Annotated in this window: 54 protein-coding genes and 4 tRNA genes; 37 read left to right on the top strand and 21 right to left on the bottom strand. The window is 68.4% G+C overall.

Features of this window, described 5'->3' with window-relative positions; genetic code table 11:
• Nucleotides 1-14 precede the first annotated feature (14 nt).
• From Q8Q88_RS14145 to Q8Q88_RS14085, 13 genes are all read left to right on the top strand, one after another.
• On the top strand, nt 15-1,235 hold the full coding sequence (locus Q8Q88_RS14145; protein WP_305675825.1) for an LL-diaminopimelate aminotransferase: 1,221 nt from the start codon (nt 15-17) through the stop codon (nt 1,233-1,235).
• Complete coding sequence (locus Q8Q88_RS14140; RefSeq protein WP_305675824.1) at nt 1,232-2,521, top strand: homoserine dehydrogenase; 1,290 nt, start codon at nt 1,232-1,234, stop codon at nt 2,519-2,521. Before Q8Q88_RS14145 ends, Q8Q88_RS14140 begins: the two co-directional genes overlap by 4 nt.
• Before the next feature lie 49 nt (nt 2,522-2,570).
• On the top strand, nt 2,571-3,524 hold the full coding sequence (glpX, locus tag Q8Q88_RS14135) for a class II fructose-bisphosphatase (protein WP_305675823.1): 954 nt from the start codon (nt 2,571-2,573) through the stop codon (nt 3,522-3,524).
• Nucleotides 3,525-3,586: 62 nt separating this feature from the next.
• Nucleotides 3,587-5,389, top strand: a complete 1,803-nt coding sequence (recJ, locus tag Q8Q88_RS14130) for a single-stranded-DNA-specific exonuclease RecJ (protein WP_305675822.1) — start codon at nt 3,587-3,589, stop codon at nt 5,387-5,389.
• A 56-nt stretch (nt 5,390-5,445) separates the two neighbouring features.
• Nucleotides 5,446-5,520 (top strand) — tRNA-Glu (locus tag Q8Q88_RS14125).
• Between the two features lie 153 nt (nt 5,521-5,673).
• Nucleotides 5,674-6,318, top strand: a complete 645-nt coding sequence (locus tag Q8Q88_RS14120; protein ID WP_305675821.1) for a cold-shock protein — start codon at nt 5,674-5,676, stop codon at nt 6,316-6,318.
• 21 nt (nt 6,319-6,339) lie between these two features.
• Nucleotides 6,340-6,882, top strand: a complete 543-nt coding sequence (locus Q8Q88_RS14115; protein ID WP_305675820.1) for a DUF192 domain-containing protein — start codon at nt 6,340-6,342, stop codon at nt 6,880-6,882.
• Entirely contained in the window at nt 6,875-7,297 is a 423-nt protein-coding gene (locus Q8Q88_RS14110) for a PaaI family thioesterase (RefSeq protein WP_305675819.1), read from the top strand. Before Q8Q88_RS14115 ends, Q8Q88_RS14110 begins: the two co-directional genes overlap by 8 nt.
• Nucleotides 7,298-7,369: 72 nt before the next feature.
• Nucleotides 7,370-7,446, top strand: a tRNA-Pro gene (locus tag Q8Q88_RS14105).
• A 31-nt stretch (nt 7,447-7,477) separates the two neighbouring features.
• Entirely contained in the window at nt 7,478-7,783 is a 306-nt protein-coding gene (locus Q8Q88_RS14100; RefSeq protein ID WP_305675818.1) for an ETC complex I subunit, read from the top strand.
• A 4-nt stretch (nt 7,784-7,787) separates the two neighbouring features.
• Nucleotides 7,788-7,864 (top strand) — tRNA-Arg (locus Q8Q88_RS14095).
• 78 nt (nt 7,865-7,942) lie between these two features.
• A complete protein-coding gene (locus Q8Q88_RS14090; protein WP_305675817.1) occupies nt 7,943-8,086 on the top strand; it encodes a hypothetical protein in 144 nt (47 codons plus the stop codon).
• A 21-nt stretch (nt 8,087-8,107) separates the two neighbouring features.
• Entirely contained in the window at nt 8,108-8,617 is a 510-nt protein-coding gene (locus tag Q8Q88_RS14085) for a hypothetical protein (RefSeq protein WP_305675816.1), read from the top strand.
• Nucleotides 8,618-8,769: 152 nt separating this feature from the next.
• On the opposite strand, the gene Q8Q88_RS14080 is transcribed toward Q8Q88_RS14085, so the two are convergent.
• Nucleotides 8,770-9,762, bottom strand: a complete 993-nt coding sequence (locus Q8Q88_RS14080; RefSeq protein ID WP_305675815.1) for an SDR family oxidoreductase — start codon at nt 9,760-9,762, stop codon at nt 8,770-8,772.
• 121 nt (nt 9,763-9,883) lie between these two features.
• Between Q8Q88_RS14080 and Q8Q88_RS14075 the strand changes: the two genes are divergently transcribed.
• Nucleotides 9,884-11,194, top strand: coding sequence for a M20/M25/M40 family metallo-hydrolase (locus Q8Q88_RS14075; protein WP_305675814.1), 1,311 nt, complete (start codon nt 9,884-9,886; stop codon nt 11,192-11,194).
• Here the strand turns inward: Q8Q88_RS14075 and metC are convergent.
• Nucleotides 11,191-12,351 (bottom strand): cystathionine beta-lyase, encoded by a 1,161-nt coding sequence (gene metC, locus Q8Q88_RS14070; protein WP_305675813.1) that lies wholly within the window; start codon nt 12,349-12,351, stop codon nt 11,191-11,193. The two genes, Q8Q88_RS14075 and metC, sit on opposite strands and share 4 nt — an antisense overlap.
• Before the next feature lie 85 nt (nt 12,352-12,436).
• On the opposite strand from metC, the gene Q8Q88_RS14065 reads away from it, so the two are divergent.
• Nucleotides 12,437-13,534: an amino acid ABC transporter substrate-binding protein gene (locus tag Q8Q88_RS14065; RefSeq protein ID WP_305675812.1), complete on the top strand. Its 1,098-nt coding sequence runs from the start codon at nt 12,437-12,439 to the stop codon at nt 13,532-13,534.
• Nucleotides 13,535-13,544: 10 nt separating this feature from the next.
• On the opposite strand, the gene sseA is transcribed toward Q8Q88_RS14065, so the two are convergent.
• Genes sseA through Q8Q88_RS14050 form a run of 3 tightly spaced genes read right to left on the bottom strand, consistent with a single transcriptional unit; the run spans nt 13,545 to nt 16,683 of the window.
• A complete protein-coding gene (sseA, locus tag Q8Q88_RS14060; protein ID WP_371129861.1) occupies nt 13,545-14,384 on the bottom strand; it encodes a 3-mercaptopyruvate sulfurtransferase in 840 nt (279 codons plus the stop codon).
• Nucleotides 14,384-15,382, bottom strand: coding sequence for a cysteine synthase A (locus tag Q8Q88_RS14055; protein ID WP_305675810.1), 999 nt, complete (start codon nt 15,380-15,382; stop codon nt 14,384-14,386). Before Q8Q88_RS14055 ends, sseA begins: the two co-directional genes overlap by 1 nt.
• 44 nt (nt 15,383-15,426) lie before the next feature.
• Nucleotides 15,427-16,683 carry a cyclopropane-fatty-acyl-phospholipid synthase family protein gene (locus Q8Q88_RS14050; RefSeq protein ID WP_305675809.1) on the bottom strand — a complete coding sequence of 419 codons (1,257 nt, stop codon included), beginning with the start codon at nt 16,681-16,683 and terminating at the stop codon, nt 15,427-15,429.
• Nucleotides 16,684-16,867: 184 nt separating this feature from the next.
• On the opposite strand from Q8Q88_RS14050, the gene kdsA reads away from it, so the two are divergent.
• The 5 genes from kdsA (at nt 16,868) to Q8Q88_RS14025 (ending at nt 22,395) form a co-directional block, all read left to right on the top strand.
• Nucleotides 16,868-17,728, top strand: coding sequence for a 3-deoxy-8-phosphooctulonate synthase (gene kdsA / locus Q8Q88_RS14045; RefSeq protein WP_305675808.1), 861 nt, complete (start codon nt 16,868-16,870; stop codon nt 17,726-17,728).
• Between the two features lie 5 nt (nt 17,729-17,733).
• A complete protein-coding gene (gene rfaE2, locus Q8Q88_RS14040) occupies nt 17,734-19,188 on the top strand; it encodes a D-glycero-beta-D-manno-heptose 1-phosphate adenylyltransferase (RefSeq protein ID WP_305675807.1) in 1,455 nt (484 codons plus the stop codon).
• Complete coding sequence (rfaD, locus tag Q8Q88_RS14035; protein ID WP_305675806.1) at nt 19,185-20,183, top strand: ADP-glyceromanno-heptose 6-epimerase; 999 nt, start codon at nt 19,185-19,187, stop codon at nt 20,181-20,183. Before rfaE2 ends, rfaD begins: the two co-directional genes overlap by 4 nt.
• A 21-nt stretch (nt 20,184-20,204) precedes the next feature.
• Nucleotides 20,205-21,335 carry a DUF3089 domain-containing protein gene (locus Q8Q88_RS14030; RefSeq protein ID WP_305675805.1) on the top strand — a complete coding sequence of 377 codons (1,131 nt, stop codon included), beginning with the start codon at nt 20,205-20,207 and terminating at the stop codon, nt 21,333-21,335.
• A gap of 64 nt (nt 21,336-21,399) precedes the next feature.
• On the top strand, nt 21,400-22,395 hold the full coding sequence (locus tag Q8Q88_RS14025) for an NADP-dependent oxidoreductase (protein ID WP_305675804.1): 996 nt from the start codon (nt 21,400-21,402) through the stop codon (nt 22,393-22,395).
• On the opposite strand, the gene recG is transcribed toward Q8Q88_RS14025, so the two are convergent.
• Nucleotides 22,392-24,467, bottom strand: a complete 2,076-nt coding sequence (gene recG / locus Q8Q88_RS14020; RefSeq protein ID WP_305675837.1) for an ATP-dependent DNA helicase RecG — start codon at nt 24,465-24,467, stop codon at nt 22,392-22,394. The two genes, Q8Q88_RS14025 and recG, sit on opposite strands and share 4 nt — an antisense overlap.
• A 183-nt stretch (nt 24,468-24,650) precedes the next feature.
• Between recG and Q8Q88_RS14015 the strand changes: the two genes are divergently transcribed.
• Genes Q8Q88_RS14015 through mfd form a run of 3 tightly spaced genes read left to right on the top strand, consistent with a single transcriptional unit; the run spans nt 24,651 to nt 28,952 of the window.
• Complete coding sequence (locus Q8Q88_RS14015) at nt 24,651-25,130, top strand: hypothetical protein (protein ID WP_305675803.1); 480 nt, start codon at nt 24,651-24,653, stop codon at nt 25,128-25,130.
• A 50-nt stretch (nt 25,131-25,180) separates the two neighbouring features.
• A complete protein-coding gene (locus tag Q8Q88_RS14010) occupies nt 25,181-25,471 on the top strand; it encodes a succinate dehydrogenase assembly factor 2 (RefSeq protein WP_305675802.1) in 291 nt (96 codons plus the stop codon).
• Nucleotides 25,461-28,952, top strand: a complete 3,492-nt coding sequence (gene mfd, locus Q8Q88_RS14005; RefSeq protein ID WP_305675801.1) for a transcription-repair coupling factor — start codon at nt 25,461-25,463, stop codon at nt 28,950-28,952. The genes Q8Q88_RS14010 and mfd overlap by 11 nt, the downstream gene beginning before the upstream one ends.
• Before the next feature lie 6 nt (nt 28,953-28,958).
• Here the strand turns inward: mfd and Q8Q88_RS14000 are convergent, their stop codons facing one another.
• Nucleotides 28,959-29,468 (bottom strand): CcdC protein domain-containing protein, encoded by a 510-nt coding sequence (locus Q8Q88_RS14000; RefSeq protein WP_305675800.1) that lies wholly within the window; start codon nt 29,466-29,468, stop codon nt 28,959-28,961.
• Complete coding sequence (locus Q8Q88_RS13995) at nt 29,468-30,796, bottom strand: diguanylate cyclase domain-containing protein (protein ID WP_305675799.1); 1,329 nt, start codon at nt 30,794-30,796, stop codon at nt 29,468-29,470. Before Q8Q88_RS13995 ends, Q8Q88_RS14000 begins: the two co-directional genes overlap by 1 nt.
• Before the next feature lie 132 nt (nt 30,797-30,928).
• On the opposite strand from Q8Q88_RS13995, the gene Q8Q88_RS13990 reads away from it, so the two are divergent.
• Nucleotides 30,929-31,705, top strand: coding sequence for an SDR family NAD(P)-dependent oxidoreductase (locus Q8Q88_RS13990; RefSeq protein WP_305675798.1), 777 nt, complete (start codon nt 30,929-30,931; stop codon nt 31,703-31,705).
• Nucleotides 31,706-31,762: 57 nt separating this feature from the next.
• Nucleotides 31,763-32,896, top strand: coding sequence for a CaiB/BaiF CoA-transferase family protein (locus Q8Q88_RS13985; protein ID WP_305675797.1), 1,134 nt, complete (start codon nt 31,763-31,765; stop codon nt 32,894-32,896).
• A gap of 3 nt (nt 32,897-32,899) precedes the next feature.
• Here the strand turns inward: Q8Q88_RS13985 and Q8Q88_RS13980 are convergent, their stop codons facing one another.
• A complete protein-coding gene (locus Q8Q88_RS13980) occupies nt 32,900-33,973 on the bottom strand; it encodes a substrate-binding domain-containing protein (RefSeq protein WP_305675796.1) in 1,074 nt (357 codons plus the stop codon).
• 312 nt (nt 33,974-34,285) lie between these two features.
• Here Q8Q88_RS13980 and Q8Q88_RS13975 point away from each other — a divergent pair, with 312 nt between their 5' ends.
• Entirely contained in the window at nt 34,286-35,212 is a 927-nt protein-coding gene (locus tag Q8Q88_RS13975) for a YihY/virulence factor BrkB family protein (protein WP_305675836.1), read from the top strand.
• On the opposite strand, the gene Q8Q88_RS13970 is transcribed toward Q8Q88_RS13975, so the two are convergent.
• Nucleotides 35,209-35,454, bottom strand: coding sequence for a sulfurtransferase TusA family protein (locus tag Q8Q88_RS13970; protein WP_305675835.1), 246 nt, complete (start codon nt 35,452-35,454; stop codon nt 35,209-35,211). The genes Q8Q88_RS13975 and Q8Q88_RS13970 overlap by 4 nt on opposite strands.
• A gap of 85 nt (nt 35,455-35,539) precedes the next feature.
• On the opposite strand from Q8Q88_RS13970, the gene Q8Q88_RS13965 reads away from it, so the two are divergent.
• The gene (locus Q8Q88_RS13965) at nt 35,540-36,973 is read left to right on the top strand and encodes an MFS transporter (protein WP_305675795.1); all 1,434 of its coding nucleotides are present in this window, start codon (nt 35,540-35,542) and stop codon (nt 36,971-36,973) included.
• Here the strand turns inward: Q8Q88_RS13965 and Q8Q88_RS13960 are convergent.
• Nucleotides 36,970-38,403: a CoA transferase gene (locus Q8Q88_RS13960; RefSeq protein ID WP_305675794.1), complete on the bottom strand. Its 1,434-nt coding sequence runs from the start codon at nt 38,401-38,403 to the stop codon at nt 36,970-36,972. The two genes, Q8Q88_RS13965 and Q8Q88_RS13960, sit on opposite strands and share 4 nt — an antisense overlap.
• A gap of 62 nt (nt 38,404-38,465) precedes the next feature.
• On the opposite strand from Q8Q88_RS13960, the gene Q8Q88_RS13955 reads away from it, so the two are divergent.
• The 3 genes from Q8Q88_RS13955 (at nt 38,466) to Q8Q88_RS13945 (ending at nt 42,627) form a co-directional block, all read left to right on the top strand.
• Nucleotides 38,466-39,344, top strand: a complete 879-nt coding sequence (locus Q8Q88_RS13955; protein ID WP_305675793.1) for an SDR family NAD(P)-dependent oxidoreductase — start codon at nt 38,466-38,468, stop codon at nt 39,342-39,344.
• A 101-nt stretch (nt 39,345-39,445) separates the two neighbouring features.
• Nucleotides 39,446-41,956, top strand: a complete 2,511-nt coding sequence (locus Q8Q88_RS13950; protein WP_305675792.1) for an ATP-binding protein — start codon at nt 39,446-39,448, stop codon at nt 41,954-41,956.
• A gap of 59 nt (nt 41,957-42,015) precedes the next feature.
• Nucleotides 42,016-42,627, top strand: coding sequence for a pyridoxamine 5'-phosphate oxidase family protein (locus tag Q8Q88_RS13945; RefSeq protein ID WP_305675791.1), 612 nt, complete (start codon nt 42,016-42,018; stop codon nt 42,625-42,627).
• Nucleotides 42,628-42,630: 3 nt separating this feature from the next.
• On the opposite strand, the gene Q8Q88_RS13940 is transcribed toward Q8Q88_RS13945, so the two are convergent.
• From Q8Q88_RS13940 to Q8Q88_RS13925, 4 genes are read right to left on the bottom strand one after another with little or no spacing between them, the layout of a single operon-like run.
• Nucleotides 42,631-43,368, bottom strand: coding sequence for a pseudouridine synthase (locus tag Q8Q88_RS13940; RefSeq protein ID WP_305675790.1), 738 nt, complete (start codon nt 43,366-43,368; stop codon nt 42,631-42,633).
• Nucleotides 43,365-44,267, bottom strand: coding sequence for a class I SAM-dependent methyltransferase (locus Q8Q88_RS13935; protein WP_305675789.1), 903 nt, complete (start codon nt 44,265-44,267; stop codon nt 43,365-43,367). Before Q8Q88_RS13935 ends, Q8Q88_RS13940 begins: the two co-directional genes overlap by 4 nt.
• Before the next feature lie 31 nt (nt 44,268-44,298).
• The gene (locus tag Q8Q88_RS13930) at nt 44,299-44,781 is read right to left on the bottom strand and encodes a DUF6644 family protein (protein ID WP_305675788.1); all 483 of its coding nucleotides are present in this window, start codon (nt 44,779-44,781) and stop codon (nt 44,299-44,301) included.
• Between the two features lie 2 nt (nt 44,782-44,783).
• Nucleotides 44,784-45,137, bottom strand: a complete 354-nt coding sequence (locus Q8Q88_RS13925; RefSeq protein WP_305675787.1) for a DUF6152 family protein — start codon at nt 45,135-45,137, stop codon at nt 44,784-44,786.
• Nucleotides 45,138-45,261: 124 nt separating this feature from the next.
• Between Q8Q88_RS13925 and lpxA the strand changes: the two genes are divergently transcribed.
• Nucleotides 45,262-46,044, top strand: a complete 783-nt coding sequence (lpxA, locus tag Q8Q88_RS13920) for an acyl-ACP--UDP-N-acetylglucosamine O-acyltransferase (protein WP_305675786.1) — start codon at nt 45,262-45,264, stop codon at nt 46,042-46,044.
• Here the strand turns inward: lpxA and Q8Q88_RS13915 are convergent.
• From Q8Q88_RS13915 to Q8Q88_RS13905, 3 genes are all read right to left on the bottom strand, one after another.
• The gene (locus Q8Q88_RS13915; protein ID WP_305675785.1) at nt 46,041-46,424 is read right to left on the bottom strand and encodes a hypothetical protein; all 384 of its coding nucleotides are present in this window, start codon (nt 46,422-46,424) and stop codon (nt 46,041-46,043) included. The genes lpxA and Q8Q88_RS13915 overlap by 4 nt on opposite strands.
• 11 nt (nt 46,425-46,435) lie before the next feature.
• Complete coding sequence (locus tag Q8Q88_RS13910) at nt 46,436-46,855, bottom strand: hypothetical protein (RefSeq protein WP_305675784.1); 420 nt, start codon at nt 46,853-46,855, stop codon at nt 46,436-46,438.
• A 213-nt stretch (nt 46,856-47,068) separates the two neighbouring features.
• On the bottom strand, nt 47,069-48,769 hold the full coding sequence (locus Q8Q88_RS13905) for a class I adenylate-forming enzyme family protein (RefSeq protein WP_305675783.1): 1,701 nt from the start codon (nt 48,767-48,769) through the stop codon (nt 47,069-47,071).
• Nucleotides 48,770-49,262: 493 nt separating this feature from the next.
• Between Q8Q88_RS13905 and Q8Q88_RS13900 the strand changes: the two genes are divergently transcribed.
• The 5 genes from Q8Q88_RS13900 to Q8Q88_RS13880 are packed head-to-tail and all read left to right on the top strand — an operon-like array spanning nt 49,263 to nt 51,131.
• Nucleotides 49,263-49,586 carry a helix-turn-helix transcriptional regulator gene (locus Q8Q88_RS13900; RefSeq protein WP_305675782.1) on the top strand — a complete coding sequence of 108 codons (324 nt, stop codon included), beginning with the start codon at nt 49,263-49,265 and terminating at the stop codon, nt 49,584-49,586.
• Nucleotides 49,583-50,014 carry an SRPBCC domain-containing protein gene (locus Q8Q88_RS13895; RefSeq protein ID WP_305675781.1) on the top strand — a complete coding sequence of 144 codons (432 nt, stop codon included), beginning with the start codon at nt 49,583-49,585 and terminating at the stop codon, nt 50,012-50,014. The genes Q8Q88_RS13900 and Q8Q88_RS13895 overlap by 4 nt, the downstream gene beginning before the upstream one ends.
• A 50-nt stretch (nt 50,015-50,064) precedes the next feature.
• Entirely contained in the window at nt 50,065-50,289 is a 225-nt protein-coding gene (locus Q8Q88_RS13890; protein WP_305675780.1) for a hypothetical protein, read from the top strand.
• An 11-nt stretch (nt 50,290-50,300) separates the two neighbouring features.
• The gene (locus tag Q8Q88_RS13885; RefSeq protein ID WP_305675779.1) at nt 50,301-50,708 is read left to right on the top strand and encodes a DUF1801 domain-containing protein; all 408 of its coding nucleotides are present in this window, start codon (nt 50,301-50,303) and stop codon (nt 50,706-50,708) included.
• A gap of 18 nt (nt 50,709-50,726) precedes the next feature.
• On the top strand, nt 50,727-51,131 hold the full coding sequence (locus Q8Q88_RS13880; protein WP_305675778.1) for a DUF1801 domain-containing protein: 405 nt from the start codon (nt 50,727-50,729) through the stop codon (nt 51,129-51,131).
• A 28-nt stretch (nt 51,132-51,159) separates the two neighbouring features.
• On the opposite strand, the gene Q8Q88_RS13875 is transcribed toward Q8Q88_RS13880, so the two are convergent.
• The 3 genes from Q8Q88_RS13875 to Q8Q88_RS13865 all read right to left on the bottom strand — a co-directional run bounded on the left by Q8Q88_RS13875 (nt 51,160) and on the right by Q8Q88_RS13865 (nt 53,645).
• Complete coding sequence (locus tag Q8Q88_RS13875; RefSeq protein ID WP_305675777.1) at nt 51,160-51,921, bottom strand: slipin family protein; 762 nt, start codon at nt 51,919-51,921, stop codon at nt 51,160-51,162.
• Between the two features lie 17 nt (nt 51,922-51,938).
• Nucleotides 51,939-53,381: a nodulation protein NfeD gene (locus Q8Q88_RS13870; RefSeq protein WP_305675776.1), complete on the bottom strand. Its 1,443-nt coding sequence runs from the start codon at nt 53,379-53,381 to the stop codon at nt 51,939-51,941.
• A gap of 176 nt (nt 53,382-53,557) precedes the next feature.
• Nucleotides 53,558-53,645: transfer RNA gene (locus tag Q8Q88_RS13865), tRNA-Ser, on the bottom strand.
• Nucleotides 53,646-53,804: 159 nt separating this feature from the next.
• Here Q8Q88_RS13865 and Q8Q88_RS13860 point away from each other — a divergent pair.
• Nucleotides 53,805-54,749 carry a septal ring lytic transglycosylase RlpA family protein gene (locus tag Q8Q88_RS13860; protein ID WP_305675775.1) on the top strand — a complete coding sequence of 315 codons (945 nt, stop codon included), beginning with the start codon at nt 53,805-53,807 and terminating at the stop codon, nt 54,747-54,749.
• Nucleotides 54,750-54,848 lie beyond the last annotated feature (99 nt).

The following is a 54,848-nucleotide window of genomic DNA, read 5'->3' as shown; positions in this document are numbered from 1 at the left end:
GGCACGAGCTCTCCATGACCCCTGAATTCCACCGAATCCGCCGCCTTCCGCCTTACGTCTTCGAGGAAGTGAACCGCATCAAGGCGCGCCTGCGCGCCCAGGGTACGGACATCATCGACTTCGGCATGGGCAATCCAGACATGCCGACACCCAAGCATATCGTCGACAAGTTGATCGAAACCGCCCGCGACCCGAAGGCCGGCCGCTACTCCGCCTCCAAGGGGATTGTCGGCCTGCGCCGCGCCATGGCCGGCTACTACAAGCGACGCTTCGGCGTGACGCTCAATCCCGACACCGAGGTGATCGCCACCCTGGGATCGAAGGAGGGCTTCGCCAACCTCGCCCAGGCGCTCACCGCCCCCGGCGACGTGATTCTCTGCCCCAATCCGGCCTATCCGATCCACGCCTACGGTTTCATCATGGCCGGCGGAGTGATCCGCCACGTGCCCGCGCCGTCGCCGGAGGAGTACCTTTCGGGGGTCAGCGCGGCGATGCGCCATTCCAGCCCGGCGCCCAGCGTCCTGATCCTGTCCTATCCGTCGAACCCGACCGCCCAGTGGGTGGACCTCGACTTCTACAAGGAGGCTGTGGCGCTGGCGAAGAAGCACGACCTGCTGGTCCTGTCCGACGTCGCCTATTCCGAGATCTATTTCGACGACAATCCGCCGCCCTCGATCCTGCAGGTCGACGGCGCAAAGGATCTGGCCGTCGAGGTCAATTCCCTGTCCAAGACCTACGCCATGGCCGGCTGGCGGGTTGGCATGGTGGTGGGCAACGAACGCATGTGCGCGGCCCTGGCGCGGGTGAAGTCCTATCTGGACTACGGCGCCTACACGCCGATCCAGGTGGCCGCCGCCGCGGCGCTGAACGGACCTCAGGATTGCGTCGACGATATCCGGGCCATCTACAAGTCGCGCCGCGACACCCTGGTAACTTCCATGGCCCGCGCCGGCTGGGACATCCCGTCGCCGCCGGCCTCCATGTTCGCCTGGGCGCCGTTGCCGGAAAAATTCAAGGCGGTCGGCTCCCTGCTGTTCGCCAAGCTGCTGATCGAGGAGGCTGGCGTCGCTGTCTCCCCCGGCGCGGCCTTCGGCGAGTACGGCGAGGGCTATGTGCGCATCGGCCTGGTCGAGAACGAACACCGGATCCGCCAGGCGGCGCGCAATGTGAAGAAGTTCCTGGCCAACGCCGACGAGATCCTCGGCCGCGCCCACAACACCTTGGCGGCCCAATGAGCAGATCGAACTGGCGCGTCGGCGTCGCGGGCCTCGGCACCGTGGGCGGGGGCCTGCTGAACTTCCTGTCCGACCGGCCCGGTTTCGCCCCGGCGGGGGCCACGGCGTCGGTCACCGGTGTCTCGGCGCGCTCGCGCTCGCGGCCCCGGGCCTACGACATCTCCAACCTGCCCTGGTTCGACGATCCCGTGGCGCTCGCCGGCTCGCCGGACAACGACATCTTCGTCGAGCTGATCGGCGGCTCCGACGGTCCGGCCAAGGCCGCCGTCGAGGCGGCGCTGAACGCCGGCAAGCCCGTCGTGACCGCCAACAAGGCTCTGATCGCCGAGCATGGGGCCGAGCTGGCGGCCCTGGCAGAGGCCAAGGGCGTACCGCTGCTGTTCGAGGCCGCCGTCATGGGCGGCACCCCGGCGGTGAAGATGTTGCGCGAGGCCATGGTCGGCGACGACGTCATGTCTGTCGCGGGCATCCTCAACGGCACCTGCAACTATATCCTCACGGAGATGGAGACCGGCGGCCGTCCGTTCGCCGAGGTGCTGGCCGAGGCCCAGCGCCTGGGCTACGCCGAGGCCGACCCGACCATGGACGTCGGCGGGTTCGACGCCGCTCACAAGATCTCGATCCTCGCGGCGCTCGCCTTCGGCTGCGCGCCGAACTATGCGGCCGCTGAGATCGAAGGCATCGACCAGGTGGCCCTGCTGGACATCCAGCTCGCCAAGGATCTAGGCTACCGGATCAAGCTGATCGCCTCGGCCAGCCGCTCGGAGGAGGGCGTGCTGGTGCGGGTCCATCCCACCCTGGTGGCGCTCAACCATCCCCTGGCCCAGGCCGGCGGGGCGCTCAACGCGCTGTTCATCGAGGGCACGCGGATCGGCCGCATCTTCATCCAGGGCCCGGGCGCGGGAGCTGGTCCCACGGCCGCCGCCGTGGCCGCCGACATCGCCGACGTCATGACCGGAGCCAGCCGGCCGGTGTTCCAGGCCAAGGCCTCGACGTTAAAGCCCTTCACGCCGGTCGACCCGGCCAAGAGCATGAGCCGCGCCTATCTGCGATTCCTGGTGAAGGACGAGCCCGGCGTCATCGCCGCGGTCTCGGAGACCCTCGCTGAAGCCGGCGTTTCCATCGAAAGCTTCCTCCAGAAGCCCGTGGAGAATGCAGACGGCGTGCCGATCGTGCTAACCACCCACGCGGTCGCGGAATCCGTGCTCACGGCGGCGATCGACCGCATCGCGAATCTGTCGTCCGTGCTGGATAGACCCCGGCTCTTGCGCATCGCGCGCATCTAAGACTGTAAAGATAATCGATCGCTCCAGCAGGGGGCGCGGGAGAGACGCAATGAGTTCCGAAGTTCTGGATCGCGGCCTGGTTCTGGACGCGGTCCGGGTCACCGAGATCGCCGCCATCGCCGCCTGGAAACTGGTGGGTCGCGGTGACGAGAAGGCCGCCGACCAGGCCGCCGTCGACGCCATGCGCACCGCGCTCAACGACCTCGACATCGACGGCGAGATCGTCATCGGCGAGGGCGAGCGCGACGAGGCGCCGATGCTCTACATCGGCGAGAAGGTCGGTCGCGGCAAAGGCCCGAAGGTCGACATCGCGCTCGACCCGCTGGAAGGCACCACGCTCACCGCCAAGGCCATGGCCAATGCGCTGGCGGTGATGGCCTGGGCGCCCAAGGGGACCCTGCTCAACGCTCCTGACACCTATATGGACAAGATCGCCTGCGGGCCGGGCTTCCCGGCCGGGATCATCGATCTGGACAAGACGCCGGCCCAGAACGTCGAGGCCCTGGCGGAAGCCAAGGGCGTGGAGGCGTCCGAGATCACCGTCTGCGTCCTGGACCGTCCGCGCCACGCCGACATCATCGCCAGCGTCCGCTCGGTGGGCGCGCGGGTCTATCTGATCACCGACGGCGACGTGGCCGGGGTGATGAACACCGCTGACCCCTCGACCGGCGTCGACCTCTATGTGGGGCAGGGCGGGGCGCCCGAGGGCGTGCTGGCCTGCGCGGCGCTGAAGTGCGTCGGGGGCCAGTTCCAGGGCCGCCTGGTGTTCCGCAACGCCGACGAGAAGGCCCGCGCCAAGCGGGTCGGCATCACCGACTTCGACCGCAAGTACGACCTGCACGAGATGGTGCGGGCCGACGCGATCTTCGCGGCCACGGGGGTCACCAACGGCGCCCTGCTGGACGGGGTGCAGTACGAAGACGGCTTCGTCCACACCCACACCATCGTCATGAACTCCGCGACCCAGACGGTGCGTGAAGTGCGGATGAAGCGCCCCGTCTGATCCGGACGTAGGGGTCGCGCGCGAACCTTCGACGCGGCCCCGACTCCGGCTAGACTCATCCGATGGCCGACGGAACCACGCCCATGGGCTATCTCGGCGTCACGCGCTCCCTCACCGGACGGCTGTGGCGCGAGCGTCCGGCAGATGGCGAGACCGTGCGGCGCCACCAGCTCGGCCTCGGGCTCTCAGAACCCCTGGCCCGAGCCCTGGCCTCGCGCGGCATCGGGCCCGACGACGGCGCGAACTACCTCAATCCGACCCTCAAGGCGCTGTTTCCCGATCCGTCCAGCTTCCTGGACATGGACCTAGCCGCCGAGATCCTCATCGACGCCCTGGTCTCCGACCGGCCGATGACCATCTTCGCCGACTACGACGTGGACGGCGCCTCGAGCGCCGCCCAGCTGGTCCGCTGGTTCCGCACCCTGGGTAAGGAACTGCCCATCTATGTCCCCGACCGGATGACCGAGGGCTACGGCCCCTCGCCGGCGGCCTTCAAGCGCATCCGTGAGAGCGGCGCGGAGCTGGTTGTCACGGTCGACTGCGGGGCCGCGGCCTATGAGGCCCTGGCCCATGCCGAGGAGATCGGCCTCGACGTGGTGGTGATCGATCACCACCTGATGCGTGACGAGATCCCCAAGGTCGCGGCCCTGGTCAACCCCAACCGTCCCGGCTGCACGTCGGGGCAGGGGGTGCTGGCCGCGGCCGGCGTCGCCTTCGTCCTGCTGGCGGCGCTCAACCGCGAGGCCCGTAAGCGGGGCCTGTTCGAAACGACCCCTGAGCCCGACCTGCGCCAGTGGCTGGACTTGGCGGCCCTGGGCGCCATCTGCGACGTGACACAGCTGGTGGGCTTCAACCGGGCGCTGACGACCCAAGGGCTGAAGGTCATGTCAGCCTGGAAAAACCCTGGCCTCAAGGCCCTGCTCGAGGTCGCAAAGGGCTCGGGCCCGGCCGGCGTCTTCCATGCGGGCTTCATCCTGGGGCCAAGGATCAACGCCGGGGGCCGGATCGGCCGCTCGGACCTGGGCGCGCGCCTGCTGTCCACCGACGATCCGGCGGAGGCCGCCGAACTTGCCGCTGAGCTCGACGCTCTGAACGCATCCCGCAAGGAGGTGGAGCGCGAGATCTTCGAGGAAGCCATCCGCATCGTCGACCGCGAGAGCAACCAGGACGACGCCGCCCTGACCTTCGTCGCCGCCGACGGCTGGCACCCCGGCGTCATCGGCATCGTCGCCAGCCGCCTGCGCGAACGCTATCGCAAACCGGCCCTGGTGATCGGGGTCGACCGGGCGGCCAATATCGGCAAGGGCTCCGGCCGCTCCCAAACGGGGGTCAACCTTGGCCGGGCGGTGCAGGCGGCCTTTGATGAAGGCCTGCTGCTGGCTGGCGGCGGTCACGCCATGGCCGCGGGGCTGTCCGTGCGGCCAGACACCATTCCCGACCTGCGCGCCTTCCTGAACGAGCGCCTGGCCGCGGAAACGGAGACGGCCACCGCCGAGGACGGCCTGGACATCGACGCCCTGGTGACCACGGGCGGGGCCGACCGCGGCCTCTGGCAGGCCTTCCAGGCCCTGGCGCCGTTCGGACCGGGCAATCCTGAGCCGATGTTCGCCGTGGCTGACGTGCGGATCGAGCGGCCCATGGCGCTGCGCGGCGGCCATGTGCGGGTCACCCTGACCGACGGCTCGGGCGGGCGGCTCAAGGCCGTGGCCTGGCGCGCCGAGGACACCGAGATCGGCAAGCGCCTGATGAGCGAGGGCGGCGCGGTGCATGTCGCGGGCCGTCTGAAGCCGGACGATTGGCAGGGCCGCGAGAGCGTCGAACTGGAGATCGAGGACGTCGCCGATCCCCGGCGCATGGTTGGCTGATCGGGCGACTTGCATAGGCTCTGAATCGCCGATATAGACGCCGCTCTCGCGCACGCGGTCCCTTCGTCTATCGGTTAGGACGCCAGGTTTTCAACCTGGAGAGAGGGGTTCGACTCCCCTAGGGACTGCCACGCGACGCCCCTTCGCCGCCATCAGAGCGCGCGAAATACGCCTGATGCGTGCGCCAGGCGAAAAACTCCCATTGACGGCTCAATAGTTACCAGAACAGTGTTATAGTTGGCCTTAGTCCGAAGGGATCGGGGGAGACCGGGCCAGAGGGGCAAATGTCTGGTTACGAATTCGAGGGAGTAGATTCGCACGAAGAATCCGTGCGGATCAGCGGGCGCGTGAAGTGGTTCGACGCCGGCAAGGGTTACGGGTTCATCGTCCCTGACGATCCTAGTCAGACGGGACTTAAGGACGTCTTGCTTCACGTGACCAGTTTGCGGAATTCCGGGCGCGAAAGCGCCTTGGAAGGCGCCGTCATTGTCTGCGATGTGATCCGCCGTCCGAAAGGCTGGCAAGTGGCCGAGGTGGTCGAGGTCGACGAGAGTTCGGCGCCCGCGCCGACCGACCGGCGACGCCATGACGACCACGGCGGTTTCCGGCGCGACCCCTATGACCGTGGCGGCGGCTACGACCGCGGCGGCGGGAGCCAGGGCGCCTACCAGGCCCGCACCCCGCGTCGTCCGCCGGTCAGCGCCGCCCGCGGGCCGTTGGAACGGGCCAAGGTGAAATGGTTCAACCGCGCCAAGGGCTACGGCTTCGTGGTCCGCGACGGCGAGAGCGGCGACATCTTCGTGCATATCGAGACCCTGCGGCGCTCGGGCATCGAGGACCTGCAGCCGGGCGACGACGTGATGGTGCGCTTCGCCGAGGGTCCGAAAGGGCTTGTCGTGGCCGAGATCGAGTCTGTAGGTCTGGCCTAGACCTCAGTTCGGAGCCCCTCAGTGTCCCGCATGACCTACGGCCTGCGCGCCGCGCTGGCGGGCGCGCTCGCTCTTTGCGCCTACGCCTGCGCCGCCGAACCCGCGCCCGCCGCCAAGCAGGTCGCCCGAGCCTCCGTGGCCGCTGCGCCCGCGAAGCCGCCAGTCGACGCCCCGGTCCCCGCGGGCCTTGAGGCGCTGGAGGTGGTGACACCACAGGGCCGCACCCGGTTCCTCGTGGAGATCGCCGACGACGAGCCTGAGCGCAATCGCGGCCTGATGTACCGCAAGGTCATGGCTCCGGACCGCGGCATGCTGTTCGATTTTCACACGCCGCGCGAAGTGGCGTTCTGGATGAAGAACACCCTGATCCCGCTGGACATCATCTACATCCAGGCCGACGGCACGGTGCTGTCCATCGCCCGTAACACCACCCCGCTGTCGGAGGCGCCGATCCCTTCGGGCGGCCCGATCCTGGGGGTGCTGGAGCTGGCCGGAGGCCGCGCCGCCGAGATCGGCCTTTTGCCCGGCGACAAGGTCGTCCACCGGATCTTTCAAGGTGGCTGAGGTCATCCCCGATCCGCCCGAGGGCTTCATTCGCTCGTCCAACCGCGGCCCGTTCTCCAACCATAACGGCCCCTATTTCCACCGCGAGGTGATGGGGGAGATGACCGAGCAGGCCTTCTTCGCCCTGCCCAGGCACGCCAACGGCCTGGGCCTGGTGCATGGCGGCATGCTGACGGCCTTCATCGACGGCCTGCTGGGCGCGGCGACCTTCCGCGCCACCCGCCAGACCGGCGTGACCATCCAGCTCAACGTCAACTTCCTGCACATGGCCCGGGTCGGTGAATGGATCATGGGCGAGGCCAGATGCACCCGCGCAACCAAGGATGTGGCCTTCGTCGAGGGCCGGCTCTATGTGGGCGGCCACGACGTGATCCGGGCCAGCGGCGTCTTCAAGTTGATGCATCGCCGCGATTGAGCCCGCCCCGCGCGGCTTTGTTCAATTGCGGGAAAGGCCAAAGCCTTATATCGCACCCCTTGCCGGCGTTCTCGGGGTGTAGCGCAGCCTGGTAGCGCATCTGCTTTGGGAGCAGAGGGTCGGAGGTTCGAATCCTCTCGCCCCGACCACGCCGGCTTAGATTTGAGAGAGACGACCCGCATGCTCGCGCGCATCTACCGTCCGGCCAAGAACGCCATGCAGTCCGGCAAGGGCAACACCAAGGACTGGCTGCTGGAATTCGAGCCCGCCTCGGCTAGACGCGCCGATCCGCTGATGGGCTGGACGGTGACCGGCGACATGGACGGCCAGGTGCGCCTGTCCTTCGACACCAAGGACGAGGCCGTCGCCTATGCGGCGGCGCACGGCATCGCCTTCCAGGTCTCCGACCCCAAGCCGGCCAAGAAGATCATCAAGGCCTACGCCGACAACTTCGCCTTCGGCCGCAAACAGCCCTGGACCCACTGACCGGGCGCCCATAGCTCAACCGGATAGAGCATCCGCCTTCTAAGCGGACGGTTGCAGGTTCGAGTCCTGCTGGGCGCGCCAGGGCCTGCCAGACAAACAACCTATGAGGTAGCTCGCGCCTCGACTAAGCTTCGCCTCAGTGAAGAAAGGGGTGTCGCAATGGGCCTGGACCTCATTCCCGAGGGATGTGCAAAGCCCGGTCATGAGGCCGAATGGCGCGCGTTCCTGCAGCGGACCATTGAGGGCGAGACGGTTTCGGGCGCCGAGGGCGACCGGTTCCAGGAAATCACCATCCCGGCCTAGGAGCGGGTCGGCGCGCCCCGTGTGGGTCACGACGAGGCGGCGAACGCCTGGATCTTCGACGCCCGAAAAGCTGAAACGCCGGAAGCGAAGGCCGAGGTGCTGAGGGAGTTCGACGGCTACCACGTGGTTCCGCTGGCGGTATGTGACGGCGTGCCGAAGTACGCCCATGGCGACCTCTATGAGGGAGTCGACAAGACCAGCTTTCGCGGATCCTTCTTGCAGGCGTGCGGCGATGTCATCGCCCCTGGCCTGATTGGCAAGGCGTGGGACGACATGTTTCCTGAGGCGGCCGTCGCCTATGGCCAGGAGCTTCTTGCTGCGGCCGGTGCGGCGGCGGCTCGTGGCCCGGCGCCGCCGCAGCCGCCACACCCACTCCCTAGGCGAGGCCTGCTGCAACGCCTCGGCCTGATCAGCAAACGACCCAAGAAAGCGCCTGTCCCATTCGAGGACCAGCTCGATATCGTCCAGGCAGCCGGCCGCTGGTACGCCTTCTGGGGCGAGCGTGGCCATTTCATCCGCGCCTGGTCCTGACCATCAGCTGGTGGCGGTCAACTCCACCAAGACCTTGTCGGCTGCGTTCTCGGCGGTCGCGGGCATGGCGGTTGAGCTCCCGGGAGGTGGTCGGCCTGGAACGACAGTCTAGCTGTCAGGCAGGCCAGGAACCGAGCTTTCGAGGGCGAAGCCTAGTACCCGCCGACGATCGGCAGGATCTCGCCTGTGATGTAGCTGGAGCAGTGCGGCGAGGCCAGGAACACATAGGCCGGGGCGATCTCCTCCGGCTGGGCCGGACGCTTCATCGGGGTCTTGGCCCCGAATTCCGAGACATCCTCGGCCGGCTTGTCCGCCGGGTTGAGCGGGGTCCAGACCGGGCCGGGCGCGATCGCATTGACCCGTATCCCCTTGGGGATCAGATGGCCTGACAAGGCGCGGGTGAAGGCGTGGATGCCGCCCTTGGTCATCGAATAGTCCAGCAGCTGCCTGCTGCCGTCGATGCCGGTGACCGAGCCTGTCATCAGGATCGCCGAGCCCGGCTTCATGTGGGGCACGGCGGCCTTGGCCAGATGGAAATAGCCGTAGAGGTTGGTCTTCAGGGTGCGGTCGAAGTGCTCGGCGGTCAGGTCCTCGAGGTCGGTGACGTGCTCCTGGAAAGCGGCGTTGTTGACCAGGACGTCGAGCTTTCCGAACTCGCCGATCGCGCGATCGACTGCGGCCTCGGCATAGGCGGGATCGGCGACGTCACCCGGCAGCAGGATGGCGCGGCGGCCCTCCTTCTCGACGGCGGCCTTGGTCGCCTCGGCGTCCTGATGTTCGTCGAGATAGGCGATGGCGATATCGCAGCCTTCACGGGCGAACAGCACCGCGACGGCGCGGCCGATGCCTGAATCGGCGCCGGTGATCAGGGCGACCTTGTCCTTCAGCTTCTCCGAGCCCTTGTAGAACGGAGCGTCGTACATGGGGGCGAGCCGCAGGTCGGCCTCCAGGCCCGGCTTGGCCAGGTGCTGCTTGGGGAAGGGCGGGGCGGGATATTCCCGCGCCCCGGCCTGCATCGCTGGCCGATCTTCGTCGTCGGACTTGAAGGAGTGCTGCTCCTTGGCGTCGATCTCGGCCTGGACCTCGCGCTCGGCCTTGGCTGTCTGGGCGGCGTCCTTGGCGAATTCGGAGTTGGGCTGAGTCATGGGGTTTCTCCCTCGTCGCCGTGCCAATTCGCGGACGGCGGCGGCGGTTCCAGCCGCGGCGCTTGAGTTCCGCGCGCCGGACGGGGAAGGTCCCGGCAGATTCAGTTCCAGGGGGATTCCCGTGACCAACCGCAGAATGACCGCCGCGCTCGCTGGCCTGATGCTCCTCGCCGCCGCTCCGGCCATGGCCGGGGGCTTGACCGGCCAGGAGAAGAAGCTCGTCGCGGCCTCGGCGGCCGAGGAGGCGCGGTCACTGGCCCTGCTGGAGAAGCTGGTCAACATCAACAGCGGCACCCTCAACCTGGCGGGCGTGACCAAGGTCGGCGCGATCCTGCAGGACGAACTGAAGGGCGTCGGCTTCGACGTGAAATGGGTCCCGATGGATAAGGTCGGTCGCGCTGGCCACATCTTCGCCACCCACAAGGGCTCGGGCAGGGGCAAGCGGATGCTGCTGATCGGCCATTTCGACACGGTGTTCGAGCCCGACAGCCCGTTCCAGACCTATGTCCGCCGCGGCGACATCGCCGAAGGCCCGGGCGTCAACGACATGAAGGGCGGGCTGGTGATCATGATCGGCGCCCTGCGCGCCATGCAGGCGGCGGGTACACTGAAGGACGCCGACATCACAATCGTGCTGACCGGCGACGAAGAGCGGGCGGGCTTGCCGATCTCGATCTCGCGCGCCGACCTGGTTGCGGCGGCCAAGACGAGCGACATGGCCCTGGAATTCGAGAACCTGGCCCGGGAGGACGGCAAGGACATGGCCTCGATCGCGCGGCGCTCCTCCACCGACTGGACGATCAAGGTGAGCGCAAAGTCCGGCCACTCGTCGGGCGTTTTCGGCGACGGGGCGGGATACGGCGCGGCCTATGAACTGGCCCGGATCCTCGACGGGTTCCGGCGCGGGGCCCGCGAGGTCAACGCGACCTTCAACGTCGGCTTCATGGCCGCCGGCGCGACCGCCGAAGTCAACGCCGCGGAGACCGGCGCGGCGGCCACCGGCAAGAACAACATCATCGCCGCCAAGGCCGTAGCCCAGGGGGACCTGCGCACGCTCTCCAATGCCCAGACCGACAGCATCCACGCCAAGATGAAGGCCATCGTCGATCAGCCCCTGGTTGGGGCCAAGGCCGAGATCGAATTCGGCGAGGGAGGCTATCCGGCCATGGCGCCCACCGAAGGATCCCGCAAGCTTCTGGGCAAGCTCAACGAGGTGAACCGCGACCTGGGTCTGGAGCCGATGGCCGAGCTCGACCCGCTGAAGCGCGGGGCCGGCGACATCGGCTTTGTGGGCGACATGCTGCCGGGCTTGATCGGCTTCGGTTCGGCGGGCGAAGGGTCGCACGCGGCCGGCGAGACCATCGATCTGAAGAGCCTGGATCGTCAGACCAAGCGCGCGGCCCTGTTCATGAGCCGGATGGCGCGGCCTTAGCGGGCGGCGTTGTAGGCGTCCAGACCCTGGCGCAGGTCGGCCATCAAGTCGTCGGGATGCTCCAGGCCGATATGCAGGCGCATGAGCGGGCCGGCGAATTTCGGCGCCGACTTGCGCTTGCCGAGCTGGGGATCGCAGGAGATGGCCAGGCTTTCGAACCCGCCCCAGGAAAAGCCCAGCCCGAACAGCTCCAGGGCGTCGAGGAAGGCGTCGACCGCCCGCTCCGGCGCGGGTTGCAGGACGAAGGCGAACAGGCCGCAGGCGCCCTTGTAATCGCGCTTCCAGAGGGCGTGGTCGCGGGCGCCAGGCAGAGCGGGATGGATGACCTCGACCACTTCGGGCTGCTGGGCCAGCCAGGCGGCGATGCGCAGGGCCGCGCCGCCCTGCTGTTCCAGGCGCACGGGCAGGGTCCGCAGGCCGCGGAGCATCTGATAGGCGTCCTCCGGCGAGACCGCCCAGCCCATGTTGTGCACCCCGTCTTCGAGCTGGTGGGCGAGTTTCTTCTCGGCCACGGCGGCCGATCCCATGAAGACGTCGGAGTGGCCGCCGACATATTTGGTGAGCGCCTGGACGCTGATATCGACGCCGTGCGCGAGCGGCTTGTAGAGGAAGCCTGCGCCCCAGGTGTTGTCGGCCAGGGTCAAGATGCCGCGGGCCTTGGCCAGGCGCGCGATGGCGGCCACATCCTGCATCTCGAAGGTCAGCGAGCCTGGCGACTCCAGGGCGATGAGCCGGGTGGCGTCCGTCGCCATGGTCAGCAGGTCCTCAGGCGAGGTGCGCGGATCGAAGTAGCGGACCCCGACGCCATACTTCGCCAGGACCTGGTCGCAGAACCGGCGGCTGGGCTTGTAGATGTTGTCGGTGACCAGGATCTCGTCGCCGGCCTTCAGCACCGCCAACATGGCGCCGGTGAAGGCCGCCAGGCCCGAAGGATAGAGTTCGACCGCCGCGGCGCCCTCCATCTCCGCCAGGGCCGACTTCAGGCTCTCATGGGCCGCGAGCCCCGCGCGGCCATAGGTTACGTAGGCGTCGTCGTCATAGAGGGCCCGCGCGTTGGGCAACAGGACGGTGGAGCCCTTCTGAATGGGCGGCCCCACGGTCTTGGCCAGCCTTGCGGGCGTGGCGCCTGCGCGGATCAGTCGGGTTTCTTCAGCCATGCGGGTTGACGCGCCGGAACGAACAGGAGCCAAAATCAGCCTTGCACTTAGAGCCTCCGCGGGCTTGGCAATCAAGGAGCGCGGCATGTGGAAGCGCCTCGCGGCGGCGGTCGGGTCGATGTTTGTCCTTGCGGGATGCGGCGAGGGTGGCGAGCCCGCCCCGACGCCCGTCACGCCGGCCGCCAAGGCCCCGGGCCCCGCGCCTGCCTACAAGGCCAAGCCCAGCCCGACCCTGGCGGCGATCAGGGCTCGGGGCCACCTCAACTGCGGCGTCCATCCCGGGCTCTCCGGCTTTGCCTTCCGCGACGACCGGGGAACTTGGCGCGGGTTCGACGTCGACATCTGCCGGGCTGTGGCCGCCGCGACCCTCGGCGACGCCAAGGCGGTGCGCTATTCGGCCATCACCGCCCAGGACCGGTTCTCGGCCCTGCAAGCCGGCCAGCTGGACATCCTGTCGCGCAACACCTCCTGGACCTTCGCGCGCGACGCCAGCCTGGGCTGGGATTTCCCGGCCATCACCTATTATGACGGCCAGGGATTCATGGTCCCCAAGGCGCTCTCGCTCTCCAGCGCCGACGAACTCACCGGCGCGCGCATCTGCGTCCAGGCCGGAACGGCCAGCGAGGCCAATCTCGCCGACTATTTCCGGGCGCGGGCGCTGAAATATACTCCGGTCGTGGTGGCCTCCGAGGCCGACGCCCGCAACGCCTACCAGGCCGAGAAATGCGACGCCTTCACCGCCGACGTGGCGGCGCTCGCCTCCGCGCGTTCGGTGATGAACAGCCCAAGCGCCCACGTGATCCTGCCGACCGTGATCTCCAAGGAGCCTCTGGGCCCCGTGGTGCGGCAGGACGATCCGGTCTGGACAGATATCGTCCGCTGGACGGTCTACGCCCTGGTGCTGGCCGAGGAGTACGGGATCGATTCCAAGACCGCGCCCGAGGCGCTGAAAACCTCGACGGACGTCCGGATCCGCCGGCTCCTGGGCGCGCAGGGCGCCTTCGGCCCCATGCTGGGATTGCCGGAGGACTGGGCCTACCAGGCCATTGTCCAGGTGGGCGCCTATGACGAGGTGTTCGCGCGCAATGTCGGGCCGGACTCGAGCCTGCGCCTGGAGCGTGGCCACAACGCCCTGTGGAACGCCGCCCAGCCGGGCCTGATGTACGCACCGCCGATCCGCTAGGGGCGGACCGTTAGGGGCCGGTGACGATCGGTGCGTCCGCTAGGGCGCCCCATTCGGCCCAGGAGCCGTCATAGACCGCCGTGCGGTCCCGTCCGAGCCGCGCCAGGGCCAGCGCCAGGACCGAGGCGGTGACGCCCGAGCCGCAGGTGGTGACGATCGGCTTGGCCAGGTCGACGCCGGCGGCCTCGAAGATGGCGGTCAGCTCCTGCGCCGGGCGCAGGGTCCCGTCGGCGGCGACGACCTGGTCGAAGGGCACATTGGCCGCGCCGGGCATGTGGCCCGCCTTCAGGCCAGGGCGAGGTTCGGGGGCGTCGCCGAGGAACCGCGCCGCGCCCCGCGCGTCGACCAGTCGGGGCCCGCCTGAAGCGAGCAGGCCGCGGACCTCGTCGGCGCTACGGACCAGGCCGGGGTCGAAGGCCGGCGCGACCTTAACGGCGCGGGGATGGACGTCGCCGGTTTCCACGTGCCGGGCCTCGGCGAGCCACTTCTTCAAGCCGCCGTCCAGGACGAAGGCCCGGATGAAGCCCATGGCCCGCAGGGTCCACCAGACGCGGGCGGCGGCGCGGATGCCGAGGCTGTCATAGATGACGATATCGACCTCACGCGACAGGCCGAGCGCGCCCACGGCCTGGGCGAAGGCTTCCGGCGTCGGCAGCATGTGCGGCAGGTCGGTCGTGAGGTCGGCGATGGCGTCGATGTCAAAGAACACAGCGCCGGGGATGTGGACCCGCAGGTATTCCTCGTGGCCCGAGCGGGCCTCGGCCGGCATGAACCAGCTGCCGTCGACAACGCGCAGGTCGGGAGAACCCAGCCGCTGGGCCAGCCATTCCGTGGAGACGACGGGGTCCATCACAGCCATCCCGGGATCGGCAGGCCGCGCTCCGCCAGGAACGCGGGATTGAAGATCTTGCTCTGGTAGCGCGAACCTTGGTCGCAGAGAACGGTCACGATCGTGTGGCCCGGGCCGAGGTCCTTGGCCATCCGGATGGCGCCGGCGACGTTGATGCCGGTCGAACCGCCCATCACCAGACCCTCGTGCTCAGCGAGGTCGTAGATGATGTTCAGCATCTCGTGGTCGTCGATGCGATAGGGGCGGTCGATGGTCAGTCCCTCCAGATTGGCGGTGATCCGACCTTGGCCGATTCCCTCGCTGATCGAGGTCCCCTCGGACTTCAGCACGCCGTCCGCATACCAGCTATAGAGGGACGCGCCATACGGATCCGCCAGTCCGATGGCGACATCGGGCTTGCGCGCGCGCAGGGCTTCGGCGACGCCGGCCAGGGTGCCGCCCGAGCCGACGGCGCAGATGAAGGCGTCCACCTCGCCGTTGGTCTGCGCCCAGATTTCCGGCCCCGTGGTCTCCACATGGGCCTGGCGGTTGGCGACATTGTCGAACTGGTTGGCCCAGACCGCGCCGTTGGGTTCCTTGGCGTCCAACGCCTCGGCCAAGCGTCCCGAATAGCGGACATAGTTGTCAGGGTTGGAATAGGGGACGGCGTCCACTTCCACCAGCTCGGCGCCCAGCAGGCGAATGGCGTCCTTCTTCTCCTGGCTCTGGGTGCGGGGGATGACGATGGTGGTCCTGTAGCCCAGCGCCGAGCCGACCATGGCCAGGCCAATGCCGGTATTGCCCGCCGTGCCCTCGACGATGCGACCGCCGGGACGCAGCAGGCCGCGGCGCTCGGCGTCGCGCACGATATAGAGCGCCGCGCGGTCCTTGACCGACGCGCCGGGGTTCATGAACTCGGCCTTGCCGAGAATCTCGCAACCCGTGGCCTCGCTCGCGCGGCGCAGGCGGATCAGGGGCGTGTTTCCGATGGCGTCCACGACGCTGGGGGCGACAGTCATGGACCGCTACTTAGGCGCCAAACGCGCGTCCGAACAGGGGTCGCTCAAGCTTTGACGAGGCCAAGCTGCACGACATTGGTCCGGCCCGTGCGGAATCCGGCCTCGCAATAGCTCAGATAGAACCGCCAGAGCCGGCGGAACCGCTCGTCGAAGCCCAGCCGGGAGATGTCGATCCAGCCCCGGTCGAAGCGCTCGCACCAGGCGGCCAGAGTGTCGGCATAGTCCTGGCCGAAGCGGGCGACACCGGTCCAGGCCAGGCCCGCGCGATCGGTCTGCAGCCTCAGCTGCTCTTCGGACGGCAGCATGCCGCCCGGGAAGATGTATTTCTGGATGAAGTCCGCTCGCCGCCTGTAGCTTTCGAAGATCTCATCGCGGATGGTGATGATCTGCAGGCCGGCGCGGCCGCCCGGCGTCAGCACGTCGCGGATCTTGCCGAAATAGGTCGGCCAATAGCGCTCGCCGACCGCCTCGAACATCTCGATGGAGGCCACTCGGTCGAAGACGCCCTCGACATCGCGATAGTCGACCATGCGGATCTCCGCCCGGTCGTTCAGACCCTGCTCGAACATCCTTCGCCTGGCGAACTCGTACTGTTCGGTGGAAATGGTGATTCCGGTGACCTTCGCGCCCACCTCCCTGGCCGCGAACGCGGCGAACCCGCCCCAGCCGCAGCCGATCTCCAGGACGTGGTGTCCAGCCTGCAGGTCCATCGACCGGGCCAGTTCGCGATACTTGTATATCTGGGCCTGATCGAGGGACTGGCCCGCGCGCTCATAGCGGGCCGAGGAATAGGTCATGGTCGAGTCCAGCCACCGGGAATAGAAGGCGTTACCCAGGTCGTAGTGGGCGTGGATGTTCTTCCGCGACCCCTTGCGGGTGTTGGAATTGAGCGTGTGGCCGAGGGAGTTGGCGAACCGGAGAACCGGATTGCCGGTGAAGACCCGCGTCAGGCGGTCGAAGTTGAGGCCCACGGCCGACAGCACAGCCGCCAGGTCCGGAGTCTCCCACTCGCCGGCCATGTAGCCCTCGGCGAAGCCGATGTCGCCGGCCGCCAGCACCCGGCGCATGAAGCGGAAATCACGGACGATGATGCGGGCGTCGACCCCCGGTTCGGAGCCTTTCAGCCGTAGCTCGCGGCCGGAAGGCATAACGAAGGTCAGGTCGCCGATCAGCCAGCCCCGGGCCATCAGGCGGGCGGCGAAGCGGAATGCGGCGGGCGCACCGGCGAGCTCCGGCAGGCGGCTGAAGGCGCGCGGGGAAGCAGCGATCGCCGCCAAATTCGGTTGATGCGCCAGGCTCATGGTCGCAACCCTCGATTTCGGGACTAGCATAACACCGCTTTTTTCCGGCAGGCGAGTCTGCCCCCGCCAAGCGGAGCTACGGTGTGTCCACGCTCTAGGATTCATGTGGGGTCGTTTTCGCGCTTGTGAAGCGGCGGGGGTCGCGCCACTTAACGGGCTACGCCAGCAGCCGGACCCCACGCCCGTGACCCAACCCAACGCCGTGATCGAGATTGCCACGCCCAATGGCGCGACCGTGCGGATCGGCAATCGTGAGCGGCTGACGATCATCGCCGGTCCCTGCCAACTCGAAAGCCGTCAGCACGCGCTGGAGACCGCGACCGCCCTGAAGGAGATCGCCGCCCGGCTCGGGATCGGCTTGATCTACAAGACCTCCTTCGACAAGGCCAACCGCACTTCGGTCGCGACGGAGCGTGGCCTAGGCCTGGGCCAAGCGCTGCCGATCTTCGCGGAGGTCCGGGAGGTCACCGGCCTGCCGGTGCTTACCGACGTGCACGAGATCGATCATTGCGCGCAGGCCGGTGAGGTCGTCGATGTCCTGCAGATTCCAGCCTTCCTCTCGCGCCAGACGGACCTGCTGCTGGCCGCCGGGCGTACGGGCAAGGTCGTGAACGTCAAGAAGGGCCAATTCCTGGCCCCTTGGGACATGAAGAACGTGATCGAGAAGGTGCTGAGCACCGGAAACCCGAACGTCATGGCCTGCGAGCGCGGCGCAAGCTTCGGCTACAACACCCTGGTCAGCGATATGCGGGCCCTGCCGATCATGGCGGAGATCGGCTGTCCCGTGGTCTTCGACGCCACCCACTCGGTCCAGCAGCCGGGCGGGCAGGGCGCGACGTCCGGTGGGCAGCGCGAGTTTGTTCCCGTCCTCGCGCGCGCCGCGGTCGCGGTTGGCGTGGCCGCGGTCTTCATGGAGACCCACGAGGACCCGGACAACGCGCCCTCCGACGGACCGAATATGGTCCGGCTGGACCAGTTCGAGAGCCTGGTCGGCGAACTGCTTGAATACGACGCGCTCGCCAAGCGCCGCGCTCAGGCGGCCTAGGTCCGATGGACCTCTCGGCCCTCCAGCAGATTCTCGCCGCCCTGCGGGGCGCGCGCATCGCCTGCGTCGGCGACCTGATGGTCGACCGCTTCGTCTATGGCGAGGTGACCCGGGTTTCGCCCGAGGCGCCGATCCCGGTCCTGGCGCGGCAGCGCGAGCTGGTCATGCTGGGTGCGGCCGGCAATGTCGCGCGCAACGCCGCGGCCCTGGGTGGGGACGTGCGGCTGGTCGGGCTGATCGGCGGCGACGCCGAGGGCCATGAGGCCCTGCGCCTGATCGAGGCCGAGCCGGGCGTCGAGGGTTTCATCGTCACCGACGCCGCACGGCCCACGACGCTGAAGACCCGCTTCGTATCCGGAGGCCAGCAACTGCTGCGGGTCGATATGGAGACCAGCGGTCCCGCCGTCGGCGACGTCGAACAGCGGCTGCTGCGCACGATCCGCGACGTGGCCAAGGACGTGGGCGTCGTGCTGATCTCCGACTACGGCAAGGGCGTGGTCACCGACGCGGTCATCGCCGCGGCCAAGGCGTCCGGCGCGGTGATGATCGTGGATTCCAAGGCCCGCAGCTTCGCTCGCTACGGCGAGGTGGACATCGTCAAGCCGAACGCCGCCGAGTTGGCCCACGCCACCGACATGCCGACCTCGACCAATGACGAGATCGCCGCGGCCCTGACCTATGCCCTCTCGCTCTGCCAGGCCAAGGCGATCCTGGTGACCCGCTCGGCCAAGGGAATCTCCCTGGCGGTGCGCGGCGAGGCCGTGCGCCACTTCCCGGGCGTCCCGCGAGAGGTGTTCGACGCCTCGGGCGCCGGCGACACCACCCTGGCCGCGCTCGGCCTGGCCATCGCCGCCAAGGTGCCGATCGAGGACGCGATCCAATTCGCCATGCTGGCCTCCGGCGTGGCGGTGGGGAAGGCCGGCACGGCGGTCGTCACCCCCGAGGAGATGATCGAGGCCTCGCTCGCCGCCCACATGGCCCCGGCCGAGGCCAAGATCGTCACACCTCAGCGCATGGTCGACGAGATCGCCCGCTGGCGCGCCAAGGGGCTGACGGTGGGCTTCACCAATGGCTGCTTCGACATCCTGCACCGCGGCCACGTGGCCTATCTGAGCCAGGCGCGGGCCTGGTGCGATCGGCTGATCGTCGGGGTCAATTCCGACCGCTCGGTCAGGGCGTTGAAGGGCGAAGGCCGGCCGGTGAACGAGCTGGAAAGCCGCGCCATGGTGCTGGCGGGTCTGGGCGGGGTCGACCTCGTGGCCCCCTTCGACGAGGACACGCCGATGGCTCTGATCGAGGCTGCCCGGCCCGACGTACTGATCAAGGGCGCGGACTATTCGGTGGACGAGGTGGTGGGCGGCGCCTTCGTGAAGTCTTATGGTGGAGAGGTGCGGTTGGCCGAGATCGTCGAGGGCTACTCGACCACCGAGGCCATCAGCCGGATGAGGGAGAAGGCATGACCCGCAAGATCATCTTCGTCACCGGCGGCGCGGGCTTCATCGGCTCCAACATCGTGGCCAAGCTGACCGAGGATCCTAACCTGGACGTGGTGGTCTGCGACTGGCTGCACGAGGCCGAACTCGGCAAGTGGCGCAACATCGCCAAGCACCCCATCGGCGACTTCGTGGCGCCGGAGAACATGTTCGAGTGGCTCGAGAAGCGCTGGCGCGACGTTGAGCTGGTGATCCACATGGGCGCGGTGTCGTCCACGACCGAGCCGGACGCCGACAAGATCGTCCACTCCAACTTCACCCTTAGCCGCGACCTGTTCCGCTGGTGCGCCGACCGCCAGAGGCGGTTCATCTACGCCTCGTCCGCCGCGACCTACGGCGACGTTTCCGAGTTCGACGACAAGGACGACTTCGAGTCCCTCAGCGCGCTGCGGCCGCTCAACACCTATGGCTGGTCCAAGGCCCTGTTCGACATCTTCGCCGTGCGCCAGGCCGCCCGCGACTACGCACCGCCCCAGTGGGTCGGGCTGAAGTTCTTCAACGTCTACGGACCGAACGAGGAACATAAGCACTCGATGAAATCGGTGGCCTCGCAGATCTGGCCCAAGATCCGCGACGGTCATGCGGTGCAGCTCTTCAAGTCCTATCGCGAGGGCGTGCCCGATGGGGGCCAGACCCGGGACTTCGTCTATGTCCGCGATGTCGCCGACGTGGTGGCCTGGCTGGCGAATAGCGAGCAAGTCAACGGGATCTACAATCTGGGTTCGGGCCACGCCCGGACCTTCGAGGACATGGCCAGGGCGGTGTTCGCCGCCGCCGGCCGCACGCCGCAGATCGAATATACGCCCATGCCCCCGGCGATCCGCGACAAGTACCAGTACTTCACTCAGGCTAAGATGGAGCGGCTGCGGGCCGCCGGCTACAACCAGCCGATGACGGCCCTCGAGGACGGGGTCGGCGAGTACGTGACCCGCTACCTCTCCCAACCCGATCCCTACAGGTAGGCGGGAGGCGGCAAAAGGCGCATGGCGGCTCGTCCCAGGGGCTTCAAGCGGCTGGTCTTCGCCGGCGTCGTGCTGTTCGTCGCGGTGATCGCGGCGGCGGCCTTCATCTGGCGCGACGACATCCTGCGCACCCGTCTCGACCCCAAGGAGCCCTTCCAGACCTACGACCCGCCGCCGGCGCCGGACTATGGGAAGCGCGCCGCCTGGGCCCTGATGCCGGGCGAACCCTGGGCGCCTGACGCCTCCGCTCCGCCCGCTGACGTATTTTTCGTCGGACCCACCACCTTCGATGGCGGCGACCACTGGAACGCCCCGATCGACGACGGCAAGGCCGACCGCCTATTCCGCCAGGTGATGGCCCCCAACTATGCCGGCCCCTTCGTCCGGGTCGGTCGGATCTTCGCGCCCCGCTATCGCCAGGCCAGCCTCTACACCCTGATGACCCTGCGCGACGACGCCAAGGAGGCGCGCCGCTTCGCCTATGGCGACGTGGCCGCGGCCTTCCGCCAGTACCTGGCGGCCTATAACCACGGCCGCCCTTTCGTGGTGGTCGGGGTGGAGCAGGGCGGCACGCTCGCCTCGCGCCTGCTGGCCGAGGAAGTCGCCGCCAGGCCGGAGATCATGGCCAGGCTGGCCGGGGCCTATCTGATCGACACTGTGGCGCCCGCCGACGCTCCGCCGATTCCGCCGTGCCTGGCGCCGCGTCAGTCAGGCTGCCTGGCCGCCTGGGCTCAGGCCTTCGAGAACGAGCCGGAGCGGCCCCAAATGATCCTCGACCGGTCGCTGATCTGGTCCGGCGGCCAGCTCGAGAACCTGCACGGCCGAGCTCCGCTCTGCTTCAATCCGTTGCTGGGCGCGGTGAGCGCCGCCGAGGCGCCGTCCAAGCTGAACCAGGGTGCGGCCAACGCCACGGGCCTTGAATGGGGCGCGCGGCCGGCCTTCCTGACCCGCCAGGTGTCGGCGCGCTGCGTGGGCGGCGTCCTGCGCGTCTCCCGGCCGAAGTCGACCTCGTTGAGGCCTTCGGGGTCGTGGACCGACCGGCGAAAGGCGCCGGCCTACAACCTGTTCTACGCCGACCTGGAGAGCGACGCGCTCGGCCGGGTCGAGGCCCTGCTGGCCCATCACGCGCTGCCGAAGCCCCGGATCGATTGACCGGGCTCCCCCGGCGGGCCCATCGTCGCCTTGCGCGCCGCAAGAGCGCGATGGGAGATGCGCCATGGCCAACCGACAGATCGTTCTCGACCAGCTCCCCCAGGGCAAGCTGATGCCAGAGCATTTCCGCCTGACGGAGGGCGAGCGGCCGATCCCCGGCGACGGCGACGTCCTGCTGCGCACCCGCTACATCTCCCTGGACGCCGCCAATCGCGCCTGGATGCAGGGCGCCACCTATCGCGCGGCCCTGGCGGCCGGGGACGTCATGGCCGGCGGCGCCGTGGCCGAGGTGGTGGAGAGCAAGTCCCCGAACCTGGCTCCGGGCGACATGGTGTTTGCCGACACCGGCTGGCAGGATTACGCCGTCCTGCCCGGCAAGCGGCTCCAGAAGCTGCCGGATTTCAAGCCGATCACCCGCCTGATCAGCGTTTACGGCGTCGCCGGGCTGACGGCCTATTTCGGCCTGCTGGAATGCGGCAAGCCGCAACCCGGCGAGACTGTGGTGGTCTCGGCGGCCGCCGGTTCGGTGGGCTCCCTGGTCGGCCAGATCGCCAAGATCAAGGGCTGCAAGGTGGTGGGGATCGCCGGCGGCGCCGAGAAGTGCGCCTGGTTGACCGAGGAACTCGGCTTCGACGCCGCGGTCGACTACAAGGCCGGCGACGTCCGCCGTGCCGTCCGGTCGGCCTGTCCCGACGGGATCGACGTCTATTTCGACAATGTGGGCGGCGACGTCTTCGAGGCGTGCCTGTTCAATATGAAGAACTTCGGCCGCATCGCCTGCTGCGGCGCCGTCTCGCAGTACGACGGAACCGCGCCGCCGCACGGGCCGCGCGGCGTGCCGGGCCTGATTGTCACCAAGCGCCTCACCCTGCGTGGCTTCATCGTTTCGGATTTCGACGACAAGCGCGACCAGGCCCTGGCCGAGCTCAAGTCCTGGGTTGAGAGCGGCAGGCTCAAGGTGCTGGAGGACGTGATCGAGGGCCTGGAGAACGCGCCTGTCGCCTTGGTCGGACTGCTGGCCGGCGAGAACCGCGGCAAGCGGATGGTGAAGGTCAGCTAGCCAGCGTCCTTCAGCGGCGATCCGGCCCGCCAGTCGAACAGCTCCTGCAGGATGCGCAGGGCCTTGCCGCGCTCCGAGGTGAGATGCGGGTCCCGCGCCATGATCATCCGCGCGTCGTCGCCGGCCGCGGCGATCAGGTCGCGGTGAGCGAAGGGATCGGCGAAGACATAGGCCGGGAAACCCGACTGGCGCAGGCCCAGGGCGTCGCCGCCGCCGCGCAGTTCCAGGTCCGTCTCGGCGATGACGAAGCCGTCATCGGTCTTGCGCAGGATGTCGAGCCGCCTCTGGGCGGTCTCCGATAGCGGCGGGTCATAGAGCAGGACGCAGGCGCTCTCCCGCCGGCCCCGTCCGACCCGGCCGCGCAGCTGGTGGAGCTGGGCCAGGCCGAAGCGCTCGGCCTGTTCGATGACCATGATGGTGGCGTTGGGCACATTGACCCCGACTTCGACGACCGTGGTCGCCACCAGCAGGCTGATCACGCCGTCGGCGAAGTCGCTCATGACCGCGTCCTTCTCCGGCCCGGTCATCTTGCCGTGCACCAGGCCGACCCCGGGGCCGATCTTCTGGCGCAACTCCTTGGCGCGCTGCTCGGCGGCCTTGAGGTCGACGAGTTCCGACTCCGAGACCATGGGACAGATCCAGAAGGCCTGGGCGCCGCCAGCGATGGCGTCGCGCAGGCGGGCCTCCACCTCCTCGACCCGGCCCATGGGCACGGCGCGGGTGGCCACGGGCGTGCGGCCCGGCGGCTTCTCGTCGATGCGCGAGACATCGAGGTCGCCGTAAACCGTGAGCTCCAGGGTGCGGGGGATCGGGGTGGCGGACATGGCCAGCAGGTGGACGGCGTCGCCCTTGGCCTGCAGGCGCTGGCGCTCGGCGACGCCGAACCTGTGCTGCTCGTCGACCACGGCCAGCTGCAGCCGCTGGAAGGTCACCTCGTCTTGGAAGAGGGCGTGAGTTCCCACCGCCACCTGGACCGCGCCGCTGGCCAGCGCCCGCAGCTTGTCGGCCCGCGCCAGGCCCTTGTCGCGGCCGGTCAGCAGGACCGCGGTGATCCCGTGATCGGAGAGCGGGCCGGAAAGGGTCTCGAAGTGCTGGCGGGCCAGAATCTCGGTCGGAGCCATCAGGGCGCTCTGGCCGCCACCGGCGGCGACGTCGGCCATGGCCAGCATGGCCACCACGGTCTTGCCGGAGCCGACATCGCCCTGGATCAGCCGGCTCATCCGCTCGCCGGCGGCCAGGTCGGCGCGGATCTCGCCCAGCGAGCGTTCCTGAGCGCCGGTCAGGGCGAAGGGCAGGTCGCCTCGGACCTTCCGCGCCAGGTCCGAGGCCGTGATCGGAGCGGCCGGCTCAGCCCGCCGCTCGGCCTTGCGCTGGGCCATGGCCAGCTGGTGGGCCAGGAGTTCGTCATAGGCCAACCGCCGGGCGTGCGGGGTCAGAGGCGCCAGATCGGCCTCGCTGGTCGGCGCGTGGGCCAGAACCAAGGCCTCGCGCCAGGACGGGAACTTCTCGCGGGCCAGCCAGGCGGCGTCCTGCCACTCCGGCAGGTTGGGCGCCCGCTCCAGGGCCTCCATGGCGAACTTGCGTACGGTGCGCGGCGGCAGGCCGGCGGTGGCGGGATAGACCGCCTCGAACAGCGGGATCTCGCCGGCCTTCTCGGGCGGCAGGATGTAGTCCGGATGGGCGATCTGCAGGTTGAGGCCGAAGCGCTCGACCTTCCCGCTGACCACCCGCCTCGAACCCAGGGGATGCTTGAGCTGGAGCTGGCCTCCGAAGCTGCCGAAGAACACTAGGGTGAGCACGCCGGTGCCGTCATAGGTCTCAATCCGCCACGGCTGCTGCGGCGACCGGGGCTGCTTGTAGGCGTCGATCTGCACCTCGAAGATCTGCACCGCGCCCTCGATGGCCGTATTGGCGGTGGCGTGGGTGCGGCGGATCACCGAATGGGGCCGCAGATAGAGCACGTCGCGGACCACGGGCCCGGCTAGCTTCTCCAGCAACGGCGCCACGCGCGCGCCCACGCCCTTCAGCGAGGTCACAGGAGCGTAGAGCGGGAACAGAATCTCAGGCCGCATGGCGCCAGCATAGCGCGACCATGGACAGGCCTGCGCGCCCATGATGACCTCCATACAGAAAATGGGGGGAATCAGATGCGCTCGATCGTGCTCGCCACGCTTACGGCCGTTTGTCTGTCCGGTTGTGGCGGACCTTCTACGAAAACGGACGAAACGGCCGCGGGGCCCGTCGCGCCGCCTGCCGTGGCGGCCGATCCGTCGTTCACCGGCTTCAAGCACGACCAGAAGCAGGACCTGTTCGGCTACTACTATCCGACCGTCGAGGTGAAGGTCGGCGACTACAAGCTCGACCACCTGCACATCGGCGGCCCCGTGGGCTTCGGCGACTGGGTGGCCGGACGGCGCACCAAGACCTACGGCCCGGTGATGCTGGAATTCCAGGACGTCACCAGCCCCGCTCGGACCAACGCGCTCGGTAACACCAGCTATTCGGTCAAGCTGCGCGTGCTGCCCACCGCCTACGCCCTGAACGACGAGACCGTGCGGTTCGTCGGGACCGATTCCAAGCTCGGCGACGTCCGCCTCGACGCCAAGATCGACCAAGCCGCCCTGAAGGCGGCCCAGGCCCGGGGCAAGGATGTGGCCCCTGTGATCACCGGCGCGCTGCAGGTGGGCGACACGCCGTTCAAGGTGGTGGCCTTCACCTGGAAGGGCGGCGACTGAAGGAACGCCCTGGCGCCTGAACGCGGGGAGGCCTATATCCGCCGCTCTCCATGACGAGCGAAGAAACCCGGCTGAAAAAGCTGAAGTACCGGGCCTGGCACCGTGGCTTCAGGGAAGCGGACCTCATTCTGGGGCCGTTCGCGGAAAACCATGTCGCCAGCCTGAGCCCCGCCGAGCTCGACCTCTTCGAGGTGCTGCTGGATCAGCCGGACCACGATATCTATCAATGGATCGTGGGTCAGGCGCCGACGCCGCCTGAGTTCGACCACGAAGTCATGAACCGGATCAAGCAGTTCCGGTATGAAGCTCATGAGGCCAGAGGCGACGACCATGGCGGCTGACGGCTCGCGCGCGCCGACCGCGGCCGACCACCGGCGCATCGCCCAGGACCCCGGACGCCTCGACCTGGTCGGCGCGCCGGAGGGCTTCGACGCCCTGGTGATGGCCGATATCGTCAAAGCCCGCGGCGGACTTACGGTCTTCGTGGCCCGCGACGGCTCGCGGCTCTCGGCCTTCGTCGACGCCTTCAATTTCTTCGCGCCGCAGGTCGAGGTGATGCAGTTCCCGTCGTGGGATTGCCTGCCCTATGACCGGATCGGGCCCTCGCCAGGGGTGGCGGCGCAGCGGATGACCACGCTCGGCCGGCTGGCCCACGGCGGGGACGCCAAGAAGCCGACCCTGCTGGTCACCACGGTTCCGGCCCTGTTGCAGCGCGTTCCGCCCAGGGAAGCCGTAGAAGGCGCGGCCTTTTCGGCCCGCACCGGCCACGTGGTCGAGATCGCCGCCCTGGAGCGCTATTTCGCGGTGAACGGCTACCAGCGCGCTTCCACCGTCTCGGAACGCGGCGAGTTCGCTATCCGCGGCGGGGTGATCGACGTCTTTCCGCCCGGCGCCGAGGAGCCGGTGCGGCTGGACCTGTTCGGCGACACCCTGGAATCCATCCGCGCCTTCGATCCCGAGACCCAGCGCTCGACCAAGCAGCTCAAGGAGGTCTCCCTCCTGCCGGTCAGCGAGGTCTTGCTGGACAAGGACGGCATCACCCGGTTCCGGCGCAACTATGTGGAGGCCTTCGGCGCGCCCGGCGGCGATCCCCTGTACGAGACCGTCAGCGGCGGCGGTCGCCGCGCCGGCATGGAACACTGGTTGCCGCTGTTCTATCCGAACATGGCGACCCTGCTGGACTACCTGCCACCCGACGCCCTGATCGCCACCGACCACCTGGCCAATGAGAGCCGCGACGAACGCCTGGCGATGATCGCCGACGCCTACGACGCCCGCGCCCAGGCCGACCGCAAGGTCCACTATCATCCCCTGGAGCCCGACCAGCTCTACATGACCGGCGAGGAGTGGCGGGAACGGCTGGCCAGGCGCGCCACCCGCCGCTTCTCGGCCTTCCAGGAGGCCGAGGGCGACACCGTCGTCGACATGGGCGCGCGCCAGGGCCGCAGTTTCATCGCCGAGCGCCAGCGCGACAGCGTCAACCTGTTCGAGGCCACCGCCGACCACGCGCGGGCGCTGGCGTCCCAGGGCAAGCGGGTGCTGTTCGCCTCCTGGTCCGACGGCTCGTCCGATCGCCTGGGCGCCATGCTGGCCGACCATGGGCTGAAGAACATTTCGCTCTCGCCCTATTGGGACGCCGCTAGGGCCGCCGATCCCAAGCTCCCGCAGCGGGTGGTTCTGCCGCTGGAAACCGGCTTCGAGACCGAGACCCTGGCGGTCATCTCCGAGACCGATATCCTGGGCGACCGCCTGGCGCGTCCGCGCCGCCGCCGCCGGGCGGCCAACTTCCTCGCCGAGGCCAGCGCGCTGACCCAGGGCGACCTCGTGGTCCATATCGACCACGGCATCGGACGGTATGAGGGGCTGAAGACGCTCGACGTCCAGGGCGCGCCGCACGACTGCCTGGAACTGCACTACGGGGGCGAGGCCAAGCTCTACCTGCCGGTCGAGAACATCGACCTCCTGACCCGCTACGGTTCGGACGGGGAGGGCGTGCAACTCGACCGGCTGGGCGGGGCGGCCTGGCAGGCGCGAAAGGCGCGGGCCAAGGAACGCCTGCGCGACATGGCCATGGGCCTGATCGGCATCGCCGCCGAACGCGCCACCAAGACGACGGACCCGGTCGCGCCGCCGCACGGGGTGTTCGACGAGTTCTGCGCCCGCTTCCCCTATGAGGAGACCGAGGACCAGCTCAACGCCATCGGCGACGTCCTGGAGGACCTGGGCGCCGGCAAGCCGATGGACCGGCTGATCTGCGGCGACGTGGGCTTTGGCAAGACCGAAGTGGCCCTGCGCGCGGCCTTCGTGGTGGCCATGAGCGGCCAGCAGGTGGCCGTGGTCGCCCCGACCACGCTGCTCGCCCGCCAGCACTTCAAGACCTTCTCAGATCGTTTCCAGGGCTGGCCGATCAAGGTCCGCCGGCTTTCGCGCCTGGTTCCCGCCAAGGAGGCCGCCGAGACCCGCGAGGCGCTCAAGAACGGTGAGGTCGAGATCATCATCGGCACCCATGCGGTGCTCTCCAAGCAGGTCGGCTTCAAGAACCTCGGCCTGGTTATCGTCGACGAGGAGCAGCACTTCGGGGTGAAGCACAAGGAGAAGCTCAAGGAGCTTCGCACCGACGTGCACATGCTGACGCTCACCGCCACGCCGATCCCCCGCACCCTTCAGATGTCGCTGTCGGGCATCCGCGAGATGTCGATCATCGCCACCCCGCCGGTCGACCGGCTGGCCGTGCGGACCTACATCACCCCCTTCGACCCCGTGGTCATCCGCGAGGCTCTGCTGCGCGAGAAGTACCGCGGCGGCCAAGCCTACTACGTCGCCCCTCGGATCAGCGACCTGCCGGAGCTGGAGCGGTTCCTACGTGAGCAGACCCCGGAGGTCCGCTACGTGGTCGGGCACGGGCAGATGGCCCCGACCCAGCTGGAAGACGTGATGAGCGCCTTCTACGAGGGCCAGTACGACGTGCTGCTCTCGACCACGATCGTGGAGAGCGGTCTGGATATCCCCACCGCCAACACCATGATCATTCACCGCGCCGACATGTTCGGCCTGGCCCAGATGTACCAGCTGCGTGGCCGGGTCGGCCGGGCCAAGGCGCGGGCCTCCGCCTATCTGACCACCCCGGCGGAAAAGCAGATCACCCTCTCGGCGGAGCGGCGGCTGAAAGTGCTGCAGTCCCTGGACAGCCTGGGTGCGGGCTTCCAGCTCGCCAGTCACGACCTGGACCAGCGCGGCGGCGGCAACCTGCTGGGCGAGGAGCAGTCGGGCCACATCCGCGAGATCGGGGTCGAGCTCTACCAGCAGATGCTGGAGGACGCGGTCAACGAGCTGAAGGCCCTGGCCGGCAAGGGCGACGGGGCCACCGATCGCGGCTGGTCGCCACAGATCAACACCGGGGCGGCCGTGCTGATCCCCGAGGAATATGTGCCGGACCTCAATGTCCGCCTGTCGCTCTATCGTCGCCTGTCCGACGCCGAGAAGTCGGGCGACCGCGAGGCCCTGGCCGCGGAGATGATCGACCGCTTCGGCCCGCTGCCGCCCGAAGCCGGCCAGTTGCTCAAGGTCGTGGCCATCAAGGGCCTCTGCCGCGAGGCCAATGTCGCCAAGATCGACGTGGGGCCGAAGGGCGCGGTCGTCACCTTCCGCGGCGACGAGTTCAAGAACCCCATGGGCCTGGTGGGCTTCATCCAGAAGAACCAGGTGGCCTGGCGCATCCGTCCCGACCACAAGGTGGTGGTGAAGGGCGAGTGGGAGACCCCCGAGCAGCGCCTGGGCGCCGCCGAGCGCGTGCTGAGCGAACTGGCCAGGCTGGCGGCCTGAGGCTGGTCAGGCGCCGGTCCTCGCCGCGGTGAGCAGCTGACGCGCCCGGATCCACATCTCCAGGCGCTGCGTGCAGACCAGGCTGGCGGCGAAAAGCAGGAAGATGTCGGCGATCTCGACCGGGGTGACGCGCAGCTGGCCGGCGTGTCCCAGGGCGTAGTCGCGAAACGAGAAGCGCAGCAGGAAGACCCCGGCGATGAGGGCCATGCCCAGGGGCGAGGCCTTGCTGGTGAGCGCGTGGGTCTCGGGATTGATCTTGATCTCCGTGGTCCGGCCGCGCCACCAACCCATCCCCGCGCCCATGCCCAGGACGAAGGTCTCGGCGACCAGGACCGGAAACCGCGGCGGGGGTTGGACGGCGAAGGTCAGGACGACCGCCAGCAGGATCAGGGCCGGGGTGATCCACATGCGCTCGATGCGCAGGACGCGGGTGCGCACCCCGCGCAGGACAATGACCACGATGGCGATCAGCGGAACCAGATAGGTCCAGACGCCCTGGCCCCCCTCGGGGCTCATCACACCGCCTGCTGATGCGCGCGGGCGGCGGCCTCTTCCAGCGCCTTGCCGGCGCCCTCGGCGCCGCCGACCTCGGCCACCCCGATGTCGAACTCGATGACGAAGGGCGGCTTGCCGTCGCCGGCCTCGAAGGCCGTGCAGCCGATCACCGCGGCGATCCGTTCGCCGGCCGCCCGGGCCGAAGCCTGGGGCGTGGCGGGTAGGGCGAGCGCGAAGACCTCGGGGCTCAGCCGCGCGGCCGTGTCCTCCACCCGCACCAGCCGGCCGATCATCGAGCCGATCTGGGGAATGGCGCGGTCCAGCCAGCCGCCGGCGCGCGCGGCGCTGATGTCCTGTTTCTCGGCCACCTTCAGCACGCAGACCGACAGCGGACGATTGCGCAGGCGCGAGGCCTGGGCCAGGCGGCCCAGGTGGTGGGCGAAGAGATCGCGGGTGAACAGCCCCGTGGCCGCATCCATCAGGCCTGAGGAACGCGCCTTTTCCAACGCCTTGCGGACCGCGGTCTGCCGGCGATAGCTGCGGGCCAGCTCGATCACCCGCTTGGCGGTCTCGGTCTCCGGCGTCTCTGGCGAGGCCACGTCGGAGACGCCCCGATGATAGGCCTCCGACATGGTCACATAGCTCTCCTGGCGCATGTAGAGCAGGGCGGGCGTGTGATAGAGGCGGGTGTTGCGGCGCATGCCGGCGGCGATGGAGAGCGCCTCCTGGCTGTTGTCGCCAGCCCATAGCACCACGGCGTCGAAGGACCGTTCGTGCAGGTAATCGAAGGCGGTGTAGGCGGTGAAGGCGCCCACCACCTCGGCGCCCGACCGGGCGAGGGCGTTGGAGAGCGCCAGGAACTGCGGGGCAGGCTCGCCGATGGCCAGGACCTGGAAGGGGTTGGCGTCGGGCTCGGGCAGGTCAAGCCAGCCGCCGCGATCGGCGAAGCTGGCGCGGCGCAGCTCGAACTCCTCCTCGGCCACCGCGGTGCGGACCAGGGTCTCCAGACGCAGCACGGCCTGGGCCGGATGGATCGGCGCAGCCAGGGTCAGGTCGAAGTCGTAGCTCTCCAGCTCGGGCTCGGGATCGCCGATGGCCACGACCGGAAGACGGCGCGGGGCGCAGGCGGCCTTCAGCCGCCGGGCCATGGTCAGGGCCTCATGGCCGCCGCTGGCGAGGTCGATAATGGCGGCTTCAATGTTCAGGTCGCCAAGCGCCGCGAGCGCCGCATAGGGGCCGCGCGCCGTGACCGTGCGCCAGCCCAGCCGGTCGAGGCCCTCGGCGAGGGGTCCCGCCAGGGCGTCATCGCGCGCGACAATCAGGACCCGCGCCTGGACGCTTGCCGCCATTCCTAGAACCCTTGACGCAACCCCCTCCGATGTTCACGCCCGGGTTGGACGGGAATCGAAGCGCCTGCCGACTATACAGACGGCGCGCGCAGACGACAGCGCGGCCGCGTCGCAGAGTGAAGGAGATGGGGAATGGAACAGGTGTTGGCGGGACGGATCGCGGTGATCACTGGCGCGTCGGGCGGGCTCGGCGCGCATTTCGCGAGGCTGCTGGCGAAGAACGGCGCGGCCGTGGCGCTGGCGGCGCGGCGACTGGACATGGTCGAGGCCCTGGCTGGCGAGATCGCCGCCGATGGCGGTCGCGCCATGGCGCTGCGGCTGGACGTCGCCGACGCCCAATCGATCGGTCCCGCGTTCGACGAGATCGAGACGGCGTTGGGTCCGATCTCGATCCTGGTCAACAACGCCGGGGTCGGCGGGGAGGGGCTGGCGCTGGACATCTCGGTGGAGGAATGGGACCGGACCTTCGACGTCAATGTGCGCGGCGTGTTTTTCGCCGCCCAGCAGGCCGCCAAGCGGATGTTGGCGTCGGGCGTGGCCGAGGCCGGGACCGCCAGGATCGTCAACATCGCTTCGATCGCCAGCCACACGGTGCTGCCCGGCCTTTCGGCCTACAACGCCTCCAAGGCCGCGGTGGCCATGCTGACCCGCAGCCTTGCGCGGGAGTGGTCGCGGCGCGGGATCGCCGTCAACGCCATGGCGCCTGGCTATATCGAGACCGACATCAACGCCGACTGGTGGGCCACAGAGGGCGGCCAGAAGCAGCTCAAGGGCTTTCCGCGCCGGCGGCTGATGGAAGCCACCGACCTGGACGCCTCGCTGCTGATGCTCTGCGGGCCGGCGGCTCGAGCCATCGCCGGGACCCTGATCACCATCGACGACGGCCAGTCCCTGCCCGGCGGCGGCTAATGGTTGGCTGACGGCGCGTCAGCAGGCCAGGATGACGGGAATCTAGGGAGAGTTTCCATGCGCCAGGGACCGCTGACCGGCCTGAAGGTCGTCGAATTCGCCGGGATCGGACCCGGGCCGTTCTGCGGCATGCTGTTGTCGGACCTGGGCGCGGACGTCGTGCGGATCGACCGCAAGGGTCCCGGCCGTTCCTCGCCGGCCGACATCACCGCCCGCGGACGGCGCTCGGTGGCGCTCGACCTCAAGAACCCCGCCGCCATCGAGACCTGCCTGAAGCTGATGGAGGGGGCCGACGCGGTGTTCGAAGGCTTCCGGCCGGGCGTCATGGAGCGGCTGGGCCTGGGCCCGGAGGTGGCCATGGCGCGTAATCCCAAGCTGGTCTACGGCCGGATGACCGGTTGGGGCCAGTTTGGCCCCTACGCCAACGCCGCCGGGCACGATATGAACTACATCGCCATCACCGGCGCCCTGCACGCGATCGGGACCAAGGAAAAGCCAATCCCACCCCTGAACCTGGTGGGTGATTTCGGGGGCGGGGCGCTCTATCTGGCCTTCGGACTGCTGGCCGGGGTGATCCACGCGCGGGCGAGCGGCCAGGGACAGGTCATCGACTGCGCCATGAGCGACGGCGCGGCCTCGCTGATGGCCATGTTCTACGGCTTCAAGGCCAGCGGGATGTGGAAGGAGGAGCGGCGCGCCAACCTGCTCGACGGCGGCGCCCACTTCTACGACACCTACCGGTGCTCGGACGGCAAGTGGATCTCGATCGGCTCGATCGAGCCGCAGTTCTACGCCTTGCTGCTGGAGAAGACCGGGATCAACGATCCGGAGTTCGCCAAGCAGATGGATCGCGGGAGCTGGGACGGCCTGCGCGAGAAACTCGCCCATGTCATCGCCCAGAAGACCCAGGACGAATGGTCCGAGATCATGGGCGCCAGCGATGTCTGCTTCGCCCCGGTGCTCGATCTCGACGAGGCGCCCAGGCATCCGCACAACGTGGCGCGCCAGACCTTCGTACAGGTCGAGGGCGTCACCCAGCCGGCGCCCGCGCCCCGTTTCTCGGCCACGCCCGGCGCCATCCAGGGACCGCCGCCCGGCATCGGGGCCCATGATCGCGAAGCCCTGAGCGACTGGGGCTTCTCGGGCGCCGATATCGACGCCCTCAAGGCTGCGGGGGCCCTGGCGGGATAGGCCCTATTTCGTCGGCGCCGCCATCGGCGTCAGGTCGGCGGCGGCGGCCTTTTGGGCCGCGTGTTCCTCGGCGCCCAGCGGGATGAGGCCGCGCTGCTGCAGGTAGCCGCCCTTGCCGGTGGCGACGTCGGAAACGAAGGCGTTCACATACTCGCGCAGGCCGGGGATGACCCCGATATTGGCCTTCTTCACATAGACGTAGAGCGACCGCGACACCGGGTAGGTCCCGTTCGAGATGGTCTCGAAGGTCGGGGCGACGCCATCGATCGTGGCGGCCTTCACAGTGTCCATGTTGTTCTCGAGGAACGAATAGCCGAACGCCCCCAGCGCATTGGGGGTCTTGGTCAGGGTCTGGACGATGGCGTTGTCGTTCTCGCCGGCGTCGACCCAGGCCCCGTCGCCGCGGATCGTGTGGGCCCTGGCCTTGAAGGCGTCTTCATCGGACGAACGTAGGGCTTCCAGCGCCGGAATCTTGCGCGCGCCACTCTCCAGGGCCAACTCGGCGAAGGCGTCGCGGGTGCCCGAGGTCGGCGGCGGGCCGTAGACCAGGATGGCCTGGGCGGGGAGGGCGGCGTCGACCTCCTTCCAGGTCTTGGCGGCGTTCTTGGCGAAACCAGCGCCGGCCGGGGTCTCGGCGGCTAGGCCGCGATAGATCTGGTCGATCTTGAAATTGTAGGTCGGGCCAGCCTTGGCGTTGGCGATGACGATGCCGTCGAAGCCGATCTTGATCTCGACGATATCGGTGACGCCGTTGGCGACACACTGGTCGAATTCGGATTTCTTGATGGCGCGCGAGGCGTTGGCGACGTCCGGGAAGTTCGCGCCCGAGCCGCCGCAGAATAGCTTGAAGCCGCCGCCGGTGCCGAGCGACTCGACCTTGGCGGCCTTGCCGCCGCCGGTCCTGGCCACGTTCTCGGCCACGCGGGTGGCGAACGGGAAGACGGTCGAGGAGCCCGCCGCCCAGACCTGGTCGCGACCGCTGGCGCTGGGGCCGGCCTTGGCGGCGTCGCCCTCGGTCTTCTGCCCGCAGGCGGAGAGGGCCAGGGCGGCGGCGGCGATATAGGCGAACTGTTTCATCGGAGGGCTCCGGCTCGTTGGGGACGGCTAAGGGCAATCGCCGTTATAGCCGCTTGCGTGAATGTTGGATGACGGTCAGCGCGGTGAACAGGGGGGCTCGATCATCGTTCAGGTGGGGTTCAGCCGTCTGGCGCGATTCTAGGGTCAGGTTGAACGCCGCTATCTCCCGTCCCTCGACGCGGCGCCAGGCCTGATGGAACGACACGCCCATCGGCGGCGCGCCGGCTCCCGCGAGGGACCGGCGCGCCGCTACGATGTGCGTGACGCCAAGAGCGCTTGCGCCGAAGCGCGAGCTTCAGCACTTTCCGCGCCATGTTGATCGCCCGAGTAACCCAACGGCTGCGCGAGATGGACTGGGACCCGACGCACTGGCTGCGCCTGGCCCTGTTGATCTCCGGCAAGGCCCTAACCAGGCTCTGGGGCCGGGATGTCATGCTCTATGTGGGCGGTGTCTCGTTCTTCGTCATGCTGGCGGTATTTCCAGCCCTGGCCATCACCATCGGCGTCTATGGCCTGCTGGCCGATCCCGCCGCGGCGGCGCACCAGGCCGAGCAGTTGGCGACGATGATGCCGGCCGGCGCCCGGGGCCTGTTCGCCAGCGAACTGACCCGGCTGGCCCACGCGCCCTTCCAGGTGGTCTCGACCCAGAGCGGGGTGGCGCTCGTGATCGGCGGCTACGCCGCCCATCGGGGCTTCAAGGCCCTGCTGGCGGGACTGTCCTTCATCCACGACGAGGACGCGCCGCGCGGGTTCGTAGGCTTCAACGTCATGGCCCTGATCGTGCTGGTCGCGGCCTTCGCCATGCTGGCCTTCTTCTCGGCCGTCTTCTTCTATTTCCGCTTCGTGGCCGCCGCCTTCGACCTGAAGCCGCTGGCCGGCGTCACCTGGCTCTACAGCGAGTGGACCTGGGCCAGCGTGGGCGTGACCGTGGCCATGACCCTGATCTACCGCTTCGCCATGTCCAGCGTCCCGGTCGCCTGGAGGGCCTCGATCATGGGCGGGATCGCCGCAGCGTTCCTCTGCCTGGGGGCTTCATGGGCCAGCGCCATCTATGTGGAACAGATCGCCTCGCTCGGCGCCACCTACGGCTCGGTAGCGGCCGTGGTGGTGTTCCTGATCTGGCTGTCCTGGAACGTCAACGCGGTCTTCCTGGGCGGCGCCCTGGCCACCGAGATCGAGATCCTGCTGGTGGAACGCCGCCCGGCTAGGCGTCTGCTGACGGATCAGCGGAAGGCCTAGCTCGACCTCCCCACCAGGAAGCTCAGCACGCCGGCCGCTTCGGTGACCTCCAGAACCTCGAAACCCGCGCCCGCCGCAAAGTGGGGCACGTCGATGCGGGCCAGGGGGTCGTCGGCCAACAGGCGCACGCGGGCGCCGAGCGGGGCGTCTTCCAGGGCGCGGCGCAGGCGCAGGGTCGGGACCGGGCAACGGTGGCCGCGGGCGTCGACGAGGATCTCCGGCGGGGGCTCGGGCGAAGGCATGGCCGGGCCATAGCCGGTCCGTCGCCGGAACCCAAGCTCGGCCTTCACGCGTTGTTCAGGCCAACATCCGCGCCGGGAGGACATGGTGGCCGAGACCTTCACGACCAATGTGCCCTCCAGACTCGATCGCCTGCCGTTCAGCCGGTTTCACTGGCTGGTGGTCGCCGCCCTCGGCGTCACCTGGATCCTGGATGGGCTGGAAGTCACACTGGTCGGCTCGCTGTCGCCGGCGATCCAAGGCGGGCTGGGCCTCACCGGCGCCCAGATCGGCCTCTCCGCCAGCGCCTATATCCTGGGCGCGGTGCTGGGGGCCCTGGTGTTCGGGCGGCTGACCGACACCTATGGGCGGCGCAAGCTCTTCACCATCACCGTGGCGGTCTATCTTGTCGCCACGATCGCCACCGGCTTCTCCTGGGACTTCTGGTCCTTCCTGTTGTTCCGGTTCCTGACCGGGGCGGGAATCGGCGGCGAGTACGGGGCGGTCAATTCGGCGATCCAGGAGCTGATCCCGGCCCGCCGCCGCGGCTACACGGACCTGGCCATTAACGGCAGTTTCTGGGTCGGGGCGGCCCTGGGCGCGGTCGGCTCGCTGGTGGTGTTGAACCCGGAGGTCGTCGACCAGGCCCTGGGCTGGCGGCTGGCCTTCATCATCGGCGGCCTCCTGGCCCTGATCGTCATCTTCATCCGCCGCTATATCCCTGAAAGCCCGCGCTGGCTGATGACCCACGGCCGGCCGGAGGAAGCCTTGGCTATCGTCGAGGCCATAGAGGCCCGGGTGGCGCGCGACACAGGCCAAACGCTTCAACACATCGACGAGCTGAAGGTCCTGAGGCTGCGCCACACGCGCACCTCATGGCTGGACATCGCGCGTTCGCTGATGGTGCGCCATCCTCGACGCACGGTGCTGGGCGTGGTGCTGATGGCGACCCAGGCTTTCTGCTACAACGCCATCTTCTTCACCTACGCCCTGATCCTCACCAAGTTCTACGCCATCGCGCCGGCCGCCATCGGCTGGTTCATGCTGCCCTTTGCGCTCGGCAATTTCATGGGCCCACTGCTGCTGGGGCATCTGTTCGACACGGTGGGGCGGAAGGTGATGATCAGCCTGACCTACGGCCTGGCGGGCGCGCTGCTCTGTGTCACCGGCTGGATGTTCGCGGAGGGGATGCTGTCGGCGGTGACCCAGACGGTGGCCTGGACGGCGATCTTCTTCTTCGCCTCGGCCGGGGCCAGCGCGGCCTATCTGACCGTGGGCGAGAGCTTCCCCCTGGAGACCCGGGCGGTGACCATCTCGCTGTTCTACGCCTTCGGCACTCTGCTGGGCGGGGTCGGCGGGCCGGCCCTGTTCGGAGCCCTGATCGACACCGGCGAGCGCGGCCAGATCTTCCTGGGTTACCTGCTGGGCGGCGGGCTCATGCTGCTGGCGGCCGGGGTGGAGCTGTGGCTGGGGGTGGCGGCCGAACGCAAACCCCTGGAGGAGGTGGCCGCGCCGCTCTCCCTGGTGGACGACGCGCCTTAGCTCGGCCAGGCCGCCTCATGGACGCCGAGCGGCGTGGTCGGCCGGCGCCAGCGGGCGGGCGTGGCCGACAGCTTCACCGGCGCGCGCAGGTGACGAACCCGCCCGAACCCCGAGTCGCTGTCGATCCGCCAGCCGTCGATTTCGTCAGGCGTGGGCGGCCGGACGGCGTCCAGGTATTCCGGTTCGGCCAAGCCTAGGCCGCGCAGCCACATGCCGGTCTGAGCCAGGGAGACCCGCACCATATAGCTGCCGCCGAACCGCGCGCGGCGGTCCAGGGCGACCAAGGTTCCGAAAGCCGCCAGGAACCCGGTCGTATAGTCGGTCACCGCGCCGGGCTGGAGTTGTGGGCCCTTTTCGCCGCCGAAGGTGTAGTTCCCATGCACATGGGCCAGGCCGGTCACCGTCTGGGCGAGCTGCTCCCAGCCCGGCCTGTTGGCCCAGGGGCCCTCGTGGCCATAGGCGTTGATCGAGGTGTAGATGATGCCCGGCCGCAGGCGCGCCAGGTCCAGCGGCCCCAGGCCCATGCGTTGCAGCGAGCCCAGACGGTAGCCCTGGCTGAACACATCGCAGCCGGCGATCAGTTCGTTCAGGCGCGCGCGATCGGCCTCGTCGGTCAGGTCCAGCCAGGTGGAGAGCTTGCCATGGCCGACGTCGCTGACGAAGAATTCGGTGGCCGGCAGCCTGGGTGAGGCCACATAGAGCACGTCCGCGCCGTACTGGGCCAAGGTCCTGCCGCAGGTCGGGCCGGCCAGGACCCGGGTCAGGTCCAGCACGCGCACCCCGGAGAGCGGCGCCTCACCATCTGGGGGCAGGGGCATGGGCGGGCCGTCGGCGATCTTCACGACCTCGACGAGCGGCCGCGCGGCCAGGATTCGGCCCTGCTCGGAGGCGTCCCACTCCTCGGGAGAGCGCACCATGGCGCCGCAGATTCCGGCCGCGGCGATGGCGTTCTCCAGATCCAGCGCGTTCCAGTTCAGGGCCGTGGCGGCGACGGCGGCGGCGTCGGCCGGCGATCCCATCAGCTGATGCAGCTTGGCGGCGCTGGCCGGGAAGCTGGGATGCAGGAAGACCCAGCGCCCGTCCTTGGTGGGGAAGAACCCCATGGCCGGGGTGCCGCGCCCGCCGCCGCCGGCGTCGTCCGGGCGCGAGGGCGGCGCGCGCGACGGATCTTCGAAGGTCTGCAGCGCGAAGCTGATCAGGGCCGCCCCGGCTTCGCGGGTGGACACGCTCAGGTCCTGGTCCTGGCCCGTGCGCTGTTTCCAGAGATCGGCGGCGAGCGCCCCTCCCGCCGCCAGGGCCGCGGCGGCGGCAGCCTCGGCGTGGAAGCAGGTCTTCATCCCGGCGGGCCCCTCCTCGAAGGTCACGAAGTCGGGGCGCTCACGGCCGGCCAGGCGCATCAACTGTTCGAAGGCCTGCTCGGCGACCGTCATTCCAATTCCCCCGCAAGCCTCGAAGTTTGCGGCATTATGGGACCAGGGAATGGGAGGACAACATGGGCGATCCTGGAAATACCGGCGAGGCGGCCTCGCGCCGGACGATGTTGGGCCTGGGTTTGGGACTGGCCGTGGCCGGCGCCGCCTCCGCGGCCGATCTGAAAGGCGCGCCGGCGGCGATCACCCGCAAGGCCTCGCCCGGCCGCTTTGCCGGAAAGGTCGTGCTGATCACCGGCGCCACCTCGGGAATCGGTAAGGCCACGGCGCACGCCTTCGCCATGGAGGGCGCCAAGGTGATGTTCTGCGGCCGGCGCGAGACCCTGGGCGCCGAGGTCCAGTCGGCGATCCGCGCAGCCGGCGGCGAGGCCACCTATCTCAAGGCCGACGTGAGGGTCGACGACGAGATCGCGGCCCTGGTCGCCGCCTGCGTGAAGGCCTATGGCGGCCTTGACGTGGCCTTCAACAACGCCGGGATCGGACAGGGCGGGGCCGTGCTGGGCTCCATGGACTGGAAGGCTCACAACAACCTGATGGAGACCAACCTCAACGGGGTGCTGCGCGGCATGGACCGCCAGGTCCCGGCTTTGCGGGCGCGTGGGGGCGGAGCGATCATCAACACCGCCTCGGTGCTGGGCTATGCGGGCAATCCGCAGCTCCTGTCCTACAGCCTGTCCAAGGCTGGAGTGCTCAGCGCGACGCGTAGTGCGGCGCTGCAGCTCGCTCGGGATAATATCCGGGTCAACGCGGTCTCGCCGGGGCCTATAGACACGCCGATGATGGGCGGTGGCGCGGCCGACGCCTCGGGCAAGCGCACGCCCTCGGGCCGCGCCGGCCAGCCGGAAGAGATCGCCCGGGCGGTGATGTATCTGGCCTGCGACGAGTCAAGCTACGTCACAGGAGAGGACTTGCGGGTCGACGGGGGGCTGCGGGCGTCCTAGGCGAGGCGCGTCCGATCGCCGCAAGCGTTTGGAAAAACGCGTAAACCTCGCCGAAACGAGTCCCGCGCTACTGCTTGCCGATCGATGGGGGTCGGGGCGGCATGCAATCACTTTCCCGCAGGTTCCAGGTCAGCCTTGGGGTGCTGTCGCTGATCCTCACGGCCCTCGGGACCGTGGGGGCCTTCCTGGTATTTCAGCGCGAGCTGTCGAGCCGCCAGATCACCTACCTCGCCGACTATGTCGAAGAGCGCAGCACCAACGTGGACAAGCGGTTCTCCAATCTGGAGAACCTGCACAAGGCCGCCGCCACCGAACTCGAACGTCGGGTGAAGCGCCTGCCGCCGGCCGAGATCGACCGGCTGGCCGAGACCTACTACCCCATGCGCGCCGACGGCACCCGCCGCAGCCGTCCGGAATACTTCAACGGCCACACCAGTCCGACCGGTGAGGTGACCTACGGCATGGGGGCCTTCATCTCGCGCGGAGCCTACATTCCGCCGCTGGAAAAGGCCGCCCTTGTCTCCGCCTTCGAGATCGTCTCCGACTTCGGCCAGGCCGCACACAGCGAGTACGACAACTTCTACTTCTTCACCCCGTCCACCCGGCTGGTCATGTTCGGCCCCGACCGACAGGACAAGCTGATGTTCTATCGCCAGGAGGCGCCCGCCGACCTGGATATCAGCCAGGAGGAGATGTCGAAGATCGTTCTGCCGCGGAACAATCCGGAGCACGCCACGCGCTGCACCAACCTGCAGCGGCTGATCCAGAACACCCAGGGCGAACGGCTCGCGACAGGCTGCCTAACCCCGGCCTATGTGGACGGAAAGTTCGTCGGCGCCTTCGGCTCCTCCATCGAACTGACCGGCTTCTTCCTCAACGCCATCCGCAACACCCTGCCGGGCGCCTCGAACCTGGTGGTGACCGGCAAGGGCGAACTAATCGCCTATCCGGGTTTCGAGACGCCGGGGCGCGCGTCGGAGGAGACCATCGCCGCCTATGAACGCAAGCTGGGCATCAAGACCCTGGTCCGCGCCATCCAGGCCGACGGCAAGCCGAATGGGGTGATCACCAGCCCGGATGGCGGCGAGATCGTCGCTTACGGGAAGCTGACCGGCCCCGACTGGTACCTGCTGCTGAGCTATCCCAAGTCGGCGGTCACCTGGTCGGCGGCAAGGTCGGCGTCCTGGGTGCTGCTGCTGGGCCTGGTGGCCGCGGTGGCCCAGATGCTGCTGGTCATGGCCCTGGCCCGCCGCACCATCGTCCAGCCCCTGCGCCGGCTGGCGGCCTCGTGCGAACCGGAGGCCTTCGGCGAACGCGAGCGGCCTGACGTCTCGCTGGTCGAGGCGCGCAACGACGAGATCGGGGTGCTGGCCAAGGCGCTACGCCGAGAGCGCGAGAAGGTCGAGGTCGTGCTGTCCTCCCTGGAGGACCGCGTCCACGAACGCACCGCCCAGCTCGAACGGGCCAACGCGGAGAAGTCGCGTTTCCTGGCCAATATGAGCCATGAGCTGCGCACGCCGCTGAACGGAGTGATCGCCATCTCCGAGACCCTGGCGGCCGAGCAGACGACGGCCAAGAGCCGCGAGCTGGCCGAATTGATTGTCTCCTCGGGCCGGCTGCTGGAGCAGGTGCTGACCGACATCCTCGACTTCTCGAAGATCGAGGCCGGCGAGATCAAGCTTTCCAACGAAGCCTTCGCCATGAGCAGCATCGTCGGCCGCATCGCCGAACTGCATCGCGCCTCGGCCGAAGCCAAAGGGCTGGACCTGTCCTGGCGCGTCGATCCCGCCGCCGAGGGCCGGTTCATGGGCGACCAGGTCCGCCTGACCCAGGTGCTGTCCAACCTATTGTCCAACGCGGTCAAGTTCACCGAGGCCGGTACCGTCCGCCTCGAGGTCCGCCCACATGGCGCGGCGATCGCCTTCACGGTGGCCGACAGCGGCATCGGCTTCGACGACGGGGTGAAGGCGCGTCTGTTCCGCCGCTTCGAACAGGCCGACGCCTCGATCCGCCGCCGGTTCGGCGGCACAGGCCTGGGCCTGGCGATCAGCCGCTCGCTGGTGGAGCTGATGGGCGGCCGGATCGACGTGGAGTCGCAACCTGGCGCCGGATCGGCGTTCAGCTTCGTCCTGCCGCTGGAACGCGCCGCGGCGGAAGCGCCGGTCGCCGAGGAGCGGCATGCCGAGGCCTTCGACCTGGCGGGCTGCCGGGTCCTGTTGGCGGAAGACCATCCGACCAACCAGAAGGTCGTGCAGCTCATCCTGCAGTCGGTCGGCGTCGAGCCGGTGATCGTGGAGAACGGCGCCCTGGCGCTCGACCTTTTGAAGGCCGAACGTTTCGACGTGGTGCTAATGGACATGCAGATGCCGGAGCTGGACGGGCTCTCGGCCACGGGCCTGCTGCGCGAGTTCGAGAGCGGCCAGGGCCTGCCGCGCACTCCGGTGATCATGCTGACCGCCAATGCCCTGGACGAGCACATCCGCGCCAGCCACGACGCCGGCGCCGACCAGCATCTGTCCAAGCCGATCCGCGCCGCAGCCCTGATCCAGGCTATCGTCGACGCCATCGCCGTGCGTGACGACGAACCGCTCCCGAGGGCCGACGTCGCCTGACGGGCTGACTTCGCCGGCTCGCCCGGTTAGAAGCCGGTCATCGGTTCGCGGGGTGCGTCATGACGGTCATCGCTACGATTGCAGCGTTGGAGGCGATCTATGGCGTCCCCAACCAGGCCTCGACGGTCAAGGAGGTCGACTGGATCACCACCCAGTACGCGGCCCTGATCGAGGCCTCGCCCTTCGTGGCGCTGGCCACCGCCGGCCCCGAGGGTCTGGACTGCTCGCCGCGCGGCGACGACGGCCAAGTGGTGCGGATCGAGGACGAGCGGACCGTCCTGATGCCCGACCGACGCGGCAACAACCGGTGCGACTCGCTGCGGAACATCGTGCGCGATCCCCGAGTGGCCCTGCTGTTCCTGATTCCCGGTTCGGGGAACACCCTGCGCATCAACGGCCGGGCCGAGATATCGGTCGCGCCGGAGCTGTTGGCGTCGTTCTCGGTCAAGGGCCAATCGCCGCGTTCCGTCGTCGTGATCACTGTCGAGAGCGTCTATTTCCAGTGCGCACGGGCCATCGTCCGCTCCGAACTCTGGAATCCCGAGAAACATGTGGATCCGACCTCGCTGCCCACCGCGGGTCAGATCCTGGCCGAGCTCAGCCAGGCGCGGGTCGGCGGTGCGGCCTACGACGCCGAGTGGCCGGAGCGCGCCGCCAAGAGCCTGTGGTGAGCGCTAGGCGCCGAACACGCTCTCGGCGGTCTGGGCCCTGAGCACGCGATATTCGCCGGCGACCAGGTCGTCGGGCAGGGCGAGGCCTCCGATCCGGTCGCGGTGCAGGGCCGTGACGTGGTTGCCGACCGCGGCGAACATCCGCCGAACCTGGTGGTAGCGGCCTTCCTCGATGATCAGCCGGGCCTCCCGCTCGCCGACCGGTTCGAGAATGGCCGGGAACAGGGGCTTGTCCTCTCCCTCCAGCATCAGGGTCCCGCTGGCGAACACCTCGCCTTCCAGGCCGCTCAAGGGGCGGTCGAGGGTGGCGACATAGCTCTTGGACACATGGCGCTTGGGCGAGATCACCCGGTGCAGGAAGCCGCCGTCATCGGTGATCAGCAGCAGGCCGGAGGTCTCCTTGTCGAGCCGCCCGACGCTGGAGAGCGCCGGATCACGCACCCGCCATCGCGGTGGCAGCAGGTCGTAGATCCGGAGGCCCGCCTCCTTGTGTGAGCAGACCACCCCCAGCGGCTTGTGCAGCATCAGGATCATCGGCGGCGGCGGATCGACCGCCGCGCCCAGAATGGTCATGCGTCGGGGCAGGTCCGGACCGATGGCGATCCTGGCGTTGGCGTCGGACAGGGCCACACCGTCGAGGATGACCTCGCCGGCGGCGACAAGGCCGTGCATCTCCTTGCGGCTTCCATAGCCCAGATTGGCCAGCAGGCGGTCCAGCCGCATAGTCGGGGTCTTGGTCATCTACGCGCTTCGTACACCTTGTAGCCGCCGGAGTCGGCCATGGGACACACGGTCTTGAACGCCTCCGTCAGCACCGCTTCATAGGGCAGATGCCGGTTGGCGGTGATCCACAGGGTTCCGCCGTTGCGCAGAGACGCCGCCGCGGCGCGGATGAAGGCCTGGCCCAGGGCGCGGTCTTCGGCGCCGCCGTCGTGGAAGGGCGGGTTCATCACGACGAAGTCGAGGCCGGTGAGGGCGGCGGCGGCCTGGCGCACATCGGCCCACTGAAGGCTCGCCCGGGGATCCTCGATGTTGCGCCGCGCGGCCTCGATCGCCCGCCGGTCCAGATCGATCATCGCCAGTTCGGTGACCTTGGGCGAGGTGAGAACAGCCTGGGCGAGCCAGCCGATCCCACAGCCGAAATCGGCACCCCGGCCGCTCAGGGCCGGAAGGTGGCGCAGCAGCAGGGCGCTGCCGGGATCGAGCCGGTCCCAACTGAACACCCCGGCCTGGGACCAGAGGCCCTCCGGAAGCTGGCGCGGCGCGCCCTCGGCCAGGGTCGCCTCGAGCCCGACCAGGGTTTCCGGCCGCTCGACGGCGCAGATTCTGTGGTGCCGTCGGGAGGTCTCCGCCACCTCGCAGCCCATGGCCGCCAGGATATTCTTCAGCCTCAACCCGCCCTTGTCCTTCGGCGCGGCGGCGGTCAGCAGGCCGCCGGGCTTCAGGACGCGCAGCGCCTGGGCCAGCACATGGCTCGCCTCGATCGCGCCTGGCGGAACCAGGACCGCGACCTCGTCCAGCGCGCCATCCGGAAACACGGCGAGGTCCTGCGATCCCGGAACCAAGGGCGAGACCTGGATTGCTCCAGCGGCGGGCTCGATGACATCGCGCGGCGGCGATCCGTAGACGGCGGTGGGCAAGTGGTGGGCGTCCGCTGAAAGGAATCGGAACCTATGTGTAGGCGATCAGGCGGCCGAGCGCCGCCACCGTGAGCCAGAGCAGCAAGGATGTCAGGGCAAGCGCACGGGCGATCCACGGCGCCGTCGCGTCCCAGTCCCCCAGCCTCCGACGCCAGGCCAGGCGATAGGCGCCGGCGTTGACCAGGGCGAGCGTGATCAGCATCAGCTTACGCCGGAAGGTGTCGGAAACGGCGAGCGCGCCGGCGTCGGCGGCGAACATGACGAAGCCGCTCGGAACCATCAGCAGCAGTCCCGCGACGCCGATGGGCGTCAAGACCCGCCACAAGGCCGCGACCGGAATGGCGCGGAACGCGCCGAACAGGCGCAGGTCCAGCAAGCCGATCCCGCCCACCAGCATCGCCAGGCCCAGGAGGTGGATCAGGTTCGCCGCCGGATAGGCGTATGAGGAGCCCCGCGCCCAGGCGCCGAAGGCCGAGCTCTGCAGCGTTTCGGCGAGCGCGACCGCGGCGTCCACGCCTAGCGGAGCTCGACGGTCTTGCCGTCCACCGTGACCCGCTCGACGCGCATCTCGGTCACGCCGTCCTTGCGGGCATAGCCTTCCAGGGTCACCGGCTTGCCCGACGTGATCATGGTCCGGGTCAGGCCGCGGGCCTCCATCCGCGCGACGGGCGCCAGGACGACGTCCCAGGACTTGCCCTGATAGCGGACCTTGGCTCCGCCGTGCGGGTTGCCCCAGGTCACGTTTGACAGGGGCGCGGTGACCTCGATGAGCTTTTCCGCGTCGTACGAACTCCAGCCGTGATGGGCGAGGGCCGCAGCGGGGAAGGTGAGGGCGGCGACAGCCGCCGCGATGGCGATGGGTTTCAACATGAGGCGTCTCTCTTCTGGTCCCCCACGCCTAGATCGCCACGGCTGGGCGGCGACCTCAATGGCCGACGCAATCGGTCATCGAAGTTGAGTTTGAGCCGAGCGACCGCAGGCCTAGCTTCGGAGCATGCCCCGTATCCATCCAACCGCCGTAATCGACCCTGGCGCGCGGCTTGGCGACGCCTGCGATATAGGGCCCTACGCCGTGATCGGTGCGGGCGTGCGGATGGGGCCCGGCAACATCGTGGGCCCGCACGCGGTGATCGAAGGCGAGACGCGGATCGGAGCTGGAAACCGGTTCCTGCAATCCTGCTCGATCGGCGCCGGACCGCAGGTCGCCGGTTGGGCGGGCGGCGTCGGTCGCCTGATCGTCGGCGACGGCAATGTCTTCCGGGAGTTCGTCACCGTCCACGCCTCGGCGGTCGAGGCCACGGTGGTCGGCTCCCGGAACCTAGTCATGGCCGCCGCCCACATCGCCCATGACTGCCGGCTGGGCGACGACATCAAGATCGCCAATGGTTCGGTGCTCGGCGGCGGCGTGGAGGTGGGCGATTGCGCCTGGGTGAGCGGACTCTGCGCGGTGCACCAGCATGTGCGGATCGGACGGCACGCCTTCGTGGCCGGCGGCTCCATCGTCACCCAGGACGTGCCGCCGTTCTGCCTTGTGCAAGGCGATCGGGCGCGCCTGGTCTCGTTGAACTTCGAGGGGCTGCGCCGGGCAGATTTTCCGCCTGTTGAGATACAGGCCCTGCGACGGGCCTATCGCACGCTGTTCCAGGACAACGCTGGCCTTGCCGAGCGGCTGGCCAAGGCCCGACAGACCGCCGATGGCGCGGCGGCTGAATTGCTGGAATTCATGGAGAGTTCGTCGCGGGGCGCGATCTCCACCTCCCGTCGACGCGCTGCCTAGGGCGCGTAGCTGGAGCGGGCCTTGACGCCCCAGTGGCCGTTCTCGCGGGTGACCACATAGATGGAATCGAAGCCGCCGATGACGCTGCCGTCGGTGCGATAGCGGGTGAAGCGGGTGTCGATGTGCACCTTGTCGGCGCCGGCGTGGATGACCTCGCGGCGCTCCCACGCCGAATGGTCCCACTCGGCCAGCGGCCCGCGTTCGAACATCTGGGGCTGATGGTAGCCGGACTCGATGATGGTGAGAGTGTTCGAGGCCAGGCGTACGCTGGGTAGGTTGAAGGTCGCCTCGAAGGCCTTGACGTCGCGGGCGTTGAAGGCGGCCATGAAGTCATCCAGGCACGCCATGGCCGCGGCGATCTCGGCGGCGTAGTCGGCCATGGGCGTCTCCCTCAGGTGGTCAGGGCCTGGATGATGGTGCCAAGCACGAACTGGGACAACCGCCAGAAGCTGTAGACCGCGCCGATGAGGATCGCCCAAGCCGCAGCGGCCAGGATGACGGTCTCCAACAGACTGGAGCCGACCTTGCGGACCGCCACGGGTGAGGGCGACTCGGCGATGAACTTGTCGAACCCGGCCTTGTCATCGGCCGCGATGATCGTCTGGTTGCTGTCGTTGGCGATGAAGGAGGGCGCGCCGTCCACGACCCGGCCATCGGCCCACAGGGTCACTTCGGCGGCCTTGCGGGGATGCTTGAACGTCACGGCGCCCTTGGTCCGCTCATGACCCAGGTCCGTTCGATAGCCGGCGCGAACCAGGGCGTGCAGCCGCGCGATGACGACCTCACCTCTGACGTCCGTTTCTCGATCCAAGACCGCCCCTTCCCACGCGAGCGAACTCGACAGGATTCGCACCACCATGACGCCGCCGAAGCTGCGCCTTGAACGCCCGAGGGGACAGTCGCCGCCGCCGGCCGGAAATACAAGCCTGACGGGCGATTGGCCGCGGGTCGCGCGGCGAAAAACCCTTCGGGTTAAACAGAATTAGCCTGTTCGCGCCGATCCGTCGCCTGCGGCCAACGCTTTCTAGACCGCGGCGTCCACCGCCAGGGTCTCGCGCAGCTGCCGCTTGAGGAACTTGCCGCTGGCGTTGCGCGGAATGGGGTCCTCCAGGAACCAGATATAGCGCGGGATCTTGTGCTTGGCGGCGATGGCCGCGCAGTGGGCGCGCAGGTCCTGGGCGCTGACACTTTCCCCTCGGCGCAGCACCACGGCGGCGCCGACTTCCTCGCCCAGGCGCGCGTCGGGAACGCCGAAGACGCAGGTCTCGGCCACGGCGGGGTGGCGGAAGATCGTCGCCTCGACCTCGGCGCAATAGACGTTCTCGCCGCCGCGCAGGACCATGTCCTTCTTGCGGTCGACGATGAAGATGAACTCGTCCTCGTCGATCCTGGCCACATCGCCGGTGCGCAGCCAACCCTGGTGGATCGACTCGGCGGTGGCCTCTGGGCGGTTGATGTAGCCCTTGATCACCGGCGTGCCCTTGACCCACAGCTCGCCGACCTGGCCGGGAGGCAGGGTCTTGCCCTCGTCGTCGACCACCTTGACCTCGAAGGTCGGCATGGCGCGGCCACAGCTCTCGGGCTTGTCTACGAAGAAGTCGGCAGCCACGGCGGTGATGATTCCGCAGGTCTCGGTCATGCCGTAGCCGGTATTCGGCCGCGCGGTCTTCACCTGGGCGTCGATCTTGCCGACCAGGTCGGGCGGAAGCTGCGCGCCTCCGCCGCCCAGGGTGGTCAGGCTGGAGGTGTCGGTCGTGGCGAAGTCGGGGTGGCTGATCAACTCGCGCGCCATGGTCGGCACGCCGCTCATGGCGGTGACGCCCTCGCGCTCGATCAGCCTCAGGGCCTCCCCGGCGTCCCAGCGGTACATCAGCACCATCTTCCCGCCGCCGGCGCTGATCGCATAGGCGGCGCAGTTGTTGGCGGTGACGTGGAACAGCGGGGTGGTGATCAGGCCCACGGGAATGGGGAGCGGCGCGGCGGGGTCGGGCATGACGCCTGTGGCCCGCGCCGTCGCCAGGCCCTGGACCTGGCCGGAGAACATCATGTTCATGAGGTTGGCGACGCAGCCCCGATGGGTAAGCTGCGCGCCCTTCGGGAAGCCCGTGGTGCCGGAGGTGTAGAAGATGCAGGCGTCGGCGTCGGGATCGACGCTCACGGCCGGCATCTCGCCGCCCTTGGCCACGACCTCGGCCCAGGGGATCACGCCGGCCGGGACGGGATCGGTGCGCACGGCCACCAGCAGGACGCCCTCGGCGACCTCGGGGCGCTCCAGGATGCGGGGCAGGCGCTCACTATCGGCGAAGATCACCTTGGGCGCGGAATCCTTGACGGCGTAGGCGAGCTCCTCGGTGACCCACCAGGCGTTGATGCCGACCGCGGCCACGCCCAGGCAGGCGCAGGCCCAGTAGATCAACATCCATTCGGGATAGTTGCGCATGGCGATGGCCACCCGGTCGCCGGGCCGCACGCCTTGCTCAGTCAGCCAGGCGGCCACGGCGTTCACCTTGGCGTGGGCCTGGCCGTAGGTCAGGCGTTCGTCCTGGTAGACAAGGTAGTCACGATCGGCGAACTGCAGGGTCGAAAGCCAGATCTCGCGCACGGAAGGCGGGGCGTGCCGGAAGGCGCGGAGCTTCTCGCCGCGCACCTCGACCTCGACGATCTCGAACGGCTGTCCGGGGGCGGTGAGCTCGGCCCAGGCCTGCTTGAGTTCCTTGTAGTGCATCGATCCCTCTCTCTCGTTCCCGCGGTCGCGTCGAGGCGTCCGCGGTCCGTTCCACCGCCGGCAAACCGCAAGGTAATGGAACGGCGCCATCCGCGCCACGGGGACCCTACGGAAGGCCTGAGCAGCCTTGCTTCCTGCGCGACGCCCATCGCTTCTGGCCCTCGGCGGCAGGGGGACTGCCGGCCCCAAACCAGGTCCTGAGGTCCGGCAGCCGTCGCGCGCTGGGCGAGGCGATATTAAGGAAGGTTAATTTTTTCTTCACTTCACCGAGCGGGCATGCTTCGCTCAGGCCATGGTTGTGCGCGGGCGGAAAATTCCGGTCGGCAGGATCGGCCTGACCTTGCTCGTTTTGAATGAGCTTCGCGGTCTGGCGGTCGTGGCCGGCGTCCTATGGGCCTGGAGCCCTTGGGGTTAGGGCGTCGGCCGTACGCTTGACTCACCCATATCCCGCTGGTTATGAGTTCGATCAATAGCCAGAGAGTTATGTGTTTTGATGCCTAGTGCGCACGACGTCCTCTTCAGAACGCTCGCCGATCCGACCCGGCGCGCGCTTTTCGAACGCCTGTGTCGCGAAGGCGAGCAGACGGTCGGGGCCCTGACAGCCGGGGCCGGGGTCTCGCAGCCGGCCGTATCAAAGCATCTCGGGATCCTGAGGCAGGCCGGACTGGTGCGCGACCGCCACGCAGGCCGCCAGACTCACTACAGCGCGCAGCCCGCCGCCCTGGCCCCTCTGGCCGACTGGACAAGCCAGATGTCCGGGTTCTGGGAAACCTGCTTCGACGACCTCGAAAACCTGCTCGGAAGGATGGACCAGTGAGTAATACCGCGACCGAAACGCGCTCCGTCGTGGTCGAACGGGAGATTTCCCATCCGCCCGAAAAGCTCTGGCGTGCGCTCACCCAGCCACACCTCATCGAGGAGTGGCTCATGAAGAATGACTTCGAGCCTGTCGTGGGCCACCGCTTCAATCTTCGTGGAGGCTGGGGCGGCGTATTGGACTGCGAGGTCCTGGCCGCCGAGCCGCACAGGACGCTGTCCTACACCTGGAATTTCAAGCACGACGATGCGGCCTTCGATCTGACAAGCGTGGTGACCTTCACGCTCACCCCGACGAGCACCGGTACTCACCTTCGCATGGAGCAGGTGGGCTTCCGGCCGGATCAGAAACAGGCCTTCGGCGGCGCCATGGCGGGTTGGCGGCAGTTCCTCGAAAGCCTGGACCAACTCCTGGCGCGGTTGGATTGAGGCCGCCGCCAATCTGCACCCGCATCGGTTCGTCTTCGGAGGAGATCCCATTGAACTGGAACGCTTGGATTCGGCAGACCCACCGCTGGCTGTCGATCGCCTTCACGGCGGTCGTCGTCGCCATCTTCGTCACCTTGGGAATGGGCAAGGAGCCGGCCCAATGGGTGTATTTCCTGCCGCTGTTTCCGCTCGCCTTGATGACCCTCACCGGTCTGTACATGTTCGCCCTACCGTACGCCGCCAAGTGGCGCGGCGCGCAACGCGCCGACGGATAGGAACGAGCGCGATGGCCGAGCCAACCCTCCTGTCAGGCGGCAACCCTCAGATCGCGAAGGGCCATGGCGACGCCCCTGTCCAGGCCTACATCGCGGCCATGCCCGGCTGGAAGAGTGAGGTCGGGCGCCGCCTCGACGCGCTGATCGAGCGAACGGTCCCCGGCGTGCACAAGGCGGTCAAATGGAACTCGCCGTTTTATGGCGTCGAGGGCGATGGCTGGTTCCTCAGCCTCCATTGCTTCACGAAGTACATCAAGGTGGCCTTCTTTCGCGGCGCGGCGCTGCATCCTATCCCGCCTGTCGAATCCAAGAGCCAGGACACCCGCTACTTCCATATCCACGAGCACAACCAGTTCGACGAAGCCCAGCTCGCCGACTGGGTGAAGCAGGCCAGCCAACTGCCCGGCGAACGAATGTGAGCGAAGAGGACGAACGGCATGAGCGAAGAAGCGGGAGAGGCCTCTCCGTCGCAGCTGATCGACGCGAAGATCAAGGGACTTGACGACTGGCGCGGCGAGACGCTCGCCCGGGTGCGAAGCCTCATCAGCCAGGCCGACCCCGAAGTGGTCGAGGAGTGGAAGTGGAGAGGGGTTCCGGTGTGGTCGCACGCCGGAATGATCTGCACCGGCGAGACCTACAAGACCGCCGTCAAGCTGACCTTCGCCAAGGGCGCCTCCTTGGAGGACCCCTCAGGCCTGTTCAACTCCAGCCTCGAAGGCAATACGCGGCGCGCCATCGATATCCATGAGGGCGACAAGATCGACGAAGCGGCGTTGAAGGCGCTCATCCGCGCCGCCGTGGCCCTCAACACATCGAAGCGAGCCGCCCGCTCGGCGACGTGAGCCGGGGACGATCGCCGCGCCTGGCGCGCTATTTCGGCTTTTGCAGCGCCGACAGGATCGACCCGACCTCGAGCGGGAAGGGGAAGACGATGGTGTTGGTGCGGTCGTTGGCGATCACCGTCAGGGCGCTGAGATAGCGAAGCTGCATCGCCTCGGGCGGCTCGCTTAGGATCACGGCGGCCTCATGCAGCTTCTGGGCGGCCTGCTGTTCGCCCTCGGCGCTGATCACCTTGGCGCGCCGCTCACGCTCGGCCTCGGCCTGGCGAGCGATGACGCGGATCATGCTCTCATCGATATCGACATGCTTGATCTCGACATTGGCGACCTTGATCCCCCAGGCGTCGGTCTGGGCGTCGAGGATTTCCTGGATGTCGTTGTTGAGCTTGTCGCGCTCGGCCAGCATCTCGTCGAGGTCGTGTTTCCCTAGAACCGAGCGCAGGGTGGTCTGGGCGAGTTGGCTGGTGGCCTGCATGTAGTTCTCGACCTGGATCGTCGCCTTCTCGGGATCGACCACCCGGAAATAGAGCACGGCGTTGACCTTCACCGAGACATTGTCGCGTGAAATGACGTCCTGGCTCGGTACGTCCAGCACCATTGTGCGCAAGTCGACCCGCACCATCTGTTGGATGAAGGGCAGCAGCAGGATCAAACCTGGCCCTCTCACGCCGGTGAACCGGCCCAGGGTGAAGACGACGCCGCGCATGTATTCGCGTAGGATCTTGATCGCAGCGGCCAGCACCGCGACCAGCAGCGCGACGATGGGGACGTAGAAGGCCAGGCCGGTCAGCATCTCGAGGATTCCTACATCTAGGGGCGATCGCCGCTCTCCTCCGGCGCCACGGTGAGGGTTAGATTGTCGATCGCCACCGTTCTGACCCGGTCTCCGGGGCGCAGCGGCGCGTCGGACACGGCTCGCCATCGCTCGCTATGGGCGAACACGAACCCGGCCCCATCGTTCCACGACTGGACGACGCCCGGGTGGCCGATCATCTCCTCGCGACCGCTCACCACGGGCCGGCGGCGCGAGGTGAGCGCCAATCTCAGGACGAGCAGTGTGAAGGCGAGACTCGCCGCGGCGAGGCCCGCGAGTAGCGGAAGCGACATCCCGAAGCCCGGCGCCTCCGTGTCGATGAGGATCATCCCGCCTAGCAGGAAGGCCGCGGCGCCGCCGATGCCCAAAACCCCGAACGACGGTGCGAACGCCTCGGCTACCATCAGGCTAATTCCGACCAGGATGAGCGCCAGGCCGGCATAGCTCACCGGCAACACAGCCAGGGCGTACAGCCCGACGAGCAGACAGATCGCGCCGATCACGCCGGGATAGAGCGCCCCGGGGCTCATGAACTCGAATAGCAGACCGTAGATGCCGATCATCATCAACAGCAGGGCGACGTTGGGATTGGTGACGACGGCGAGCACCTGGTGACGCCAATCGGGCGAGACATGCACCAGGTCGAGTCCGCGCGTGTTCAACGTGACTTGGGATCCGCCGACCGTCACGGCGCGGCCGTCGGCCTTGACCAGGACGTCGGCGACGTCGCGCGCCATGAAATCGATCACCTTTGCGGCCAGGGCGTCGTCGGCGTCGAGACTGGCGGCCTCGCGCACCGCCCGCTCGCCCCAGTCGGCGTTGCGCCCCCGCAGGTGGGCCAGGGCGCGTATATAGGCCACCGCGTCGTTTGTAGCCTTGGCCTCCATCTTGCTGGCCGATGGTGACGGACTAGGAGACTGGCCTTTCGGTGGCGAGGCGCCGGCCTTGGGATCGTGCGTCGCAGCTGGATCTCGTCGCGCGGGTTCTTCCCGCGGGGCCAGGCCGGGGAGGGCCCCGATCTCGACAGGGGTCGCCGCCCCCAGATTGGTGCCCGGCGCCATGGCCGCCACGTGGCTGGCGTAGAGGATGTAGGTTCCGGCGCTCGCCGCTCGCGCCCCGCCCGGCGCGACATAGGTCGCGACTGGCACGGGGGAGGCTATGATCTCCCGGATGATGTCGCGCATGGAGGCGTCGAGGCCGCCCGGGGTGTCCAGGCGCAGCACGACGATCACCGCGCCGCGATCTTTCGCCTTTTCCAGGCCGCGTGCGAAGTAGTCGGCGCTCGCGGGTCCGATCGCGCCGTCGATCTGCAGCACCATGGCCGCGCGGGCGCCCGTGGTGTCGGCGGCTGTGACGGCCGCGGCGGAGCCCAGCGCAATCAGCAGAAAACAGAACAGCCTCAGCACATTGCGGCGGGCGGCGCCTCGAAGAGAGGTCATCTCGCTCGAGGTCATGGCCGAGATATTGACACTGTCTGTCAAGGGTCACAAGCCGCCGGGCCCTTGTGGTCGAATACTGACGTCGCGTGCTGCGGAAATTGTTTTTTCTGGCGATGACTCGAGGGCGGAACGAACCATGTCCGTTGAACTCTGGCGCCGGTTCTTGGTCATGGTTCTGGCGGATGGGGTGGGATTCGAACCCACGGACGGTTGCCCGTCGCTGGTTTTCAAGACCAGTGCCTTAAACCACTCGGCCACCCATCCGGCGCGAACCTGCGCCTATAGCAGTGCGGAGCGGGACGCTCCAAGCGCCCAACAGGATTAACGAATTAACCCTGTTCCTTAACCCTGGCTCAAACCCTTACGCCCATCCTGGTCCCGAGCATGGCGCTGGGGAGCGTTCGAGACAGGGAAGGGCGGTCTATGACCCGCATCCACATACAAGCGCGCAGCGTGGCCATGGTGCTGGTGGGGAGCGCGGCGCTGGCCGCCTGCGCCACGCCCCAGCCACGCTATTCGGCGCGCATGCCGAACGGCGGACCGGTCGCGGCCGGGCCCTCGACCGGCGCCCAGCCCAACGGGGCCGGCGGCCGCTACAAGGTCGGCGCGCCCTATCAGGTGGCCGGAATCTGGTACGTGCCCAAGGAAGAGCCGACCTACGACCAGCGGGGCGTCGCCTCCTGGTACGGCGACGAATTCCACATGAAGCCCACCGCCAATGGCGAGGTCTTCGACATGAACGCCGTCTCGGCGGCGCACACCACCCTGCCGCTGCCGTCCATGGTGGAGGTGACCAACCTCGACAACGGCAAGAAGATGACGGTGCGGGTCAACGACCGCGGGCCCTTCGTCGGCGGCCGGGTGATCGATCTGTCGCGGGAGGCCGCTCGGCAGCTGGGCTTCGACCGCCAGGGCACCGCCAATGTGCGCGTGCGCTATGCGGGCCCGGCCGAGCTCGGTCCGCCCGACGCCGGCTTGCGGCATGCGGCCTATACCCCGACGCCCGCGCCCAGTTCGAGCCTGCCGGCCGCGCCCATTGCCTATACCGGCCTTGCGGCGCCAACCGCCGTGGCCTCGATGCCGCTGCCGCCCATCGCTTCCGCCCCGCCTGTGAAGGCGGCCGCCTCGACGTCCGGCGTTTATCGCGTCCAGGCCGGCGCCTTCTCCGATCCCGGCAACGCCCAACGGGTGGCCGACCAGCTGGCGGGCGCGGGCCCGGCCACTATCGAGCCGGTGCAGCGCGCCGACGGGGTGACCCTCTACCGGGTCATGCTGGCGGGCGGAGCCGACGAGGGGGAGGCTTGGAGCCTGCGCGACCGGGTGGCGTCCTACGGCTTCGCCGAGGCCCGCGTCGTTCGGCCCTTCTAGGGCGCTGGACAAAGCCGGCGAACCGGCCAATTTGGCCGCGTGGCACGCGGTCGGTTCATCACCTTCGAAGGCGGCGAGGGCGCCGGGAAATCGACCCAG

This window comes from Phenylobacterium sp., assembly GCF_030697925.1.
Taxonomy (GTDB): Bacteria; Pseudomonadota; Alphaproteobacteria; order Caulobacterales; family Caulobacteraceae; genus Phenylobacterium.
This window is presented reverse-complemented; position numbering and strand designations above follow the sequence as displayed.

Excerpts from the sequence above, each read along its gene's own strand:
- Q8Q88_RS14055 (WP_305675810.1), bottom strand. The coding sequence starts at position 15,382 with ATGACTGTCGCCCCCAGCGTCGTGGACGCCATCGGAAACACGCCCCTG.
- Q8Q88_RS14145 (WP_305675825.1), top strand. The coding sequence starts at position 15 with ATGACCCCTGAATTCCACCGAATCCGCCGCCTTCCGCCTTACGTCTTC.
- Q8Q88_RS13995 (WP_305675799.1), bottom strand. The coding sequence starts at position 30,796 with ATGGCGGCAAGCGTCCAGGCGCGGGTCCTGATTGTCGCGCGCGATGAC.
- recJ (WP_305675822.1), top strand. The coding sequence starts at position 3,587 with ATGGCCGACGGAACCACGCCCATGGGCTATCTCGGCGTCACGCGCTCC.
- Q8Q88_RS14140 (WP_305675824.1), top strand. The coding sequence starts at position 1,232 with ATGAGCAGATCGAACTGGCGCGTCGGCGTCGCGGGCCTCGGCACCGTG.
- Q8Q88_RS13915 (WP_305675785.1), bottom strand. The coding sequence starts at position 46,424 with ATGGCCGACTACGCCGCCGAGATCGCCGCGGCCATGGCGTGCCTGGAT.
- Q8Q88_RS13970 (WP_305675835.1), bottom strand. The coding sequence starts at position 35,454 with ATGCCTTCGCCCGAGCCCCCGCCGGAGATCCTCGTCGACGCCCGCGGC.
- Q8Q88_RS14050 (WP_305675809.1), bottom strand. The coding sequence starts at position 16,683 with ATGAGCCTGGCGCATCAACCGAATTTGGCGGCGATCGCTGCTTCCCCG.
- Q8Q88_RS13990 (WP_305675798.1), top strand. The coding sequence starts at position 30,929 with ATGGAACAGGTGTTGGCGGGACGGATCGCGGTGATCACTGGCGCGTCG.
- Q8Q88_RS14025 (WP_305675804.1), top strand. The coding sequence starts at position 21,400 with ATGGCCAACCGACAGATCGTTCTCGACCAGCTCCCCCAGGGCAAGCTG.
- Q8Q88_RS14000 (WP_305675800.1), bottom strand. The coding sequence starts at position 29,468 with ATGAGCCCCGAGGGGGGCCAGGGCGTCTGGACCTATCTGGTTCCGCTG.
- Q8Q88_RS13885 (WP_305675779.1), top strand. The coding sequence starts at position 50,301 with ATGGCCGAGCCAACCCTCCTGTCAGGCGGCAACCCTCAGATCGCGAAG.
- Q8Q88_RS14030 (WP_305675805.1), top strand. The coding sequence starts at position 20,205 with ATGGCGGCTCGTCCCAGGGGCTTCAAGCGGCTGGTCTTCGCCGGCGTC.
- Q8Q88_RS13880 (WP_305675778.1), top strand. The coding sequence starts at position 50,727 with ATGAGCGAAGAAGCGGGAGAGGCCTCTCCGTCGCAGCTGATCGACGCG.
- Q8Q88_RS14080 (WP_305675815.1), bottom strand. The coding sequence starts at position 9,762 with ATGACTCAGCCCAACTCCGAATTCGCCAAGGACGCCGCCCAGACAGCC.
- Q8Q88_RS13985 (WP_305675797.1), top strand. The coding sequence starts at position 31,763 with ATGCGCCAGGGACCGCTGACCGGCCTGAAGGTCGTCGAATTCGCCGGG.
- lpxA (WP_305675786.1), top strand. The coding sequence starts at position 45,262 with ATGCCCCGTATCCATCCAACCGCCGTAATCGACCCTGGCGCGCGGCTT.
- Q8Q88_RS13960 (WP_305675794.1), bottom strand. The coding sequence starts at position 38,403 with ATGACGGTCGCCGAGCAGGCCTTCGAACAGTTGATGCGCCTGGCCGGC.
- Q8Q88_RS13955 (WP_305675793.1), top strand. The coding sequence starts at position 38,466 with ATGGGCGATCCTGGAAATACCGGCGAGGCGGCCTCGCGCCGGACGATG.
- Q8Q88_RS13870 (WP_305675776.1), bottom strand. The coding sequence starts at position 53,381 with ATGACCTCTCTTCGAGGCGCCGCCCGCCGCAATGTGCTGAGGCTGTTC.
- Q8Q88_RS14100 (WP_305675818.1), top strand. The coding sequence starts at position 7,478 with ATGCTCGCGCGCATCTACCGTCCGGCCAAGAACGCCATGCAGTCCGGC.
- Q8Q88_RS14010 (WP_305675802.1), top strand. The coding sequence starts at position 25,181 with ATGACGAGCGAAGAAACCCGGCTGAAAAAGCTGAAGTACCGGGCCTGG.
- Q8Q88_RS13975 (WP_305675836.1), top strand. The coding sequence starts at position 34,286 with ATGTTGATCGCCCGAGTAACCCAACGGCTGCGCGAGATGGACTGGGAC.
- rfaE2 (WP_305675807.1), top strand. The coding sequence starts at position 17,734 with ATGGACCTCTCGGCCCTCCAGCAGATTCTCGCCGCCCTGCGGGGCGCG.
- Q8Q88_RS13950 (WP_305675792.1), top strand. The coding sequence starts at position 39,446 with ATGCAATCACTTTCCCGCAGGTTCCAGGTCAGCCTTGGGGTGCTGTCG.
- Q8Q88_RS13945 (WP_305675791.1), top strand. The coding sequence starts at position 42,016 with ATGACGGTCATCGCTACGATTGCAGCGTTGGAGGCGATCTATGGCGTC.
- recG (WP_305675837.1), bottom strand. The coding sequence starts at position 24,467 with ATGCGGCCTGAGATTCTGTTCCCGCTCTACGCTCCTGTGACCTCGCTG.
- Q8Q88_RS14120 (WP_305675821.1), top strand. The coding sequence starts at position 5,674 with ATGTCTGGTTACGAATTCGAGGGAGTAGATTCGCACGAAGAATCCGTG.
- glpX (WP_305675823.1), top strand. The coding sequence starts at position 2,571 with ATGAGTTCCGAAGTTCTGGATCGCGGCCTGGTTCTGGACGCGGTCCGG.
- Q8Q88_RS13905 (WP_305675783.1), bottom strand. The coding sequence starts at position 48,769 with ATGCACTACAAGGAACTCAAGCAGGCCTGGGCCGAGCTCACCGCCCCC.
- Q8Q88_RS14065 (WP_305675812.1), top strand. The coding sequence starts at position 12,437 with ATGTGGAAGCGCCTCGCGGCGGCGGTCGGGTCGATGTTTGTCCTTGCG.
- metC (WP_305675813.1), bottom strand. The coding sequence starts at position 12,351 with ATGGCTGAAGAAACCCGACTGATCCGCGCAGGCGCCACGCCCGCAAGG.
- Q8Q88_RS13940 (WP_305675790.1), bottom strand. The coding sequence starts at position 43,368 with ATGACCAAGACCCCGACTATGCGGCTGGACCGCCTGCTGGCCAATCTG.
- Q8Q88_RS13925 (WP_305675787.1), bottom strand. The coding sequence starts at position 45,137 with ATGTTGAAACCCATCGCCATCGCGGCGGCTGTCGCCGCCCTCACCTTC.
- rfaD (WP_305675806.1), top strand. The coding sequence starts at position 19,185 with ATGACCCGCAAGATCATCTTCGTCACCGGCGGCGCGGGCTTCATCGGC.
- Q8Q88_RS13980 (WP_305675796.1), bottom strand. The coding sequence starts at position 33,973 with ATGAAACAGTTCGCCTATATCGCCGCCGCCGCCCTGGCCCTCTCCGCC.
- Q8Q88_RS14090 (WP_305675817.1), top strand. The coding sequence starts at position 7,943 with ATGGGCCTGGACCTCATTCCCGAGGGATGTGCAAAGCCCGGTCATGAG.
- Q8Q88_RS13900 (WP_305675782.1), top strand. The coding sequence starts at position 49,263 with ATGCCTAGTGCGCACGACGTCCTCTTCAGAACGCTCGCCGATCCGACC.
- Q8Q88_RS13875 (WP_305675777.1), bottom strand. The coding sequence starts at position 51,921 with ATGCTGACCGGCCTGGCCTTCTACGTCCCCATCGTCGCGCTGCTGGTC.
- Q8Q88_RS13860 (WP_305675775.1), top strand. The coding sequence starts at position 53,805 with ATGACCCGCATCCACATACAAGCGCGCAGCGTGGCCATGGTGCTGGTG.
- mfd (WP_305675801.1), top strand. The coding sequence starts at position 25,461 with ATGGCGGCTGACGGCTCGCGCGCGCCGACCGCGGCCGACCACCGGCGC.
- sseA (WP_371129861.1), bottom strand. The coding sequence starts at position 14,384 with ATGGACCCCGTCGTCTCCACGGAATGGCTGGCCCAGCGGCTGGGTTCT.